Raw genomic sequence first — 57,671 nt, 5'->3', positions numbered from 1 at the left:
AACTAAGCTCGCTTCCAACACCTTGGATGCCGAAGCGATTCGTTACAGCCTTGGCGCACAAGGCTATTTAGATGTACTCAATGCTCAAGAACGGTTATTCACCCTAGAACAACAGTCATTAGTTGCAGAACGGCAGTTGTTACTTAGCCGTATCACCACTTATCAGTCACTAGGCGGTCACTCCTCTATTCAACCACGCCCGAGTTACCCCGCACACGATGAGACATTAAAATGAAAACCAAGGTTCAACACCAGCCATCACAACTCTCACAGCGCATCAGAATCGCTCTAAAGGTGTTACTACCCTGCTTCATATTGATCGCTGGGGTATTCATCACCTCTCATTTTTTAGAGGGCAAACCACCGGGTCGAACGCGAGTTGGAGAGCCACCAAAGCGCGCTGTCGACATCGCGCCCATTTTATTTACTCAACAGACACCCAGCATCAGAGTCAGTGGCGAAGTAGAGCCGACATTGTCGGTTAACCTGCGATCTCAATTACGGGGTATCGTCACCGACGTCAATGCTCAACTCCTGCCTGGTGGTTTTGTTTCTAAAGGCGAAAAGCTGCTTAATATTGATTCACGAGAACATGAGTTAGCGGTACTTGAAGCAAAAGCAAACCTTGCCCGCCAACAAGCATTATTCCAAGCCGAAGACGGGCGTAGGAAAGCAGCCGAAATTGAATATAAACTTTCAGGAAGACACTTATCTCCTGAACAATTAACGCTAGTACTTAGGGGACCGCAATTAGCTCAAATAAAAGCTGAATTAGCAAAACATGAAGCGTTGTTGCAACGGGCTGAGCTGCAATTATCACGTACGTCCATTTATGCCCCTTTTGATGCACAGATCGCTGATATGACCTTGTCGAAAGGTGCACTACTTAGAGACAACACTTCGCTTATTGACCTCGTCGCAACCGATTCATTTTATCTCAAAGTCAGTGTTCCGGCCTCGCAACTTCGTCTTATCGATGTTCCTAAAACGTACACTAAAACCAAAGCAGGGACTGAGTGTTTAGGCGCGTCTGTCACCATAAAAAACCCTAACGAATGGCAGTACAATCAATCACGAAAAGGTTGCGTCGTGAGCCAGCTACCCAACCTAGATAGCCAAATTAAATCCGCCTCTCTACTAATTGAAATCCATGACCCATTAGCAATACAACCAAAGAACGCCCAGCAACCTCAAGTACTACTTAACGCCTTCTTACAAGCTGAGATAGACACTAAACCCTTCGACAACGTTGTCAAAGTACCCCGTCGTTACCTAGAAAAAGGTCAATCTATCTGGGTGATGGATGAACAACATAAATTAGCCTCACGAAATGTATCGATTGCCTTTCGCGAACAAGATTACGTGCTAATTGATAAAGGACTAACCCAAGATGAATACATTGTCACTACACCTATCCCCGGCGCAGTCTCAGGTATTCAGCTAGAAGCACGAAACCTCGCGCAGTTTGAATCACATAATAACCAAACCGCCGCGAATGAAATAGGAGCACAGGGCCATGAGTAACGCCAAAGGCGCCATCGCTTGGATGGCGAACAACGTCGTCACCGCTAACCTCCTCATGTTGTTTTTCATCATTGGTGGGTTACTCATGTCATGGCAGATAAAAAAAGAGGTCTACCCAAATTTTCAGCACAATTCTATTCGTATATGGGTGCATTATCCCGGTTCAACTCCGCTAGAAATGGAACAAGGTGTCACTCTGCCTATCGAAAACGCTATCAGTGGCATAGAAGGCATTAAAGAAGTTCATGGTTGGGCAAACTCAGCAGGTACGAATATAACCGCAGAGCTTATCAATAACGTCAATGTTGACCGTGTGCTTAGAGAAGTGGAAAGTGCCGTCAATGCTGCCTCTCTCCCAGATGGTGCGGAGAAACCTAACATTTCCCGAAAACAGACACGTGACGAGTCCATGGAGCTCATTTTGTACGGCGATGTTAGTCCGGTTGCACTCAAAGAAATGGCAACAGAGCTGAGAAGTATGTTGCTCTCAGCTCGTGACGTCACTCAAGTAGAAATTGCAGGTTTTCCCAAATACCAAGTTCAAATTCAAGTAGATAGCCACACCTTACAGCAATATGGACTTACCATTGATGAAGTTGCCAATAGTGTAAGACGTCACTCCGTCAATCAATCCGGTGGAAGAATTGAAACCTCTGGCGGAGACATTCTGCTACAAATTGATGAGAGTCGAGGGTGGGCAAAAGAATTTGATGACGTCATCGTCAAAAAGACATCTTCCGGTGCCACATTAAACATCGAGGATATTGCTCACGTCCAAGACGGGTTTGCCAATAGGCACAACCGCTTTTATTATAACGGGCAGCCTTCTGCTAGCATTCGTATTTATCGCGTCGCAGACCAAACCCCCGTCTCCATTTCAAAATCCGTTCATGCGTTAATGCCCGAACTCACCTCGTCTTTGTCACCAGGCATGAGTATCGACATCGTTAATGACGATGCCATTATTTATGAACAGCGTATGGAATTACTGCTAAAAAACGCCTTTAGCGGCCTTGTCCTAGTGCTCATTGTCCTCACGCTATTTTTGGACGTCAGACTGGCATTTTGGGTCACAATGGGAATTCCTACTTCGTTTCTCGGAGCGATGTTGTTCCTGCCTGGTATGGATGTGTCCATCAACATGATTTCCATGTTTGCCTTCATCATCGCACTAGGCATCGTCGTCGATGACGCCATTATCGCGGGGGAGAATATTCATGAGAAAATGAGTCAGGGAATGAATTTTATTGATGCCGCGATTATTGGTGCCAAAGAGATTTCCGTCCCGCTCACGTTCAGTATTTTGACCAATATCGTCGCCTTCATCCCTATTTGGTTTCTTCCCGGAACACTTGGACTGACATTTAAAGTTATCCCCATCGTTGTTGCGACCGTATTTGTCATCTCGTGGGTAGAAACGCTCTTTATCCTTCCTGCTCATGTCGCACACATAAACAATAAAACGCAATCGGCGTGGATACGACCGTTTCACTGCGTTCAGAGCAAAGTTGATACACTCCTGCAACGCTTTATTAAGCGATGGTACGTCCCAGCCCTACGTCGGCTATTACAATGGCGTTACCTCGTCATTGCTATTGCTATTGTATTACTCAGTGCCTCTATCGCGTTTGTTTCAGGAGGACACATGGGCTTTAGTACCATGCCTCGTGTAGAGGCTGAATTTTCCGTCGCACGCGCTTTTATGCCTGTTGGAAGTTCAGCAGACGAGGCACATCAGGTTCGAGAACAGCTCGAAAATGCGGCTCAAGAGGTCATCGCAAACAATGGCGCTGCTGAGCTCGCCAAAGGGGTAGCCACTCAAATGTGGAGCCGTGACGGTGAATTTGTCATTATATCGAGGATCTTCTTACAGCCTTCGGAAATTCGTAGTCTGTCTACACGAAAAGTATCTCTACTTTGGCGCACAGCCACTGGTGATATACCGCAAGCCAATGCCGTGCGCTTTTCTGCTACCGGTAGTGGACCGGGTGCTGACGTTGCCGGTGTCACGTTAGAACTCACCCATAGAAATAGTGATATGCTTGCCGATGCCTCCGAAGCACTAGCGACATCACTAGAAGGCTATCATGGCGTAGTTGATATAGAGAACAGCTTAATGTCTGGTAGCCAACAAATTTCACTCAAATTACTACCTGAGGGAATTCGTATGGGACTGACGGAACAAAGCTTAATTCGTCAGGTTAGGTACGCATTTAATGGCGTACGAGCAATACGACAACAACGTGGCAGTGATGAAGTTGACGTCATGGTGCAATTGCCAGAATCACAACGTTCCAGCGTCTATCATTTGGAGCAATTGCCTATTAGAGTTGGGCAGCAGTACATCCCGTTATCCCAAGTTGCAGAAATACATAGGGAATATTCAGCCTCCGCGATACACCGCAGGGACAACCGCCGCCGTGTAACCGTAAGCGCCGATATTACACCCTCTTCTGAATCGATGGCGCTCTCGCAGACATTGTCTAGAGAAGTATTTCCTCAGCTAAAAGCTCAATACCCAGGCTTAGTGATTGGATTTCGAGGAGACCAAGCAGAACAGAAAGAAAGCATGGCCTCACTAGCCGTCAATGGCGCACTGGTCGCCCTAGCCATATATTGCCTACTCGCCATCCCATTTAGGAGCTATCTACAACCTCTCATTATAATGTCGATTATTCCTTTTGGTCTTATTGGCGCGGTTTTTGGGCACCTACTTTTGGGTTACTCTATGAGCATTGTCAGTTTACTGGGTATCTTGGCATTGAGTGGGGTAGTTATTAATGACAGCTTGATTTTAGTTAATGAAGTAAATCGACATCGAACGCAAAAAACTGAGGTATTTTTAGCTATCATCAAAGGAAGTTCACGACGCTTTCGCCCGATTATATTAACGACACTGACAACCTTTGGTGGCTTAGCCCCCATGATATTTGAAACAACCAATCAGGCTAAACTCATGATTCCCATGGCGATATCGCTAGGGTTCGGCATTTTAGTTGCTACACTCATCACGCTAATTCTTCTGCCATGCTTGTACGCAGCATTGGAGGATTTAAAAGCATTGTTTAGCCGCCAAGACAAGCTAACTCACAGTGATGAAATACATTAAATAGCCCTCACATACTGTAGTGGTCAACAAATTCCGGACACTGACTTAAGCTGATTTTTGGTATTTACTGGCGACGGCCCATCATTTGCTTGATGAGGCCGTTGCCGATTGTAGTAACTCATAAGGTAATGGCTGATGTCTTTCTTAGCTTGGGCTTATGTCAGGTAACCTGTTGCTGGTATCTACGCGGTTTTCAAGCTTCTAAATATCCGTTCCATGGGAGCATTGACACTCCTATGTCAACACTTATGTCATAACAGAAAGATCTTTCAATATAATGGGGAAAGTTCACGAACAATATAGCTTTTCAAACACCTTTGTGTTTCTTTTATCGAAAGTCCCTCTCCGCTTCTCCTCGCTACATATAATTTTGTATAGGAGATCACTTCTCATTCTTATCAAAACTGCTGTCCATAATGCATTATTGTCCTCTCTTGCTCCCCTACGGCTTAGTCGGTTTCGGGATGTCTGTCCTGACGAAGCTTGTAGCGAACTCATTTCGCAAAGTACTGCAAATGCAGACTCTTTGCCTAATCTCTGCTGGTTACCACCTGCTGTAACCAACAATGTAGCAGCTACACATGGTTCAATACCGCACTGCTCCAATAATGTTGAGGTACTTTCTTTAGTGAACTGTTGTAACATCTTGCTTATTGTATGCAGTTCATTGGAAAGGCATTGCCATCAATGAGCTAGCATCTTAAGTGCTGATATTAGTGCGTATGAAAGAAGATCTTTGGAAGTAGATTCAAGCGATAGGCAAGCTTGAATGCATTGAAACGTCGAAGGAACGTAGCACATTTAATTTAATACAGTCAGGCGCGTTGATCTTTGCTGTGCACCTCATGTTCAGCAATACATCGGTAGCCACATTAACATGAATACTAGCGATAACATGCTGATATAATTACTTTCTAGGATACCATATCCAATTGAAATAGCTCGATAATGCTTAATTCTCGCAAAGGCATTCTGGACCAAGTGATGATACTTGTATAAACACCAACCCATACTGCCTTTGTCTATATTTTGTCCGTAGTTTCGTTTAGCAATTACCGTTTCTCCGCCACGCTCCTTAACAAAACAACGGAACGGAACGGTTCACTGTCATACCCTTTATCACAAGCGATATTATTAACTTCATCGAGTTATTCAACTAAGCTTCCTGCATGTACTATGTCGTGGCGTTGACCTTCTGATAAATCCAAGCAAATCAGTAAGCCGCCACTATCCACGGCTAAATGAATTTTCGTTGAATAGTGCCCCCATTGTTTTTCCTATTTGTTCCAAGCTTTCAATAGCTGCGCCCGTGCTATGTTGATTTGCTCGGACAATAGAACCTTTTTTATGACCAGTTTTCATACGGAATAAGAATAAGGTCAAAATCAAGTAAATTAGCAAAATATTGCTTATAATTTATTTATATTTAGATACAATCCACCTCTCAAACTTACCCTGTGTTCCACGCCAATTATTGAGCGACCACCGTGAATATCGACGTTGTTTTTCTGTTAGAACAAAACCCCATTCTCCTCATCTTTGTTGTTTTATCGATTGGATTAGCCATTGGTAAAATTCGTTTCGGTAGCCTCCAACTTGGTAATTCAATCGGTGTTTTGATTACTTCCCTTATCATGGGACATCTTGGCTTTTCTTTTAACGCCGATGCGCTCACCATTGGTTTCATGCTGTTCATCTATTGTGTTGGCATTGAAGCCGGACCAAACTTCTTCGGTATCTTCTTAAGAGACGGTAAGCACTACCTCATTCTGAGCCTTGTGGTACTTTCTACCGCAATTGCCCTAACCTATTTCAGTAGTCATTACCTTGGCCTCGGGTTTGGTTTATCTGCAGGCATGATGGCGGGTGCCTTAACAGCAACGCCGATATTGGTAGGTGCTCAAGATGCTCTGAATTCTGGGCTTGCAGAATTACCAAGAAATATGGATTTGAGCCTGATTATCGAGAACCTATCAGTGGGTTACGCGATGGCTTACTTGGTTGGTTTAATCAGTATGATTATGTTTGCCCGCTTGATTCCAAAGCTTCAAAAAGTAAACCTACACGACTCGGCAGAGCAAATAGCCCAAGAACGCGGTTTAGGTGCTTCAGGTCAGCGTAAGGTTTACCTACCCATTATTCGTGCTTATCGAGTGGGCCCAGAGCTTATCTCTTGGACTGACGGTAAGAACCTGCGAGAACTGGGCATCTATCGCCAAACAGGCTGTTACATCGAGCGTATTCGACGTAATGGTATTCTTGCCCATCCAGATGGTGATGCCATTCTGCAAGAAGGCGACGAGATCGCACTGGTTGGTTTCCCAGATAGCCACGCTCGTCTAGACCCAAGCTTCCGTAATGGTAAAGAGGTTTTCGACCGTAACCTTCTCGATCTTCGTATCGTGGAAGAGGAGATTGTCGTTAAGAGTGACAGCATCGCAGGTAAGCGCCTATCCGACTTGAACCTATCTGAATACGGCTGTTTCCTTAACCGCGTAGTACGTGCTCAAATTGAAATGCCGATGGACTTAAATATCGTGCTTTCTAAAGGCGATGTCCTGCAGGTGAGTGGCGAAAAGAGTCGCGTTCACGGTCTAGCTGAGAAAATTGGTTTCATCTCAATCCACAGCCAAATGGCGGATTTGATGGCCTTCTGTAGCTTTTTCATTCTGGGTATTTTGTTTGGTTTGATCACCATGACATTCGGTCAGGTGTCGTTTGGCTTAGGTAATGCGGTTGGCCTGCTTTTATCCGGCATCATGCTTGGCTTCTTAAGAGCAAACCACCCTACTTTCGGTTATGTGCCTCAGGGGGCATTGAACATGGTCAAAGACCTGGGTTTGATGTTCTTTATGGTCGGTATCGGCTTGAGCGCCGGTGGTAAGATGTTTGAACACTTAACGCAAGTAGGCCCTCAGGTCATTGGTATTGCTCTGGTCGTCAGCGTCTTGCCAGTATTCTTTGCGTACTTGGTTGGCGCTTACGTATTGAAGATGAACCGAGCTCTGTTGTTTGGTGCGATCATTGGCGCGCGAACTTGCGCTCCAGCGATGGACATCGTAAATGACCACGCTCGCTCAACCATTCCAGCTCTGGGTTACGCAGGTACTTACGCGATAGCCAATATATTGATGACCTTAGCAGGTACCTTCATCATCATCATTAGCTAGCTTATTCAGCGTTATAAATTAGATATTTTAAATGCACTAGTTCTTGTTTGGATTAGTGCATTTTTTATGACTTCTTTTCTTTCACTTGTTCTTAGAGATCGTCGAACCTCGAACTCCGTATCTGCTCTTAAATCTCTTCGAGTCTCGACATCCGAATCTCTCATCCGCTCTTAAAGCTCTTCGCATCTAGCCACTCGAATCCCGCATCTGATCTTAAATCTCTTCGCATCCCGTATCTGCTCTTAAATATCCGAGCTAAATAACAGACAAAAAAATAGGCGCTCAGTGAGCGCCTATTTCATTTTTATTCGATTGTTTGTTAGATGTCAGCTACATCAAATTCGACAGCTGGGTTAACGTCAGCTTCGTAATCAACGCCTTCAACACCGAAACCGAACAGCTTCAAGAATTCTTCTTTGTACTCTACGTAGTCAGTCAGTTCTTTCAGGTTTTCAGTTGTGATTTGAGGCCATAGGTTACGACAATGATCTTGAATGTCTTCGCGAAGTTCTAGGTCATCTAGACGTAGACGGTTCACTTCATCTACTTCTGCTGCGCTGCCGTCTTCTTTGTATAGACGTTGGCTGAACATACGGAAGATCTGTTCCATACAACCTTCGTGAATACCTTCTTCACGCATCTTCTTGAACACCATCGCGATGTAAAGAGGCATAACAGGAATCGCAGAGCTTGCTTGAGTCACAACAGACTTAAGAACAGCAACGTTTGCAGTACCGCCAGTTTGGCCTAGTTTCTCGTTAAGCGCTGACGCTGCACGGTCTAGATCCATCTTAGCTTTACCTAGCGCGCCATCCCAGTAGATTGGCCACGTTAGTTCAGTACCGATGTAGCTGTAAGCAACAGTTTTACAACCGTCAGCTAGAACACCCGCTTCAGATAGAGCGTTGATCCAAAGTTCCCAATCTTCACCGCCCATTACAGTAACAGTGTCTTTGATCTCTTCTTCAGATGCAGGCTCAACACTTGCTTCGATGATCATGTCTTTGTTGGTATCAACAGCCGTTGATGTGTACGTTTCACCGATAGGTTTCAGAGCTGAACGAATAACTTCGCCAGTCTCTGGCATTTTACGCACTGGAGACGCCAGTGAGTACGCAACCATATCGATTTGACCTAGATCTTCTTTGATCAGGTCAATCGTTTTCTGTTTCGCTTCGTTAGAGAAAGCATCGCCGTTCAGGCTTTTTGAATACAGGCCTTCTTCTTTAGCTAGCTTGTCGAACGCTGCTGAGTTGTAAAAACCAGCTGTGCCCGGCTTTTTCTCAGTACCGGCTTTCTCGAAGAAAACACCGATAGTTGAAGCGCCGCCACCAAATGCAGCCGCAATACGTGAAGACAAGCCGTAGCCACTTGAAGAGCCAACAACTAGTACACGTTTAGGTGCGTTTGCGATTGGGCCTTGAGCTTTTGTGTAAGCAATTTGTTCTTTTACATTAGCTTCACAACCGACTGGATGTGTTGTAGTACAGATGAATCCGCGAATTCGAGGTTTGATGATCATATTCAACTTCCTTAAAAAATCAGGTTAAGGATAAAAGTTTCGTACGCAAATGGCATCTAATTTCTGTAAAAATGTGGTGAAAATGCAAGTGGTTGGAGCACTCAGCGAATATTTGCTGACTAAGTCACCATTTGTTAACGCATCTATTGCGACTTCTACGACAAAAACAAAAAAGGCACCTAATTAGGTTAATGCCGTTCACTTAAGAGTGAACGGCATTTTTGTTCTTAGCATACCGTTGTGGTCTGGGTTTAACTGTTCTAGGGAATGTCCTTTCCCTTCGCCCTTCAAGTATTAAGCTTTCAGCCATGTTGTGGAACCCCTTTAGCTGACGAGGTATTGCGCCTGGTGTTGAGTAAGGTAAGCCTACAAGTAACGCAGATACATGAGCTAATGTGCCGTTAAAACTGAGTTGATAAGGAAGGTAATTTCCCTTTAGATTGAAGCAGAGCTCGACCATCTGGTATCGGATTAAATTGTAAGTAAGCAAGATGCCCCATAACTCCTGCTTTACCAGTTCTGGTAAACGACTTCGCAGCGTGAGACGATTTCCAAGCATGTATTGTTTCTGCTCTCGGTAGCCTAGCTCAATTTCCCAACGATGTTCATAAAGGCCTGCAATATCTTTTGATGGGTAACGCAGGGAGTCCGTCATGGAGGTTAATACTTGGTAGTCTTTTCCTTTAATTTTACGAGTGACAAGTCGAGCGGTTATCGACTTTGGTAAATCAGGCCATAGCTTTCTAGCCCTTGGGTTACTGTGTAATTGAACCAGTTTGTCATTTCGCCCTAAAGATTGAACAATGTCATATTGTGTATTTTTCTTGAGGGGGATAAGCCAATGACGCTCTGAGCCAGAGTCTTGCCATTTATGTAATAAGCCTAAAGAATAGAACCCTTATCGAACATTGTCACGCTATGGTTTGGTGTTGTTTCTATCAGTTTTTCAGCTAATATCATTTCGTTTGTATTGTAATTATCAAAGGCACTGGCCGTAATAATGTGACTGCTTAGTTCCATTTGGCAGACCATTCTCACTTGCGGATATTGCGTCCCTTTTTGTCGAGAAAATGCCTTTTCATTTTGCGGGTTATCGGGCGTTCGCCAAACAACGCCATCGACGCCAAGAAGCGTTAATCCATTCCACTGGGGTAACTTTGCACTTTTTAACCATGACGTAGTCATTCGCTCAAAGACCGCTTTAATTGCGTCTTCACCCAAAGTCTTTCGACGTTGAGTTAACGCACTTGGTGCGACAAAAGCTTTACCTGTACGGTCGACAATATCAAGTTGGTTCACTAAATCTTTCATGGATTTACTGTTATAGATAGCCATTCCAACAAGCAGCCACACCATGGATTCTAAAGTTAATTTCCTCTTTCTCATCGTGACGGTATCAGTAAGAGAATAAGCTTCGTCGATGAGGTCAATTGGAAGCAAGTCAGACAAAGTTTCAACGTTGCTAGGTTTCCAATCATTAATTATGTTTAGAGCTTGAGAAACATCCATAAAAAAATCCAAGTGCATTAAATACACTTGGATTTTGACAGCTCTGAAGGATCGTTCAACCGATCACTTTGGCTTTAACTGATCGGCATTACCTAATTAGGTGCCTTTTATCGTTTCTTTATCTAAGCAACGCTATTTAGCTTAGGTTTTAACTCTTTTCGCGTCAAAGTTTCACTAAAGTCATGACTGAAGTGGTCAACTTGAATCGCTGTGTAGCGTAGTTTATCAGCAGCAACAATTTGGTCGACTTCTTCTTGTGTCAGAACATCAGCTGCAAGTGCTTGAGCCAGTTTGTCTGCCAGCAAGCCTTTACGAGCCACTTTGCCTTCTTTCACTGCTTTGAAGATTTTACGCTCCAGAGGCTTGATGCTGTACATCGCATTGAAAGCATTCTCCATAAGGCCAACACTATCATCTTCCTCTTTGCCAATGTAACAAAGATGCGTCAGACGTTCACGGTGTGCACCTGGAGTCATCAAGCTTTCTGCTAGTTGAACTGTTAGGTTATCACTCGGTTTTTCGAAGTGGTTACCAACAGGGAAAACTAGTCCTTTCAGCACTTTCCCAACCATCTTGTTCGGGAAGTTTCTGTACGCTTCCTGCAGCGACTTAGCCGCATTATGGAAACAGTGTTGAACCGCGTAATGTACGTAGTCTAGGTCAGCTTGTTGACGACCTTCGTCTTCATACTTCTTAAGCGCAGCCGACGCCATGTATAGGTAACTTAGACCATCACCCAAACGTGCAGAGATAAGCTCTTTACGTTTCAGTTCGCCACCTAGCGTCAGCATTGCGAAATCCGCACTGACCGCAAGCGCACGGCTCAAACGAGTCAAATCTTGGTAGTAAGGCTTAGTTGGACCGCTCATGTCGGCTTTAATGAACTTAGAGCCAGTTAGTGCCGCACCAAAAGCACCGAACGTGTTTTTAGTTGCGTGTGAGATGTGCTTGAACAACAAGCTATCAAAGTCTTTTGCACCTTGCTTCTCATCTGGGTTCGCTGCCGCTTCCATTTCGCTCAATACGTATGGGTGACAACGTGTCGCACCTTGACCGAAGATCATCAGGTTACGAGTTAGGATGTTCGCACCTTCTACTGTGATAGCCACTGGAATACCTAGGTAAGGCGCAGCCAAGTAGTTCATTGGGCCATCTTGAATTGCACGACCTGAATGGATATCCATTGAATCATTCAGAATAGTACGTGCCATCTCTGTCATGTGATACTTCGCGATAGCCGTTACGATACCCGGCTTCTCTTTCATATCAAGTGAAGTAGTTGTCAGTGTACGAGTCGCTTCTAGTAGATACGTTAAGCCACCAATACGTCCAAGGCTCTCTGCAACACCTTCAAACTTACCAATCGACATACCGAACTGTTTACGAACGTAAGCGTACGCACCAGTAGTTTTCGCTGTTAGGTGGCCCATCGCCGTGCCAAGTGCTGGTAATGAGATACCACGACCTGCAGACAGACATTCCACCAGCATACGCCAGCCTTTACCTGCGTAATCTGCGCCACCGATTAACCATTCCATAGGAATAAATACATCGTGACCGCGTGTTGGACCATTCATAAACGCAAGACCAAGTGGATCATGACGCTCACCAATCACAACACCTTCGTGGTCTGCCGGGATAAGCGCACACGTGATGCCAATGTCTTCTTTGTCACCCAGTAGCTTTTCTGGATCGTGCAGTTTGAAAGCCAGACCAAGTACCGTCGCCACTGGAGCTAGCGTAATGTAGCGCTTGTTCCAGTTAAGCTTGATGCCTAGTGTCTCTTTGCCTTCGTGCATGCCCATACAAACGGTACCGACATCAGGGATACCACCCGCATCAGAACCTGCTTCAGGCCCTGTGAGTGCGAAACAAGGGATATCTGTACCGTCAGCAAGACGAGGTAACCAGTAGTCTTTTTGATCTTGAGTTCCGTAGTGAGACAGTAGCTCACCAGGGCCAAGAGAGTTTGGAACCATTACCGAAACCGCAGTACTAATACTACGCGTCGCAATTTTAGTTACGATGGTAGAGTTTGCGTGCGCTGAAAATTCACGACCGCCGTACCCTTTCGCGATAATTAGCGAGAAGAAACGTTCTTTGCGTAAAAAGTTCCAAACTTCCTCTGGAAGGTCTCGGTCTTCTTTCACAATTTTGTGGTCATCAAGCATAGCGAGCAAAGTTTCAAGTTCATTATCCATGAACGATTGCTCTTCTGCTGTCAGCTGAGGTTTTGGGTACTGGTGAAGCTTAGTGAAATCTGGTTTACCAGAAAACAGCTCTCCGTCCCACCACACGCTACCCGCTTCCATCGCTTCTTTCTCGGTGCTAGATAGTGGTGGTAGTACTTTTTTAAAGAGTTTAAAAGCTGGGTCACTTACCCATTTTTGTCTTAGAGAGCTCATAGTTCAGATCCTTTTGTTCACTATATTGTTTGTGAATATTTTGCTTTTTATTGTTTTATTCTTTTGCTGACATGCCAGCGGCCAAAAATGGAATGAGAATATCGACCACTGCCTTCGCATCTATCTTTGTGTCGTAGTCATTCTCTGCAATTTCTATTAGAGCTTGGCTAGACGCCATGGTGAAAACACAAGTCCCAAGGGTGAAGTGTAAACGCCAAAATAACTGCTCTTGAGTGAGGTTCGGATTCGCTTTCATTACTGACGTCGTAAACAGAGTCAGTACTTCGCTGTAGCGAGTTGTAATGAACCAACGCAAGTGTCCTTGCACATCTGTATAGCCTCTGCCGATAAGTAACATGAACCGGCTTGTACCATTTGGCCTAACATCATTAAGTGCTCTTAGTGGCTGTCTCAACGACTCAAACACGTCACTCATAGAATACGTTTCGTTCAAGTTTAAGTTCACTAATGCATCTTGCAGTGCTGGCATAAATGCTTCTAAGTAACGATTGAGTACCGCACGAACCAGAGTCTTCTTATCGCCAAAGTGATAGTTCACTGAAGCTAAGTTGACATTCGCTTTACTCGTAATCGTGCGTAAAGAGGTGTCATTAAAACCGTGCTCAGCAAATAAGCCTTCAGCCACATCTAAGATTTTGTCTTTGGTTGTACTTCTTGGTGCCATTTCAATCACTCGTATTAAACAACTGTTTGAAATATACGCTTAGTACATTTATTTAACAAGCAGGCAACATCACATTTTCACAAATTGGTCGTACCAGTTAATAAAACTCAGCACTAACCGATTGAATCGCTGTGTGTTTACAAAAAAAGAAAAAAATAATGAATTTTCTTGGAACTGAAATGGAAATGGTGGGTCATAAATTATATAGAAAACAGCGTATTTAGAAGTTTAACAGGCCGTCAAACTTGTTCTTCTCACTGCTTTCTTAATTACTGCATTTTCCTTATTAACTCCTATACTTGTATCCGCCCAAACCACGTTGGTTTGGGCTTTTTTTTGTGTGTTGTTCCGATACCTTTTCTTTAGCAGGTACTCGACACAAAAAAGCCCCCGAAATCGAGGGCTTTTCTTACGTTAAACGTTAGAACCTTTCACATTATCTAATTAAGCAGCATCATTTTTTATCAGCTCTCCCAGCACGGCTAGGTCATTACCTAGGTCAACCGAACCACCTAGTTCAGTCGCAATCCCCTCAACAACGATAGTTTGGACATCATCCCCTCCATTGATTGGAATGGACAACGCGATATCTTCTCCGTCGACAGAGACCTCAATCGCATCAAGTAGCTCGGCCATTTGAGTCTCATCTTGAGGGTCTTCGACCAAATCATTGAGGTCAATCAGATCCCCAGAACCACCTGTATAAAGCTCGAAATCTTTAATAATATCAGTACCGTTGTCGAGCGCAGAGTCTAGCCAAGTGAAAATGTTGTTTCCGCTATCTCCAATCAGCAGATCGTTGCCTGACTCGGCATACAAAGGTTCATTACTCGCAGCACTAATAACGTTATATTGCTGCGGTTCTTCGATATCTATGGTGACCGTCTCTACCGTGCTTTCTGCACCATTAGAGTCGACCGCGACATAATCAAACTGCGGGTCTTCGGTTACTGCCTCGTTACCTTGGACATAGCGTAACTCCCAACTGCCCCCTGTCGATGACAGCTCCATCCCAACAATCGGATTGTCTGGTGAAGAATAACTAAAATCATACAGAATTTGGCTATTCCCCGTATCTCCTGGATCTTTTTGATATTGCTCCGTCTGAGTCGTGCCATCAGCAAAGGTATAGAGCACTTCAACATAAACATTGCTATCAGTGTTAAATGAACCACCCAACCCATCTAAACCAAAATCAACAACCTCTAATGGATTATTAGTAAAGTCGAGGACCAAGGTCTCCTGTTTGTTCATACCTCTACCATCAGTATCACCAATACCAAAGCCAACATGAGGTTGTTCACCTTGATACTGTTTCAACGGTTTATTATTGTTATCTTCGATCGTTAGTGTAATCGTATTACCGTTATCTAGCGTAATAAGTCTCTCTGTTGGTGAAACTTCCACACCCCAATTATAGAAACCATCAACAAGCTCTGGCATATCCTCAGGATCGCCACTAAAGCCCATTTCAAACATTTCTCCAGGCCCAGCTACAAAACTGATATTGTTCGGAACAAACAACTCACCGTTATCAACATCAGACTGTACGATTTCTCTCGTGACGCCATTTTCATCGGTATACAAAAGGCTGCCGTTGGTTGGCAAACTTTCGATTCGAATATTAAGTGGAATGTCATCATGGTCATCTTCTATATCCGAGATATAATCTGGCATGCCGCCATCTTCAGAATCGAAGAGAATAGGTATAATCGCGTCCTCATCATTAACGACCGTAAAGCTGGTCGCTTCAGGTGCGTCATTGACACCATTGATTGTTATCTCGATAACATGCTCTACACCATCGATCGCGGTTACCACATATCTTTCAATAACCGTGTCATCATCATTCAAGTATTGAACCGCATCGTTATCAACGACATAACTCCATGCGCCCTCTGGAGTAATCGTTAACATACCCAAAGCAAGTGCATAAGTAGACCCAATAGGGGTAAACACACCATTAGGTTTAAAGGCGGGCATGTCACTCGTGTCGACATCAGTAATCGTTAAAGTACCTGACGCTGAAAGTTCGTTGGTATCAGGATCGACATTAACATCTTCCGTCACCTCACCCAGGTCAGAATCACCTTCACCAACGGTAATCTCAGATGGATCATCGGCACCATTGATGGTGATGGTCACTTCGCTTGTGGTTCCGTCAATCGCAGTAACCGTGTAAACCTCTGTAACGAACTCATCGTCATCAAGATATTGCACATCATCGTTATCTACAACGTACGTCCATTCGCCATCATCGGTTATGGTCAACATACCTAACGCGGTATCATTGGTCGAACCTTCTGGATTAAACGTTCCGTTAGGTTCAAAGGCCGCAACATCATTGGCATCTACATCAGTAATCGTCAGTGTTCCCGTCGCCATCAAGTCATTGCTTTCAGGATCGACATCGACATCTTCCGTCACCTCACCCATATCAGAGTCACCTTCACCAACGGTAATCTCGGATGGATCATCGGCACCGTTGATGGTTATGGTTACTTCACTTGTGGTTCCGTCAATAGCAGTAACCGTGTAAACCTCAGTGACGACCTCATCGTCGTCAAGGTATTGCACATCATCGTTGTCCACGACGTAAGTCCATGCTCCATCATCGGTTATGGTCAACATACCCAACGCGGTATCATTGGTCGAACCTTCCGGATTAAACGTTCCGTTGGGTTCAAAAGCAGCGACATCATTGGCATCAACATCAGTGATCGTCAATGTTCCTGTCGCCATCAAGTCATTGCTTTCAGGATCGACATCGACATCTTCCGTCACTTCACCCAAGTCAGAATCACCTTCACCAACAGTAATCTCTGACGGATCATCGGCACCGTTGATGGTGATGGTCACTTCACTTGTGGTTCCGTCAATCGCAGTAACTGTATAAACCTCGGTAACGAACTCATCGTCATCAAGATATTGCACTTCATCGTTATCTACAACGTACGTCCATTCACCATCGTCGGTAATGGTCAACATACCCAACGCGGTATCATTGGTTGAGCCTTCTGGATTAAACACACCGTTTGGTTGAAAAGCAGCGACGTCGTTATCGTCAACATCGGTGATCGTTAGTGTCCCAGAAGTAATTAAGTTGTTGCTCTCTTGGTCAACATTAACATCCTCAGTCACTTCACCAGTGTCTGAATCACCTTCACCTACGGTTATATCAGATGGGTCATCGGCACCGTTAATAGTGATGATCACCTCACTCGTAGTACCGTCACTTGCTGTCACAGTATAAACTTCAGTAACGAACTCATCGTCATCCAAGTACTGAACGTCATCGTTGTTAACTACGTAAGTCCAAGCACCATCAGGGTCGATGTTCAATACACCTAGCTGTGATTCGTTTGTTGAACCTACGAGGTTAAACTCACCGTCAGCTGAAAAAGTAGGAGTGTCGCTGTCTACATCTGTAATCACAATCTGACCGGATGTCACTAATTGATTGGTGATTTCATCTACATCAATGTCCTCAGTCACACTGCCCGAGTCATCAGTAGCCACAGCTACATCATCAGTACCAATTATCGTTACTGTAATGACTTGTTCGCCTCCATCGGAGGTTTGTACTGTCGTCGAGTCTTGAATTTGCTCACCATCCGCAAGCTCATCATAAGGACTGTTGGCCACGAAGGTCCAAGTACCATCTTCGTTTACAACAAAAGTACCGAGATCATTATCCCCAGCGACCTCTTTAACAATAAAGGTAACGTCTGGGTCTTCACTCGTTAAAGCGCCCCCAGTTTCAATAGGTGCATCTTGCTCAAACTCAATAACATTAGTTTCACCTGAAATAAGCGCAAAGGCGATAATATCAAAAAGAGCAAGACTTTGAGTTTCCGACAGACCTTGAGACTCAAACCCGTCAGTTTCAAAATTTGTGGCAGCTTGAGTTTCAGCCCCAGTACGTTCAATCCTACCGCTGTTGGTCAAACTAGAGCCTTCCTCACCAGCGGCAGTATCAAACTCATCTCCTAGTTCCGTTGGATCAAATCCTTCTTCAATAGCACGCTGAACTTGAGCGATCGCGTCATCAGTATCTAGCACATTTTGTTGGCCCTGGTTATCTACAAAACGTGCAGAAACACTTGGCACATTTTCTTCACTAGTATCAAAACTGATAATTACGTCGCTGGCCGCTGGTTGTTCGCCCGGAGACAAACGTCTAACTTGGCCTTGAGCGTCGAGCACTACACTCCCACTAGCAAGACCTAGTATATTTAGGTTGATATTTCCCATATCATATTCCCACTTCTGCCCAGAACACGCCAAACGCGGAATCAATCCCACCCTGCGCTGTGGCTATTTCCTACAATAAATCTAGTAGTGGCACTATTGATAATCAACTCACTAAAAGTTGGTAAATCTGGTACTTTTTAAATTAGTCAATGGCAATAGCGACTTACATTCAAAAAAAAACCAACAAACTTCGCATTTTTTTGCAAATGTCCTAAGCTTCATTTAATACCCTTCTCTCAATTCAGCGGTAAACGTAGGTTGGGAAACGGATGAGACATTGAAAGTAGAAGGAGAGCTACTTTGAAATTGTTTAAATTATCCATTATGTGTTGCTTAGTTGCTTCAACACCACTCACCGCTCAAACTCTGGAACAGTCTGTTGCTATTACTTTGGCGACGAATCCAGAGATAAAAAGCATCTTCAACGAATATGTGAGCGTGAAAAAACGTAATGATGCCTCTGGAGGAGCGTACAAGCCCAGCATCGACCTTGATGCTGGTATTGGTTACGAAGGCATAAACCCTGCACCAAATAACGGCCCCGATACGGATCTAACACGAAAGGAAGCGACGATTTCCCTCACTCAATTGCTGTGGGATGGTTCTGCGACGCTGAACGACATTGATCGTACCGCCGCAGAAGCCGAGTCGGTACGTTTGCAATTGATCGCGGATGCCGAAGACAAAGCTCTGGAGGTAACACAAATCTATCTAGATGCAGTGAAAGCCACTGAAGTGCTGGCACTGTCAGAAAGTAATCTTTCAATACACAAGAAAATCTATAAAGACATAAAGAAACGAGCGAATTCAGGCATAGGTTCGACAGCTGATGTATCGCAGGTAGAAGCTAGGATTGCGAAGGCTCATGGTAATTTGTTGGCCGCACAGAATAATTTGATCGATACCCACACCCAGTTTAGACGAGTGGTGGGTCAAGAACCCCTAGGCTTGATTTACCCAAGAGCCGATATTTCTAAAATTCCTTTGTCGTTAACTGACGCCATTGTTGATGCATTAGACCAACACCCAGTGATCAAAGTTGCAAACGCAGATGTCGATTCAGCCCACTTCCAATACAAACAATCAAAGGGCGTGAACTACCCTACCTTCTCCATCGAGGCTTCTCAGTCATGGCGTGATGATGCAGGTGGCGATGAAGGCTCAAGTCAAGAGACCCTCGCGATGCTACGCATGCGATATAACTTGTACAACGGCGGAACAGACAGTGCTAATTCAGAAGCTGCGGCATACCAATTGAACAAAGCAAAAGATCTGAGAGATCGCGCTTATCGACAAGTGGAAGAAGGTCTTCGCCTCTCATGGAGTGCATTGGATCTAACGTTACAACAAAAGAACTTCTTATCTGATCATGTTGATTCAGCTTCGGAAACTGTTATCGCATATGAAAAACAATACCGAATAGGCAAACGTACTCTGCTTGACTTACTCAACACTGAGAACGAACTATTTGAAGCCCGTAAAGATTACCTAGATGCCCACTATTCAGAGCAGTACGCTAAGTACCGTGTGATGAACGCTACAGGTTCTTTATTGAACGCTCTACTGGTCGACATTCCAGAAGAGTGGACTACGCCCGTGGAGTATTAATGATGAAAATACCTTACTTATTACTTCCCGTGTTAACGATGACTTTATTTGCCTGTTCAAACCAGCAGGAAGAGGCTTATATCGAGACACCTGAAGCAGAACAGATTGCAGACCTGCAAGACGATGATAGAGATGGTGTGGTGAACGCTCGTGATATCTGTCCAGGTACGCCTGAGACATCACAAGTAGACAATGATGGTTGTGGAGAAACGATTCGTGCGGAAGAAGTCAGACAGCTAAAAATACTCTTTGCTCATGATTCATTTGAAGTGAACCCGATCTTCTCAGACCAGATCAGCACGATGGCAGAGTTTCTTGAAACCTACAAAAGTGCCTCGATTGAAATACAAGGCTATGCGAGTAAAGTGGGTTCTAACGAGTACAACTTAGACCTATCAAAAAAACGAGCAAACAATGTTCAAGACGAGTTACTGTCGAATGGTATCGAACCAGAACGAGTGCGAATTGTCGGCTATGGTGAAGAGCGCCTAGAAAGCGATGGCGACGACCCTACTTCACACGCATTGAACCGTAAGGTAACAGCGACTGTGGTAGGGTTAAGTGAACAAATCGTCGAGGAGTGGACCATATTTACCACGCTTGAAAAATAGCGTGACATTGTCACTGTGGATCTAGATGTGACGTAGCGCGGGTGTCGAACAACAGCAGCTTAGTTATAAGATCAATAAAGCCGTGATAGGGTTGCCCATCACGGCTTTATTGTTCTTTGTCGTCACATGAGTCGAGGGAGACTCTGTGACTCTTCTTGCTACACAGAAGTTGACTTGTTACTCAGTGAGCAGGCTCCCTATTAAGCGAGCCTACTACCGATTATAGTTTTACTTCTTGATGCTTAGTTTTCGGTAGAGAAATACTTAGCAGGAAGTAACCTAAGATAGCTGCAGTCGTTGAGCCCATCAAGATACCTAATCGAGCAAGCGTATCAAAATCTGCGTTCGTTTGACCAAATGCCAGTGACGAGATAAAAATAGACATCGTAAAGCCAATACCACACAACACAGATACTGCGAAGATGTTCATGAAGTTCACACCTTCAGGAAGCTTAGCTACGCCGGTTTTCACAGCCCCCCAGCTGAATAGGAAGATACCCAGTGGCTTACCAACCAATAGACCCATAGCAATACCAAGCGGTAGCATACCTGTAAGGTTTGAAATTGAGATGCCTTCTAGTGAGATACCTGCGTTTGCAAATGCGAAGATTGGCAAAATTGCAAAAGCGACGTATGGGTGCAGAGCATGCTCTAAGTGTTTCAGTGGAGAACGCTCCCCTTTATTACCTTTCAGTGGGATAGCAAAACCAATTACTACACCTGCCAATGTTGCGTGAACACCAGACTTCAATACTGCGAACCACAGAATTGCACCAACAATGAGATAAACACTCAGCTTAGTCACATGCTTGTTGTTTAGCATGAACAACACACCAGTCGCGATGAAGCCAACTGTAAGTGCAAGTGTTGATAGGTCGCCTGAGTAGAACAGAGCAATGATAACAACAACACCTAGGTCATCGATAATTGCCAGTGCAAGCAGGAATACCTTCAAGCTTACAGGTACACGGTTGCCAAGAAGAGCCATGATACCCAATGCGAATGCGATATCAGTCGCTGCTGGGATAGCCCAACCTTGAAGCGCTTCAGGGTTACTTGAGTTAAATAGCACGTAAATAAGTGCAGGAGCTAGCATACCACCCACAGCTGCGATAGCTGGGAAGATTGCTGTCTCTTTAGACTTTAATGCGCCTTCTAAAAGTTCGCGCTTAACTTCTAAGCCGATTAGAAGGAAGAAGACAGCCATTAAGCCATCATTAATCCAGTGAGACACAGACATACCAAGAACGTAACTGTGAAGTACACCTTGGTACATTTCGTTCAGTGGTGAGTTTGCTACAAACATTGCGATCGCCGCAGCGATGACTAGTATGATGCCGCCAGCAGATTCCATTTTAAAGAAGTCACGGATGACGTCGGTCATGATTTCGCCCTTATATTTATTATTTAAATAAACGAATAACAAAGAATAACAAAGAATAACAAAGAATAACCACGAGTTTATATCCAAGTTTAATTGATAGATAATCACTTCTTCGGATGTTTAACTTCGGTTTTTCCTACAAATACTAAACAATACGTCGTATATTCCATAATGTTGTTATGCACCATGAATTAAGTATAGATGAGATCATCGAACCTGTATGCACAATTCATTGGGGGCAGCTAAAAGTCGCAGGCATAAAAAAAGGCTATCAAATGATAGCCTTAGGTGTTTTTTAGTAGCCAGTTAACTGCATAAAGCCTGTCGCTTCATGACTCCCGCTCGCCCTTATTGGCCCTTCCCAATATGGTATGACAAATGGAAGCCACATATCCCTGCGTATAATACGCGTCGTGAGGTTGATATCATGCTTAGGGACGTTGATGATCCACTGTAAAGGCATCCGTCTTCCATTCATCAACGTTGTATTTTGCAATGGTTGAATGGAAATGTCGGATTCCGTTAATTGGTAAACTTTGCCTGAGCGCGTTGCCAATGTACCGAATACGTAAGGCAGCTGTTGGTTATGACGATAGCGGTTAATGCTTAGCGCTGTGCCGTCATCGAGGTTAAATACAAACCAATCCCAACCTTGCTGACCCACTCCAAGTAAGCCACTGCCCCACTCTTTATGTACCCACGCTGTGCCTTCCACTTCCTTGGTAACGCCGTCTAGGTTCAACACACCACTCAACGATAAAAATGGAGCGCTGAAGTTATAAGACGCGACAGGTAATAAGTCGTGCTTTTTCTGATAACCGTTATCGCCGTTGAGCACATAGGGCCCTTTTGCAATGGTGTCGAGTTCAACTCCAAACGTGTCTGTTTGCACTTGAAGGCGTCCTGGGAATGGGGTGTTGCCGAGTGCACGCCAGTTCCAGTTATCAATCCAAAGCCTGAATGGACGATTAGTCATTCCCGCTTGGCCAATGCCGCCACGAGCCATGCGCTGTTCTTTCCATACTTTGGACTTAGAAGAGACCACTACATTTGAGATATAGACTTGAGGGCTTTGCCACCCTGGTGTTTCACGTTCGTCCGTTGCGATACGGAAAAAGCTCCACTGGACCGAATAGTCTTTACCATCATCACCTTTCAAAGATGCAAAGTAATGCCACCACTCGTGCTGAAACTCTGGGTGGAACTTAAAATCTTGTGGTAGCGAAACATTACGGTCTGGCAAAACAGGTTCGAACACATTGAAGTGTTCATTAACCAATATTGAGTTAACTTCATTCACTCCCTTTTCACCAGGATCGATGAAATAAGAGTAATAACCCCAAACACTTAAAAAGATGCCGAAGAAACTGATTAATAGCAGAGAAGACAGAATTCGTTGTCTTAACTTAGTTGAAGTATTCCGTAAAAACATACTAAAGCGCATCCCTCAGTGACTTCATCGGAGTGTTCCGAATCATTCTCATCACTGGTAAAGCACCAGCTAGCATCAATGCTGCCATGGCCCATGCAAATGTCTGCAAATAGTCCCAAGGAATCACTTGTAACTCGAGTGACCACCCAAAAGACTGCTTTATCACGATATCAACAATTAGGCTCGCTAACGCCAATCCGAGCGGAATCGCAATTAAGGAGGAAATAAGCCCAAACACAAACAACTGCAAACTACCTGTCAGGATCAGCTCTTTCGCCGAGACACCCAAACAGCGCTGCAAGGAAATATGCCTTTGGCGAGACACTTCTCCCGCAACCGTCGCGAAGAAGATACCGAAGACGGCGATAACCAAGGTGATGTTACCTAGTGTATCTGCAATCGCGAACGTCCTATCGAACACCCGCATCGCTTGACTGTGGATGTTGTTGTTATCGAACACACGCTCAGAGCCAAGCCTGAATACACTTTCTAATCGGCTGCGAAGCCCTAGTGAATTAACATCGTCTTTGAGTATTACGCCAAGGCCGACATTACCCCGCCCTGCAAACCCATACAGCCAGTTTCGATGCGACATCATGACTTGATGGTAAGGGTTACCATAATCGTAATAAACACCGACAACCTGCCAACCAGATCCGAGACTGTCATAGAGGTCAATGTAGTCGCCAGGGCGAATCCCCAGCTTGAGAGACATCGATTCACTGATCAACACACCTTTAGAGTGATGTAAGTGATACCAGTAATTCGGAATACCTAATTTGATCGTCAGCGCTTCTAGCTCACCTTCAGAAGGACCCGTACTGACTACCTGAATGCTACCAACTGGAGACGCCACATCTTTCTCCCAACGCCACCAAACCGAATCCACTTCAGGTTGGTCGGATAACCAATTACTCATACGAGCAGCGGCATTGTTGGTTGGATAGATATACAGATCGGCAGCCAAACGCTGTGTTAGCCATTTATCAGTGGTATCTCTAAAGCTACCGACCATGGTTTCTACACCAATATTGGCTGTTAAGGCCAACATAAACGCCATCGTCGCCACGCCACGGTAACTCATACTGGAAGCAGCATCAGCAAAGAACCAGCGAGCGCGAACCCAACGCAAAGAATAAGAGAGGCTGTTAAATAACTTCCACATCAAAAACGGGGTAAATAGCGCCACACTGATCAGCATTAGCGCGATAATCGCAAAACCCGTCTCTTGAGTCTGAGGGGCTTGATACACGGCGACAGCGGCAACCAAGAAGCCACAGCCAATCAATGCTTGCCAAGTAAACTCAGTACCCGCAAAGCGCATCAAAGATAAGCGAGAGGTCAAACGAATCGGTTGTGATCTAAGCAAGCGCACCAATGGCCAAGCACACGCTAAAAACGCACCAAGTAACGCCATCAATAAGCTGTAGCCGCTCCATCGCCAATTCCAGTCGATCGTTAAGCCAACGTTGGCGTCGTATAAGTCGCCTAAGCTTGAAGATACCGCTGGTAACAATTGGTTGGCTAACATGACACCGAATACATTACCGCAGATCCAGCTCAGTACGACCAATATCAACAATTCTAAGCAAAGTGCTTTAGCCAATTGCCAGCCCGATACACCTGTTTGTCTTAAGATTCCGACTAACGGCTGGCGCTGAATAAATGACAACGACATCGCCTGATAGAAAATGAATAGGCCAACCACAAACGACAACATGCCCATCGCTTTTAGATTTAAGTGGAACGCACTGGTTAGCGACTCAAGCTCAGCTTTAGAACTGCGAGAGATTGTCAAACCATTGGGCAACATGTTTTTAAGACGTTCAAACTTCTCGGGAGACATGTCTGAACACGCAATCACGGAAAGCCCTGCACTGCGTTTAAGCATTCGGAGCAAGGAGATATCCGCAATCAACCTTGTACCATTAATCAGGTTATTTTGATCGACAACCACAGGCCCAAGTTCAGAGCCATCCATCAGAGGGATGTAATCACCGTTGTGCCATTCCATGTGTTCAGCAAGATCATCACTGACAAGGATTGGATATGGTGGCTTCATGAGGTTCAAAGCAGTGAGATCTTTTAACGCAATACCAGGTTGTAGCTGAAGCATAGAAACAGGATCTATACCGACAACCATGAAGTTTGCGCCATTTTCATCAGTGATACGATGGTGATCAAGAGGAGAACACTGTTGAAAGCCTTCACGGCGAAGCTGGATATAAAAGCCTTGCGGGATTTTATTGGCGTTGTGTTTTGGTCGAATACGGTAAGGAAGAGGATTCGAAAAGAGTTTGTCACCATGCGCATAGCTTTGCTTGGCGTGTTGGTTGATAGCAGTAACACCAACCAAAAGTGATACGCCGAGGGTTAAACCAAGCCATACCAAAATAATCTGCAGTGGGTAACGTCGATAGTGACCGAGTAGTGCCTTAACTACGGGCCATAACATGCAGTTGCCCTCCTTGTAGACGGATCCTACCATCCATGTGCAGAGCTACTTTTTCACTGTGTGTTACCAACAGCAACGTACATTCTAATTGACGAGCCAAAGAGGTCAGTAAACGCATTACCGCTTCTGCATTGCGCTCATCTAAACTTCCGGTCGGCTCATCGGCCAGCAAGATTTTTGGTTCCATATACAGCGCGCGCGCAATGGCCGCACGTTGTTGTTGGCCACCAGACGCTTCTTCAGGGTAACGGCCAAGCAAAGGCATAAGATCTAAAGCAGAGAGAATCTGTCTCCAGAGGCCTTTGTCTTCAGGTAAGCCTTTTAACTGGCGGCAAAAGCGGATGTTATCGGCAATATTTAGCGTTGGCAGTAAGTTGAACTGCTGAAAAATATGGCCAATGTTGTTTCTGCGATAAGCGGTGCGGTCACGCTCGGTTGAGTCGTGCATATTGAAGTGAGGAAAAGCGATTTCACCTGAATCCGCTAGGTCTAAACCCGCGATAAGATTCAGTAACGTACTTTTACCTGAACCGCTTTCTCCCATTAATGCCAGCTGGTCACCTTGGTTTAATGTTAATTCAGCACCTTGCAAAACAGGGTGAAACTCCCCCCCATCGACATAGCCTTTACATAGGTCTGACAGCTTTAACATTAAACAGCTCGCATTAGTTAGAATTTGGAAGGAGAATCTACACTAATTCCCTGTTAGGAGGAAGTATTTTGAAAGATAGATCACACGCCAACGATAAAGTGATGCGATTGGTGCGCCCTACTTCAACTTCCTATCAAGTTTTTAATCCATTTTCTTGTTTTCATGCGATATAGCGACCCGCCCCACTTGAGGACTTCTTCCGTTAGAAAAAGCAGATATACCCATTCCGGTGGAAACTTTAAATAAATAGCCGCAATGGCTGCCAATGGGATACCGATCACCCACTGAGCAATCAAATCTTGATAGAGGCAAAACTTCACATCACCACCCGCTCTCAACACCCCAACGATCACAGTCAATGGCACCGAGCGAATGACAATACCCACACTGAGGATCAGAATGAATTTCTCTGAGAGGGCTCTGGTTTCTTCCGTCAATGCGCTGAAGGCATTAAGTATTGGCGTTTGAACGAAGTAGAGAAAAACGGCTACAACGATACTGGTTAAGAAACACAGAATTGTTAAGCCAAGTGCTTGATAGTAAACCGCTTCATTATTTTTCGCGCCAAGCTGGTTACCCACTAGAACCGCTGCCGCATTCGATAGACCAATCAATAAACTCAATGAGATAGACTCAACCGGCGTCATTACTGACAGCGCAGCCAGACCTTGAACGCCCGATTGTCCCATGATCGCGTGGTAAGCAAACAACCCCCCCGCCCATGCTAAGAAGTTAAACGTGGTCGGCAGAGACAGCTTCAAGAAGCGAATCACCTTATCGATCGAAGCTGCCGCTTTAATATCGCAGAACTTAAAAGCTAACAAATGCTTAGAGAAATAGAGATAACCAAATAAAGTCGCCACTTCAATCGCGCCACTCAGTACCGTCGCAATCGCCGCACCTTTGATTCCAAGCGCAGGAAAGCCTAAGTTACCGAAGATCAGCACCCAGTTTAAGAACACGTTAGACAGGATGCCGATACCGCTGAAGAAGGTGCTTAGCCCGGGTTTGTGCATCGCTCTCAAACCTACAGCCATACTGCTGACACACGATACCGCTAGCATGCTAAAAGAGGTAATTACGATGTATTCAACGCCTAAGTTGATGACCTCTTGAGAGTCGGTCGTCACGCCCATGATTTGTGCAGGAAATGAAACGAAAAATGCAATGGTCAGTAACGCAAACAGTGTCGAAACCAGCCACGTCAGTGCGGTACTTTCTCTGACACCTTGTCTGTTACCCGCCCCCCAATATTGAGCAGTAAGAAGAGCACCGCCCGTGGTAACACCCACCAGCATTATGGTCGTCACGAACATTGCTCGGCTCGCCACACCCACAGCTGCAATGTCTGCTTCGCCAAGTTGGCCCAACATCAATACATCCACCAAGCCTCGGCTTGAAAACATAATGCTCTGCAAGGTGATAGGCAGTGCAATCGCAATAAGCCTGCGAACAAAATCACCTCGTGTGTGATGAATAATTGAAGAGAGCAACATAGAGAGATACCTAAACGGAACGTATTGATGAATAAAGATAAATATCGCGCTATTATATCAATGTTCGGTTTTTAACCACAGATATAAATGGAGTAACAATGAAGAAAGTACTGGTTTTAGGCGCTTCTGGATATGTTGGTTCGCAACTCCTCCCTCTCCTGCTTGAGCAAGGCTATCAAGTCACGGCAGCAGCAAGGCATATCGACTATTTAAAGGCACGGACCGAGCCTCACGAAAACTTATCGCTTGAGTATCTTGATCTGGCCGATCAAGCTGCGACACAAGCCTTAGTCCCCGACTTTGATCTTATCTTCTTTCTCGTCCATGGCATGGCAGAAGGCCACGACTTTATCGATTATGAGCTGAACTTAGCCCGTAACTTTGTTTCGGCTCTTGGCCCAAAGAATCAACACGTCATCTACCTGAGCTCTTTACAGCCTCAGACAGGTGATTCAGAGCATCTTCAAGCGAGAAAGAAAACCGGCGAATTGCTTCGTAAAGGGCCTGTACCCGTTACCGAACTTCAAGCTGGCGTGATCATTGGCCCAGGATCTGCGGCATTCGAGATCATGCGAGATTTCGTGTACAACTTGCCGATTATGATTGCGCCAAAATGGGTTGACTCTAAAGCCAACCCGATTGCTTTGCAGAACCTGAACCACTATTTACTAAAACTCGCACAAGACACGCCTAGCGAAAGCCAAACCTTTGAGGTTGGCGGGCCGGATATTGTCTCTTACCGAAACCAATTTGCTCATATTGCCAAAACCGCCGATCGTCCACTCAGACTATGGGCGACATCGCTACTGACACCAAAGATTGCTTCATATTGGTTAGGTGTGGTGACTTCTGTACCGTCTAACATAGGTAGAGCACTACTTGCAGGCTTAAAGCACGACTTCATCGCCAGTTCGACCATCATTAGAGAAAAGTACCCTCAGAAGCTTATCTCGTTCGAAAATATGGTTGAACAAGCCATTCACGCTGAAGGAAACTTTGTCAAAAGCAATGTATGGGGCTTTGATAAAACCGCATTCAAACGCTGGCAAGCTGGGTATGGCTATTACCCGAAGAAAACAGGCGCAAGTATCACCTCAAGCGCTTCATTGGAATCGCTTTGGCATGTTGCTCAGCAAATCGGAAGCCCGAAGCAAGGTTACTTCTTTGCTAACACTTTATGGCGCACACGCGAATGGTTGGATGTTCTTTTCGGTGGCGGTGTACCGGTTCGACAAATGCCAGAAGGGCCCAACCTAAAAGTCGGTGACAAAATCGATTCATGGAAGGTCATTCGCTGTGAAGAGAATCAGTTTTTATCCCTGCTTTTCGGTATGAAAGGCCCCGGTTTAGGGCGACTCGAGATTACCGTCTCTGACCTCGGAGACTCTCGCGAGCTGAACATTTCAGCGTGGTGGCACCCTAAAGGCTTTCTAGGGTTACTGTATTGGTTTGCGATGATGCCTGCTCACCTATTTATCTTTAAAGGCATGGTAAAGGCGATTGAGAAGCAAGCTAAAGAGCAGGATTAAAAGCAGATACGGGATTCGAGTAACGAGATGCTAAAAGATTAAAAGCAAATTCGGGATTCGAGTGACGGGATGCTAAAAGATTAAAAGCAAATTCGGGATTCGAGTGACGGGATGAGAAGAGACTTAACAGCAAATTTGCGACACGCGCTATGAGAGGCAAAAAAAGAGCGGATAATTCCGCTCTTCGTATCTCTCATCTCGCATCCCGAATCCGCTACTAGCCGATAACGCTAATTGGGATCTCAGCCAATTGGTTGCCTTGGTTAGCAGGGTAAACGATGTATTCACCGTGATACTTCACCGCAGACTTATAGTCCGTTACTTTGTGAAGCATGAAACCCGCTTCCATCGCCGCTTGGATGAACTCTGCGTGGTTACCACGAACAAACCAGTTCATCGGCTTAACCATCAACTCACCGTCGAAAGAGTCGTCACACTGTTTGCCACACAAAGCAAAAGAGTGCTCACCATCGGTGAAGAATTGAATCTTGCCGCCAGTCGTTAGCTCATCTTCACTCGATACGCTCCAACCCATCTCGTACATTTTGTCCATGAACGCTTCAACATCACTGTCTTTTAGCACTTTAGGCTCTTCGCCTTCAGGGAAAAAACGTCTGTAAAATGCAGAAATGCGTTTAAAGGTAAAAGTTAAATCAGAGTTATTGCCTTTTGAGCGACCCTGTTTCTGCCAGCGAACTAAGTCAGGCACAATCACGCGATCATAAGCTTGAGATTTAATCGCTTTTGTTACCCAACGAACAAGATAAAGGTTGTTCGCGATAGGCGCGTCGATCGCTTTGCCAGACTTATGCAGAGCATACAGCTCGCCCAGCGCATCGTTCACTAACTTCTGAATTTCAATATAGTATTTTGACATTATGCCTTCTTTCCTAATGTCCAATATAGTAATGCTGACAGTATTGCACATGCTGCCATCACCATAGCCATTGGCCCTGCAGTGTCACTTGGTAGCATGGCAACAATTGCCCCCACCACAGAACCAGTACCAAATCTTAATGTGCCCGCAAGCGAAGAAGCTGTGCCGGCCATATTCGGGTATCCGCTTAAAAGCAGCGCCATTGAGTTACTACCAATGGTAGACAGTGTGCCGATAAACAGCATCACGAATGGCACAATACCCCACAAACCAATATCTAACATCCATCCGACTAACAGACCTAAGCCCGCAAACAGTTGAATGGTTAAACCGACTCTGAGCATAGCGTGAGAGCCCACTTTCTTCACGATTCGACCGTTGATGCTCGTCATCAAGATCATAGCAACAATATTCAAGCCGAACAGATAGCCAAACAGATCAGGGCGAACGCCATAGATATCGATGTAAACGAATGAACCTGCCGTTAAGAACGCAAACATCCCTGAAAATGAGAATGCACCAGAGAAAATCAGGCCCATCGCCGTTGGGTTCTTACACAGGCGAGCGTAGTTACGAATCGTTGTTTTAAAGCGCAATGGTTGTCGGTTTTCTGCAGGAAGCGTTTCTGGGATCTTCATCGATACCGCTAGAATCACGATCACCGCAAAGATAGCCAGGACCCAGAAAATTGAACGCCAACCGAACCACAACGCTAAGTAACCGCCAATCATCGGAGCAACCAATGGCGCAACTGTCATCACCAAAGTAACGAAAGACATGGTTCTTGCGAAATCTTCACGATCGAACATGTCTCTCACCACCGCTTGGATGATAACGGCCGCCGCAGCACCAGCAAAACCTTGAGCGGTACGGATGTAAGTCAGCGCTTCAATGCCATGAGTTGTCGCACTCACCATAGAAGCAATAGCAAACAAGAACACACCAATAAGCAATACAGGCTTACGACCGTAGCTATCTGCCAACGGGCCATGCAGTAACTGCCCCAGCGCGAAACCTGCGGTATAAGCTGTTAGCGTGATTTGCACCTCACCCGCCGTCACACCAAGATCTTTGGCAATGGTCGGCATCGCTGGCAGATACATATCAATGGCTAGCGGAGTAAGTGCACCAATCGCACCAAGAATCAAAAACAGCATTAAGCCTAATTGAGGGGTTTCTGGTTGGGAGCTTGGGCTCTGTGAGGTCGATGTTTGCATGGTTCTCCGAATGTTCAACTGATAGAGCTAGGGACTAGCGTGAGTACGCGAGTCAAAGATTGGCTGAGACTTTCCTAGTACCAGTCAACATCATCAGCCGACGCTATCCATGGTCGGCTTTACAACGAAAGGGCTATTTCCAGCAAAAGTTGTTTCTTGCTAAGAACAATTTCTTATTAAGAGCAACTTCTAGCTAAGGACTACTTCCAGATTGAATCGACTTCTTCTTGCGTTAGGTAACGGTATTCACCTAACTCTAAAGATTCGTCCATCTCAATTTCGCCAATACGTTCACGGTGTAGTGCTTCTACTTTGTTACCAAGAGCAGCAAACATACGTTTAACTTGGTGGTATTTGCCTTCGTGAATCGTTAGCAGCACTTCACGCTCTGCACGAACTTCTAGGTGTGCAGGAAGTGTTAGGCCATCTTCGCTCTTAAGCTGGATGCCCTCTTTGAATTTTTCAACGTAATCGTCTTCAACAGGTTCAACCAACCACACACGGTACGTCTTCTCGCACTTGTGCTTTGGCGAAGTGATACGGTGAGACCACTTACCATCGTCGGTAATCAACACAAGACCTGATGTATCAATATCTAGACGGCCAGCAAAATGCAGCTTGTCCATTTTGATTTCATCAAGTAATTCAAACGCGATACGATTTGCGCCATCTTCATGCGAACAAACAAAGCCTTCTGGCTTATAAAGCATGATGTAACGTGGGCCGTGAACATTCAGTTCATTGCCTTGCCATTCCACAACGCACTCTTCAGTTACCTTGAGTGAACCGCTTTTTTGAATGACATCATTTACTGTCACTGCCTTGGATTTTAATAAGTGTGTTGCTTCTCTTCGAGTGACGCCTAATGCATCGCACAGAAATTTATCTAAACGCATGAATACCTCAACTAATCTAAGTCCGGTATTATAGTCACCTTTGCTCAATTAGTTGAGCTATTTCACACTATTTGTTTTCCTTCTTACAAGACGCGATATGTATACACTCCGCCCGTACCAAGCTGATTCTGTAAAATCAGTGATTCATTACTTCAGAAAACACCAAACTCCGGCAGTGCTCGTGCTTCCGACAGGTGCAGGAAAAAGCCTTGTGATTGCAGAGTTAGCAAGGCTTGCGAAAGGTCGAGTGTTGGTACTTGCTCACGTAAAAGAGTTGGTTGAACAGAACCATGAAAAGTATGAAGGTTACGGGCTGAAAGGCTCGATTTTCTCTGCGGGTTTAGGACGCAAAGAGACCGACCAACAAGTCGTGTTTGCTTCGGTGCAATCTGTGGTGCGAAATCTCGATTCATTTTCTAACCAGTTTTCGCTGTTGGTTATCGACGAATGCCACCGTGTTCCCGATGAAAAGACCAGTAGCTATCAGAAAGTCATCACTCACTTACGCGAGAATAATTCGGGCATCAAGGTGCTTGGATTAACAGCGACCCCATATCGTCTTGGGATGGGTTGGATTTATCAATACCACACTCGCGGTCAAGTGCGTTCAGATGAGCCACGTTTCTTCCGCGACTGTATCTTTGAGCTGCCGATTCGTTACCTGCTCGACGAAGGTTTCTTAACTCCTGCACGCATGATTGATGCACCCGTGTTGAGCTATGACTTTTCGCAGTTAAAGCCCGCTAGCACTGGTCGCTACAAAGAAGCAGAACTCGACATGGTGATCGAGCAATCGAAACGAGCGACCCCACAGATTGTCGATCAGATTATTCACCTAGCCCAAGGCAAACTAGGCATCATGGTATTCGCTGCGACCGTTCGACACGCGCAAGAGATCCTCGGCTTATTGCCAGAAGGTGAAGCTTCAATTGTGATTGGTGATACACCAACTCTCGAACGTGACCAAATTATCAGCGACTTCAAAGAACGTAAAATCAAGTTCTTGGTTAACGTATCGGTATTAACCACAGGTTTTGATGCGCCACACGTCGATTTAATCGCGATTTTGCGCCCGACAGAATCCATCAGTTTGTATCAACAAATCGTTGGCCGTGGCTTACGCCTATCTCCGGGTAAAAAAGAGTGTTTGGTGCTCGACTATGCGGGCAACAGTTACGACCTTTACCAACCTGAGGTCGGCGATCCAAAACCCGATTCAGACAGCGAAATCATCACCATCCCTTGCCCGGCGTGTGGCTTCAATAATAACTTTTGGGGCAAACTAGACAGCAATGGCTTCTTGCTGGAGCACTTTGGTCGTAAATGCCAAGGCTACTTTACCGATGAAGACACGGGCGAACGCGAACACTGTAATTATCGCTTCCGAGCGAAATATTGCGGTGAATGTGGTGCGGATAATGACATTGCTGCGCGCATTTGTCATGAATGCGATGCAACCTTAGTCGACCCAGACAAAAAGCTGAAAGAAGCGCTGAATCTAAAAGATGCCTTGGTATTTGAGTGTTTAGAAATGGAGCTCAACGTGCTTAAAGACGAGAAAGGTAAATCACAACTTAAGGTCACTTACCGCGGTGAAAACCAAGCGCAAGTGCATGAGTTTTGGTCATTAACCACCAAAAAGCAGAAGCAGAACTTCAAAGACCAGTTTGTGCGCCCTCACCTTGCAGACAGACACCGCCCTTTTGAAGAAGCGTCACCAACGAAAGTGGTTGCTCACCAACACAGATTCCGGCCACCACAATTCGTGATTGCACGTAAGGTCGGACGCTTTTGGAAAATGAGAGACAAGATATTCGAAGACGAACTACAGCAGCGTTAAGGTTAAGAATAAAGGTAAGTCTTACGTTCTTAACACTCGGCAATTAATCTTATGTATTAAAGCCTGCGCCATTTAAGCGTTAAGTTTTTCGGTATCAAATTCTCATTATTAATCAGGTTCACTTTCTGTTCAGAATTACTTTTTTATACTGAACGCTATCAACCTTCTCTAGGATTCGCTATGTTTAGTAAAGCTATGATTTCTTTGTTTTCTATAAGCTTAGGCTTATTTGTTTCTGCTGGCGCATGGGCTGACTCACATCATAATGGTCATGAATTAGTGCAGGACGTTCATAAAGCAGGAACCAGCATCGAATTTGAAGAAGACCAAGACGAAGTCTATGAAGCCGTACGAGAAGGCTACATTCGCCCTTTCTCAGAAATGTATGCCGCGGTTGAAAACGATCTTCATGGCAGAATCATTAAAGTAGAACTAGAAGAAGATGACGACATTTGGGTGTATGAACTAAAAATCAATTACCAAAACAACATCATCAAAGTCGAATACAACGCTGAAACGTTAGAAATGCTTATGATCAAAGGCCGCAACTTTAAAGACGCAATTAAACACGGCGACTAGTTACGTACGACGAAGAGCTAAGCACAACGAATAGTTAAGCACGACGAACAGTCATTACAAGAATTAAGAAGAACAATTATGAAAATTTTAGTCGTTGAAGATGAGCCTCGTTTGGGCCAACAAATTATTGAAACACTTGAGGGAGCCGACTGGGTTCCAGAGCTTTCTCAAGATGGTATCGACGCACTCTACCGTGCAACGTCAGAAGAATGGGACGCGATTGTCCTCGATTTAGGTTTACCTAAGCTTGACGGCCTAACGGTATTAAAAGGCATTCGAGACGAAAATATCAACACACCTGTGATTATCTTAAGTGCTCGTGACACGCTTACCCAACGTGTAGAAGGCTTGAATGCAGGTGCTGATGACTACCTAACTAAACCATTCGAAATGGTCGAGCTGATAGCCCGCATTCGTGCTCAACTACGCCGAGCGTCAGGCAGTGCTGCTCCTATACTTCAAATTGGAGACCTAAGCCTAGACACACGCAGTTCTAAAGTGTTGTGGCAAGGTCAAGCAGTTAGCCTCACGGCGCTGGAATATAAAGTTGTCGCGTACTTCATGCATAACCAAAACAAAGTTATCTCGCGCACTGAGTTGGTTGAACATATCTACAAGCAAGACTTCGACCGAGACTCAAACACGGTTGAAGTGTTCATCGGTCGTATTCGTAAGAAAATCGCACCAAAGATCATCAAAACCGTTCGTGGCCTTGGCTACCAACTGAATGCTGAATAGCTCAGTCGTTAATCACGCCAAGAGCAACCATCAATTAAGTGGACAGCCTGTTCTGATCATCGCAATACGATAAGTCACGATGAGCAAAGGCAGGCTGGAAATGCATGAATCTAAAGAAACGAACACTTAAAAACATCAGTTTAAAAAGCCGCTTGCTCCTTGCTGCGGCTTTTTGGCTAGGTGCGATGATATTAGCGGCTGGTGTCGGGATCCCGAAGCTGGTTAACGACTACCTCGTCGATGACATGAAGCAGCAGCTTGGCTTAACCATGGATGAGTTAACCGCCAATATCGAAACCAATGACAGTGGTAACCTGATCATGGCAGAGCGTCTGTCTGATCCTAGGTTCAACCAACCCTACAGTGGTATTTATTGGCGCGCCGCTACCCAAGAGCAAATCATTCGATCTCGCTCGCTATGGGATAAAGACCTCACAATCAAGCGTTCGCCAATTCACACATCAGTCAAAGGGCCTGAGAAAGAAAAGCTGATTTACATCGAGCAAGATATCTACCTGCCTGAACTGAGCGACCCTGTCACGATCACCATTGGTATCGATGAAGATCCATTAGAATCCACACTGACAGAGCTTACTGGTCAAGTCTGGTTGATCCTAATGTTGCTGTTTGTTGGCGTGCTGATGTTGATCGGTATTCAAGTCAGTTGGTCGCTATTACCACTCAGCAAGATGCAACGCGAACTGGTGATGCTAAGAAACGGCGAGCAACAAGGCTTAAGCGATAACTACCCGAAAGAGGTTTCTCCATTAGTCTCTGACCTCAATGCCCTGCTCTTCCACTATCAAGAGCTATTAGAGCGAGCTCGTAACCACGCGGGTAACTTATCTCATGCGTTGAAAACACCGCTTTCAGTTCTAAAAAATGAGATAGAGCGACTTCCAGAGGATGACAAAGCACTGCTGCAACAGCCCATTCATCAGATTCAAAGCCAAATTGATTATCACCTTGGCCGCGCTCGTATGGCAGGTGCAATGAACATTCTTTCGGTGAAGTCTTCACCTTGTGAGCGTGTTGAAGCTATCTCAATGGCGTTTGATAAAGTCTACGCAGCCAACGAAGTCACCATAATTAACGAGCTAAACTCTGAGATTGAAGTGGCGGTAGAAAAAACCGATCTTGATGAAATGGTCGGCAACCTACTCGAGAACAGTTACAAGTGGGCTGGCAGCATTATTCGCGTCCATGCAAATGAACTCGACGATGGCAACATAGAGTTGGTGATTGAAGATGATGGCCAAGGCATTCCTGAAGAGAAGCTTGAGCAAGTGACCAAACGTGGCGTCCGACTTGATGAAACCACGCCAGGAACAGGCTTAGGGCTTAATATCGTGAATGAAATGGCACACAGCTACCGAGGCAGCCTAACGCTCAGCAAGAGCTCAATGGGCGGCTTAAAAGCTTCTTTGGTGCTTAAAGTAAGTAAAGGCTGAACAAGCTAAGTAAAAGTGAAACCAATAAGCCCTAACGTAATGCTAGGGCTTAATTCTATCGACCTTATATACAACTCTATATATCGTTCACAGCGACATCCCAAGCTTGGGGATTATCACTCAGGGTCGTTACTCCAATCATTAAAATTCTACCATCAGTATAATAATCATGATCTTCATCGATCACTTCCACAGTTGCCAATGGATACTTATCTAACTCAATATCGGGCAGTAACGTTCGAATCTGATTAGCGAGCCTATCTCGCTCTTCATCAACATTAGGGTCAATGTTATGAAGTACGGTCACAATGCCAGAATAAGGAGTGACTTTAAGGCCATCATCATAGCTAATTGCACCTAACCACTGAGGCTGGTTAGTTTTAATATCAACACCTGCGCGCCACCAGCGAATATGGCTGCGCTTCATCAAATTACCCGGCAATTGAAAAGCCATATCTTGCGGCTTGTCTCGCCAATATAAATCAGACACTGGCGGCGTTTTGTCTCTGAGCAATGCGAGATAACCAGCCCATTCAATCTCATTTCGAGAGAAGGTTTGATTCTCTATCCAGCCTAGTTGCTTCATTAAGTCTCTTGGGGTTGCTCCAACATAAATTACGTTGATCGCTTGTGCTGAATAGAATGACGATTTCCCTGGGAATGCTTTATAGGTAACCGAGTTCCAGTCTACTTTGTTTATTTGAGCCGTCTCTTGTTGATTCTGAAAGTCATCCGCTTTCCAAAAAAAGTGGGCGTAGTTCGCAAACAATACCCACGCTAACAACAGCGCACTCGACTTAAGAACCAAGCGTCGCCACTTCATTCGATAACCAATAATAGTGAAAACCAATACCGCGAACACACCGACGATCAAGCTATTATGCTCCGAGATAAATATCTTAAGGCTATTAAGCCACGGAAAGTTTTCAACGCCGTGCGCCAATAACATCCCCCAAGCAATGAACTGCCCTCCACCAAGGGCCAAGCCGATAAACGCCAACACACTGAAATTGCGCCACGGTACACGGCAGGGCGGGAGCATACTTTGATGGATTTATAACCCAAAGAATACTCTAGCCCGATAATCGTCGTTCCATGCCGCTTTTTTCAATTTCACTTTTTGGCTTGGCGCACCACAGTCACATTGCTTGAGCATATTCATCACAAAGCGCCTGAACAACGCTATGTTTTCCACTGCACCATCTAAAGTGATGCGTGAACTATCCTCTTTAAAAACAACATCTAACACGTAATGCTGACTGTTCTCGATCCGCCAATGCTGGCGAATATAATGACCCAGGAGTTTGTTGTTCGGCGACAAAGAACTAATGTAGTAGGACGTATCTACAGTGCCTTTACCGTTGATCACTCGATGGCGCTCCACTGCTATGATGCTTCTTACCGTTGGCCACTTCTTAGCTAAGTCATCGGGCAATTTAGCCTTGAGCTGAAACACGTATCGCTCTTCACTGCGACCATGTTTTTTCTCTTTGATTTCGGTGACTATTTTCTCTTTGCCAGCATCAAAAACTGTTTGGAACTGCTCCACAACAGCCGCTCGAAGCTTGGGCTGATTATTCTTAACCTGGACGACGACATGTGCCTGTTTGTCTTTGATTTTCTCTAGTGTTTCACGCTGGCAATGTAAGGCGTCAACCGTGACAACGCTACCCTTTACATTAATAACATCAAGCATTTGGCGTACAATGTTTATCTCACCATTCTTGTTCTCAGTCGGCTTCTGGCTCAGAACTAGACCACGCTCGGTATCGTAAGCGGTGACCAACTGCAACGCAGTTTTCTGTCGTTACGATAGGAGCCCGCAACACCTTACCGTCAAATGCGATAATGGGCTTGTTATGGCTAGTTCGCTGCTCGTTTATCCAAAGGGCTAAAGCTTCGAGCAGTGACTCAGCAACAACGGAACGCAAGATGCGAGCTATTGTGTGTCTACGAGGGATACCATGTTCGAAAGGTCTATATTTCCTTAACCAATCGAGCTTTTCTTCTCCATAAAATTCAATGTCTTGCCAACCTTCACATCCCGATGCGATAGCGCTAATCACTAGAAACATGACATCGATGAGGTTGTGTTTCTGATTGATGTCCGAGCGAGTGTCTTCGACGACAGATAAGTATTCAATAAGGTTCAAAATTGCTGTGTATCTGAGGATTTGCCACTATTAGATCACATTAGTTAACAAAGTGCGATCCCGCCCTGCGGTACACGGTGCGAACCCGCTATAAATGGCACAACCCAAGCGATAGGCCCCAATAAGCGAGCAAAAAGAATGATGTATGTGCCTTTGCGAGCAACCAGATAGCGGCAGCGCGCAATTAGTCTCTTGGTTTTAGGGCGAAACTTAATAAGCCTTCGTTGCGCCTTAGCGCCGTATTTATAACCAATGAAATAACTGAGTTGGTCGCCAAGCAAACCACCTAGCATTACCAAAACCAACGCCATCCATGCACCTGAATACAGTTGAAAGCCCGCTGCGATAAAGAAGGGCTCTCCCGGTACAAATAGGTTTGGGCCAATGAGAGCATCACCCAATGCTCCCAGAAACAGCCCTATTCCATCAAACATAACAACCTCAATGCTTACTGTTCTTTGTAGTGACCAAACTTGTAGTTCATCTCGTTGTTACGCATTTCGCCTTTAAAGAAGCGTCTTACATTGGCTTTAAGATAAGTAGAGCCTGTCTTCACAACGCCATCTTGGTCTAAACGACGTGGGTCAAAGCCAAATGTCATATTCAAGAATCTAAATCGCCATGTTTTGCTCGCACGTTTTACGTAGTCACAGTCTTCACACAGTACAATCTCTTCGTCGAAACCGCCGATCTCATCATGCGCCCGTTTAGTCGAGAAAATACATGCGCCAATCGCCGTCGGGAAAAAGAACTGAGTAGTAAACAAGCCTGCGTTAAATAGGCCGTAACCAAACTTGTGTACAAGCGGCAAACCTTTCGAGCTCATGTACACACCCGCCACTTCAAGCTTCTTCTCTTCTAGTTCATAAAGCGCTTTCGCAAGGAAGTTTCGAGGCAAGCTCACGTCAGCATCTAAGAAAAGGATTCTGTTGTATTGCGCCAATGACGCACCTGTGTTTCGGCCAAGGCTCACACCACGGTTTTCCATGTGATGCACCGTTAATTTTGGCAGCGCGTTTTCATAAGCTTGCGCCACTTCTCTTGTGTTGTCTTCACTGCTCGAGTCGACAACAATCACTTCAAACTCTTGGTGGGTTTGCACGCTCAACTCTTCCATTAAGCGGTTAATGCGTTTCTCTTCGTTTAGCGTAATTACGACAATGCTTACCGGTTCCATATTTTCACCTATTCATTCTGCTGTTTAATTAACACTAAGATTAACGAACTAAGCCTTAACCAAGTCTTAGGCAAACATTCATTTTCCGTTCATTAACTTGATGATTTAGCGATGATATAAATAGATAAGGATTGCGATGTAAAAGGGGGGGAAATGCTCTAAACAAGCGTTAGCGAACGTTTTATCTCCAAACGAACCCATTATCGAAGGAAATTCACTTTGAGATGGGCTTCTGACTTGCTCATATTGGAATGTGATGTTAGTATCCGCGCTCGCTTAAGCATGAACTTTTATGTTTAAGCATTACCACACACTCAAGGTCGCATTGAGGTGTGAAGTTAATTTTTACTAATTTGAGAGTAAAACTATGAAATTTGAAGCAGTAGTACGTACTGAACTAGGTAAAGGTGCGAGCCGCCGCCTACGTCACGCTGGTAAATTCCCAGCTGTAATCTACGGTGGCGAAGCTGAAGCTGTAGCTATCGAACTTGTTCACGCTGAAGTGATCAACCAAATGGATAAGCCTGAATTCTACGAAGCAATCACTCTACTGATTGACGGCGCAGAAGTTAAGGTTAAGCCACAAGACGTTCAACGTCACGCGTTCAAGCCAAAAGTTGAGCACATGGACTTCATCCGTATCTAATTCCCTACCAAGGAATAAGATTGGATTAATCCAACCTTCTGCATAGAAAAGATAATCGATCTTACCAGTCGAGAAATCTAGAAATTCGAAACCCCGATGCTACCAACATCGGGGTTTCACCGTTTTTGAGCTCTCAAAAACGTCGTAAACATGTTATCGAATCCAAACTAAAGATACCTACCCACGCGCTCTACTTCTTTCAAAGCAATACGATCGGCTGCTATACCAACAGGAGCTGAACCTAGTGAATACCACTTAACATCATCAGCCTCTTGAGCGGTGATATCTCCTTCCCAGTCACTCACAATAAAATAATGAATCAACTGAAGTTCCTTCGTAGGATGGTAAAGCGAACACAAGTATTGGTAATCAATCGGAACAACATTAAGCTCTTCGTCGATCTCACGAAAGAGTGTCTGAACCTGGTTTTCACCGTGTTCAATATGACCGCCAGGTATAGTGATTAAACCGGGATCGGTCTCCCTAGACTTACTACGCTTTTCTAGCAATACTTGTGATTCGTTCAGCAAGATAAAAGAGACACACTCGTGGACATCCATCTAATTTTCCTAAAACCGTTACAAAGGTAGTTAAGTTTGTTGTTCTAGCTTGTGTTAATGTTCAATTTACAACAAGCTTTTTGCTCAGCCTTTCATACAATTCAAAAGCTTCTGTTTTAGATATCAAATTTCCGAGAGCGTATTGATGAGCTAGCTCAATATCGTCGCTTTGATTAGAGTAATAGCGCTTGGCTACTGCAGCGCACTGGCTCAGACTGGTGTACCAACTGCCGTCTTTCTCAGCCACAAAGTAATACGCCGCTCGAACTAACTTTTTGCCAATTACCTTAACGACATCCGCATCAGTCATTGTTTTGAAACTCGGGGGCATTTGCTTAAGAAAAGTAGACAAGTCGCCATTAAGACCTTGGGCTATTTCATTACTGGGCTTATATCGTGGAAACTTTATAGATAAATCATTCCCCCAAATACAACAGCAACAATGCTTGAGCCAAAACTGCCAATGGAATTCTTCGTTGGGCTGCAGAACCTCTGAGAGATACCCTGGATCAATATCAAGCTTAGTCACTTGAGGATAGGTTTGGGGTATGGTGTCGGAAAGTAGGTTAAAGACTTCCTTTTCTCTCTGACCAACAGGCGTGGCGAGTACGATAGAAACATCCAAATCAGAGCCACCAACAATGACCGTTCCTCTAGGTACGCTTCCATACAAGTAGATACCATCAACTTGACCTGGAAGTTCTCTTAGCAGCGAATCAACGACTGCTGACACCACGTCTTGAAATTCAGGCGCAATGTTCTTTGGCGAATAAAGATTTTGAATGAACCCTTCTCGATCGAGCCCTTTATCTAGCTTCTGTATGCCACTTTCCATCACTAAGCCTTTTTCCAATCAGATCGAACAACCGCCAACACAACTGTATCCCACCATTGACCTTTGAAGAATCGATGATCTTTAAAACACGCTTCTTGTTTCATTCCTAGTGACTTACACAATTTAATCGCAGCCAAGTTCTTGCTTATGGTTTCCGCGTAAATACGGTGTATGCCTAACTCTGAGAAACCAAAATCAGCGAGGGCTTTAGAAGCTTCTATAGAAAGCCCTTGTCCCTGAATTTCCCTTGAGAAAGCACAGCCCATCGAAGCTTGTTTATCGCCCTCAAGGCGCAAACAAACGGTTCCAATAAACTTCCCCGAGTCTTTGCTTTCAACCGCTAGCTGATAGGACTGGCGAGGTACTTCCAAAGCCTGCGCAACAAACAACTGAGTTAGCTCTCGATATTTGTTAGGTTCGCAATCACTTTCATCATAGAAACGTTGATACTTTGCGTCTTGAGAGATCGCAACAAAGGCACACTCGTCTTCAAGACTCATATCTCGAAGAATCAACCTGTCAGTTTCCAGCTTAAACATCAAAATTCCTTTTTATTTTATAGCCATGAAGGGAAAAGCCTCGGAGGTGTTTACTCGTATACTTTCCCGTTATGCTTCAACCAACCATGAGTGTGATGATTACGAGGATCTTTGTGCGTCCAGTGCATTACGCCACCTTTCTTGTTCCATTCATATTCACCATAAAATTCAACTCGATCGCCCTTTGCCAGTCCCTGAACACGAGGCGCTAAGTCAATATTATGTGCGACTAACAAGGTTTGTCCGCTATCGAGTCGCAAAATGAATTTCTGATGTCGAGAGCCTTTATTATCATCAGGAAGTACTCGATACACCGTACCCGATCCGCGCACCTGAACGTCGCTTTGGTGATTTACGTAAGCTTGCTTAAGTCGCGTATCATTCGCTTGAACATGACTGATGCCGAAGCTAAGCAGCACCAAAAGTAGAGCGCAAAATTGTTTCATTCCTTTCATTTCCCATATCTGTGTGTTGATTTGGGATACTGGCTGGGCATCCCCTCTTTTAACGATGCTTGTACTGAGTCGGACAATAACCTCTCGAGACGTCCGAACTGCGCAGTTTTACATGCTTGGTCGAGCGCCCAGAAACACGTGAGCGCCACAGCTTAAAACTGCCAAGCTTGAGATGGCTACGCATAAAACGAATCACTTGTGATTCATTTAAACCAAATTGGTGCTCTATTGCCTCAAATGGCGTTCGGTCTTCCCACGCCATTTCGATAATTCTTGATTCATTCTCTTTAGATAGCATCATGCATACTCTTCCTTTATAAACTGGAAGAAATACGCCCGTCTTAGATTTAAAGATCACAAGTGACCACTTTGAACTCCACGCCTTATAAAGTTCAATAAAACAACAAGCTAACTCAAATTATGGCTATTTGCTTTCCAGCCACTCAGAACGCAATAGACCATACTTAATCGAGTCATAATACTCGCCTTGGTAATAACGCACTTTTCTTAGCCTAGCTTCTTGCTGGAAGCCTAATTTGAGGGCTAGTGACATCATCCGCGGATTACCCGACCAAGTGGTTAAACCGACACGCTCTATCTGCTTGTTTTTGAATAGACAGGATACCCAAAGAGGAAGAGCTAACGCAGCAATACCCTGCCCCCAATAGTCGGAGTTATAAATGACTACTCCGGCTTCAAGCCAACGTGTCTCTTCACACTCCCAATAACAACTGACGGTTCCTACAGGCACATCGTCTACAACCACCAACTGTAAGTCGGATCCATTGAGTAACCGTTGAAACGAACGGCTTTCAAACTCTTCTAGTGATGGCGGTGAGTATGGAAAATAAGGGCCGTTAAACTTCGTCCACTCATCGTTTGAGATAACCAATGCATAAATGGCGGCCAATTCGCTTGGCATGGCGGGCCTAATAGTTACTTGCATCTTCTCTCCTTGGTTTGGTGCTTAGGTATGGTTCTTGGTCTAACTTCTAGAGGGATTAATCTCGACCACAACAGCTAGTAATCTCATAATAACCATTAATAATAAAGTAACTAAATCGGATGACTACCAATCTAGCAGCGAGGCAATCATGGGGTTAAATAAGCTTGTGCGAACTCTCTAAGCACTCTTGCATTATTGTGGTGTTTGCTATCTCCGCATTTTATGCCATCCACTTTGATGTCCGGGCTGGAATAAGCAGGTATAACATCTCGCTCATAAGACATCACTGTGCCTCTATCAGCACAAATTGCGCCGAAGGAATATTGAGGAGCTCTTGGATACGTTCCAGAAATGTAACTTTCGATACTATCAAAGTCTTTCAATAACGTTTTATAGTCATGATTAGCACCACTTAAATGGCCAATTTCATGCTCCATTAAGTAATCAGGGCAGTTTATCGCTAAAGAAAAAAAGTAGGATACCGAAGATGACATACCACAATAATCAGACTCAAAGCTAAAATTATAATTAGAAAATACTATCCCAGTAAAAATGGGGACGCCGTCTTCTGTTGCTTCTGGAATCGGTTCTTCCATCGATAATTTTAATAACCTCTCTGCTGCCCCCAAATCTTGAAACCAAAGGCTGTCAATTTCAGACGTATAAATCACCTTGGTGACTTTTCGCGTCATAGGAATGCAGGAGTTTTTCAACACCAGATTCGAATAGCTTTCCCATGTCGCTATTTTAGAGGCCACAAATGCTTTGGAATATTCGGCTAATACAGATTCATCAACATAAAGATGGATCTCTGTATTCAAAACCTCACTCTTCGCACAAGTAGGAAACTCGATGCTTTGAGCATTGGAGAGTCGACTATTGCTCAACACTATAATCAAAACACAACCAACTAACTGGATGAGCCTTTTAAAAGAACTCTCACTGACTCGTGTATTCATTTCCACCCTCTCCCTATATTCAAAACCACAAAGAGCATCACAAATGCCGTGACTTAAGATTCATATCAATCCCCATTACACATATAAGCATTGGCCTCTCAAAGTAACCTGCACTATCTGTGTTTTTCAGAAAATAAAAAGCTCGCCATACAATGACGAGCCTTGTTGATTATGGGAGCTTAACGCTTATAAGACCTTAACAGATCTAGCCACTAAGACAGCTGATCGCGTAAAGCCAATTCAACGTTTTTCAATACTTTGAACTCTTCTCGAGTACAACCGCGCGCCACGGAAACCCAATGGTCGCCAGTTTCATCGGCCCCTTTAAACTCTGCACGCAACTCATATCGTCGCCATGTAACAAACGCCAAAATAAAGGTCAGTGCAAGCATTGGTAAACCGAACTGAGGAACAAATGCCCAAGTCGCCGCCGTGAGGACTAAAGCCAACGAAACGATATTGATTGCGTTTTCTTTAAGACCCAATTGACGAATTTCTAACTGTTTGATTTTACGTAATCTATACACATCTTTTTTAACTCGGAGTTCATCAGAACTCACCAGAAAGTCTGATGCTTTGTATGACCTACGAAGTCGCACTAAATTCGCTAACCTGTTGCGTGTTTGGTTCTTATTCATCGCCTTTCTCCATGTTATTTAAAGGTTAGTAAAAACTAATATAATCATGAAGTTAATGAACGAATGCTTATTTTATAAATCAAACCAATATTAAAATCAAGCCTATGCAATTAATAACAGTTATAACAACTCCACTTAGCATATAAAATTCAAATAAAAAGAAGGCTTATTGAGGAGTCTACTCGTCGTAAATCGATGTACTTTAGTTAAGTGAGATATAGGCCGATAATATTTCCAATAACCGACCAAACATACCAAACGGCGGGCATAATTCCTCCTGCTTTGTAACCACTTATTTCAACGCGATTTTTACGACCACTTTCGTGTTCAAGGAATGCTGAACAGTGGTCACATAACGCTCTACTTATCATAAGTTGCATAACTTTCTCGACTCTTATCCATTTGACGTTCAAATATCCTAATCACTCAATTGAACATATCAACATAGCTTATCGATTAAGCAATTGATCTCATAATGTAGAGTCTGTACGCTTACATTATGCACACGGTTACCTAATGGAGATCACGATGAACGAACTACTGACATGCGCTATGGAACAGAAACAACGAACAACAGTGACGAGTTTATTCGCAAGAAATGGATTCAAGATCGCGGCTACTGACTTTGATGATGTGACTTTCGAACGAGAGAGTGTGTTGGTCAATGTTCGTTTTGATGCGTCTTCAAACGTTGAATCGATTTCAATTCTAAACAACTAACGAGATCACTAGCAGGCCGCTAAAATGATTGAATAACCAACATTCGAGTCATTTTAGCGTATCTTGCGACCAGTTCTTTTCTACGTCATCCCATCCTCTTCTCTTCCAAAAGCCACCGAGTGATAATTAAATCAATGACTCGCAATTCCATGAACTTGGCTTATATTTATTAATACCCTTTGTACAAAAATTCGAAATGATGCCTATGTTCCTAACTCGGTTAATTTATGTCAGTACACTCTGTGAAAGTTGCGACTCTCAGGCTTTGAACGACATTCTTCAGATTTCACATGACCGTAATAAGCAGAGCCACTTAACAGGCCTTCTTAGCCACAACGATAAGTATTTTCTTCAATGTATTGAAGGTTCTAGAAGTGCAGTTAATCAAACTTACAATCACATCCTGAATGATAAACGCCACAAAGATGTGATGATCTTGTATTTCAGGGAAATAGACTGTCGCCAATTTGGAGATTGGTCTATGGGTGATATCCCTCAATCAAGCCTAACCGAATTGGTGAACTTACAGTTTTCGACATCCAACCAATTCAATCCATATGAGATGTCTGGAGAAAGTGTTTATCGAATGCTTCTGGAATTGAAACAGAATTTGCCATCTGAATAGCTCTTCGACCCAACTTAATCCGTAGAGCAAGCAACAAAAAGCCCCAACATATGGGGCTTTTCGGCGTTTTATTATAGAGGTAACTATTCGTTATTCTTTGTTGATGTCTAATCGCTCTCGCTGCTCACCGCTTCTTGTTCACTGCCAGCAAGAGCTTGCTGTTCGGCGGTAATATCAGATTCTTTGAACACAATGAACGCGCGGCGGTTTAATGCATCGGCTTTTTCAGAGCGTTCATTAATCGCGGGCTGCAACTTACCAAATGACTTCACTTCCCAGATGAACTGCTTAGGGTCGAGTTTGGTTTTGAGGTATTAAACCACCGTTTCTGCGCGGCGCTCTGCCAGCTTTTCATTGTAAGAAAGTGAACCCGATTGGTCGGTGTGCCCTGCCACCATTATGCTGCCTTGCAGGTCGCTCAACTTCGTTGTGAAGTCATCTAACTGAGTTAGATCTTCTTGCTTGAGTACTGACTTATCGAAATCGAAGTGTGGCGTCATTGCCATCAGGGTCACGAATTTGAACTTCATACTCATATCGGTTCAATACTCGCTCTTTCACTGAAACGTCGGCAGAAAAATCACTAACACTCGGATTACTCAGATCAACACACGTTGTGTACATACCCACGATCTTTGACTGATTCCCGATAGTCCCGTCATTTAAGTGAACAGTGGCAGCGTTTGTTTCGCTGACATTTTCCGCTGTCCAATACTTCTTACTTGTTGGCCAATTATGGTTGGTGAATGCGCTGGTTTCGTTAGTAACGAGCGTTTCAAGCGCACGCTGTAGAGGCAAACGACCACCTCTCACTTTGCAGTACTGACGAGCTTGGCTAAGTGTTTGAGTGACGACTTCTGAGTCTTTCAAACCTTGCGTGCCGTTTTCGATATATGTGCCTGTGTAAGAAGCATTGATGTAATCGGCGTATACTTTGGTCATTGGTGCGAAAAAGCGAATGTCTGAGCTGATCACAGGGTCATGAGTGACAATATCTTCCCAATCCTGAATCAAAGAGAAATCCGGTTCGACTTCTATACGCGCCACACCCGTTGTGTAGCCGCCCATGTGATCGCTTACTGTGTATGCCACATCGTGCGCCCCTGGTTGGGTAGACGAAAACTCAAACTTCGTGTTGGTCACATTGGCAGGATCGTAAAGTGCTGTTGTCGAGTTGAAGTCCTGTACACCAACGAGTTGTACTTCATCTAGGTCTACGTCTGATATATGCTCTTTTACATCCACGACTACACTCTCACCCACTTGCGCGAGAGCATCGTGAGCAAAATCTGCTACATCAGGCGCTGTATTATAGGTATCTTCTGACGTCGCAATTGACAGCGACCCTTGTTGAATCGACTCACCGCTTTGGTAGCTGTAATAGACCTCAGTTTGACCTTTGGCTGTTGGCGTAAATTCAATTTGATGATCGCCAGAGACACGAGCTGTACCTGAACCAAGGCTAATAACACTATCTTGCAAAACAAAGTCATCACCGGGTAACGATGAACCTAGCTCCCTTTCTAGATCAACAATAATCACCTGTGATTCGATGGTTGATGCTGTAATACGAGGAAGCGTTGTCGATGCATAGCTCTGCCCCATCGCAACACGAGCATACGAGGTTGCCGTTGAAGTGCCGGTTTTAGTCGCTACTTCATACTCAAACAAACAGTCATTAACGTCAGATGAATAGACATTAAAGCTCCCTTCACTAATACCCTGAACTTGGCAAGTGTCATCAGACAAAGCGCGAGCATTTGTTACAACAAAATCTTGGTTATTCGATGTGTGAACATGCTCTGTAAGGTCAATAGTGAAGCTTTGATCTACTAGTGAGTTATCTTGAATATCTTGCGCACTAATAGAGGCTGATTCTACTGGCGATACAACAATATCTTGCTCTCCGTCGGAGTTTGACTCACCACCACAGCCAGCTAGCAATACCGCTAAACTGACTGAAGTAAACACATTTAGTGTCGAATTCCGTTTCAACAAATCATTGCTGAATAGATACATTAAAAGCACTCTTATTAATGAAGTTGGGAGGAATTGTGAACCTTGCCTCACTTCTACTCCATTAAATTGCTATGATTCATTATTAAAAATTAAGTCATTGAAATTTAAAACTATTAATTCAAAATTCATTACCTTTCAAACTTCTAAATATTTCTAAACATTGTTATGAAATTTGAGAAAGACTGTTTAATAAACATTCAATCACATTAAGTTAACTCCTCCATTCATCATCTCCATACTGCCCGACTCATTTACATTGGTACGGCAAACGTTATGAACCAAACCAAAATCGACCGCGTGTACACATTGGCTCTGCAGCACAAACATTCACTGGATGCACTCAGGTTATTACAGCCTATGCGCCATCATTCTATGGAAACCTATGAGCACACATTGCGAGTTTGTTTACTGTCATATTCATTTGGGCACTACCTAAAATTTGGTCGTGAACAGTTGGAATTGATTTTCGATTCTGCTCTTGTTCACGATTTAGGAAAACTGGCAACACCGGATGCAGTGCTTCATAAAAATGGCAAATTAACACCTGTTGAGCGCCAAGTTATGAATAAGCATGTTGAAGAATCTTACTCTATGACTTGGGAGGTGCCGGAGTTAGAACTTGCGTCTATTTTGGGTGCTTTACATCATGAACGATGGGATGGAAATGGATACCCGTTACGACTAAAAGGCTCTGAGACTCCATTGATTGGACAGGTTCTTGCGCTTGTAGATACATGGGATACAATCACCTCAACAAGGGCCTATCGCACAGGAATGCCAGCAAAAAAAGCACTTCGCATTCTGTTTGATGAGAGATTAAAAGGGCAATTCAACCCACTTCTGGTCGACAAATTTATCGCCTTTATCTTTAATATGTCACGACCAGAACCTGCATAGTTGAACAAACAATAGCGTAGATGCCTACGCATATTATGGAAACAAAGTACAGGCTAGAACCTCATACTCAAAAGATCTAACGAAAATACATCCTATCATTACTAAATAGTGTTATCTGCGTTTAAGCAAAGCCATATTCGAGCTTCTCTTCCAACGCATGGATACACAGCTTGATGGCGATAGGCGTATTTGAAGCGAATGGATTTAGCGCATAAACCGTGTTGGTCGGTAGTTGGAAGTTGGGCTTCATGTCGACAACTTCATTGGATAACTGAGAGAGGTAGAAATCTGGAATCACACCGATACCAACGCCAGATTTGATCAAGGCAAGACAGCTGTGAAAAGAGTTGGTGGTGCAGTTTGCTTGTTGTTGGTAAACGAAGTCTGTTTCAGTGTGAGAGGTAAAGTAATGAGAGATCTGTTTCCCCTGCCACGAGTTAGCAATATAAGGGATAGAATCAAGCTCACGAGAGCGCATGCTTTCAACGCCACACAATACATCTTTAAATTCACCCAAGCGTTTCTGTTTGAGGTTACTGTCACGAGAACTGCCCACTCGTACCGCAAGATCAATATCGTGCTCCATGAAGTCTAAATGCTGATCGTCGCTTATCAGTTCTGGCTTTAGCTTTGGATATTGCTTCATGAGATCAGCAATAACAGGCGCAACCAACAAATCCATCAACGCATTCGGAGCAGTAATACGAATCCGGCCTTGTGGCTCTTCTAGCTCAGCTTTTGCCATGTCCCAAGCCGATTCAGCGATCACATTGATGTCTTTGCAACTCAGATAAAAGCGCTCACCCATGCTTGTCAGAGTTTGTCTTCGTGTTGTGCGTTTAAGGAGAGATGCGCCTAACTCTTGTTCTAGAATTTTGAGATGTTGACTGACGACAGATTTAGACAACTCTAGCTTTTCAGCCGCAGCCGAGACTGAACCCTGCTCTACGATATGAGCGAAAATCGACATCTGCTTTAGCTTACTCATCTTATTGTTCTCTTTTTACAAACAGTATTTTCTATTATCTCTGTTTTTCAAATCAATTTCCAAGACTAAACTCAATTCAACTTATCGAGATACCAAATCAAAAAGACAGTGCTCGACACAATACTGTTATGGAGAAAGACAATGTTAGACAACCAAATTTTAGAAGCATGTAAGCAAGGCATTAACGCGTGGCAGAAAGCATTCAACAGCCAAGACGCAAAAGGTTGTGCCGATCAATATACTGAAAGCTGTGTAATGGAAGCGCGTCCATTTGGTACTTTTGAAGGTCGTGAAGCGATTCAAGCATTTTGGCAAAACATCATCGACCAAGGCTTCAAAGACGTTGATTACACAGACGTTCAATGGGAAGAGCACCCAGAAGGCGGTTACATTCTTACCGCTAGCTGGACAATGAACAAAGCGTTTGGTGTTGTACATCGTGAACACTGGGCACTTGAAGCCGATGGCTGCGCTCGCTTAGTCAGCGACGACTTCGAAGTTCAAGGCGAACGCTAGAGCTGTAATTAAAGGCTCAAAACTCAAAATAGAAACAGAAAACAAAAAGCCAACAATCCAAATGGACTGCTGGCTTTTTAATGTTCACTCTTGTCGCCTTTTCACTTGATTTGAAGGTGATTGAGTGACTCTACACAATCACTCAACACGCTCATCATTTCAAATCAAAATACCTGGTAAGACAGAGCAAATACAAGTCAACGTTACAGTGCTGCTTTTTTCGCTTCTGTAATCCAACCATCGAACGTGCTCTGGTTCGCTTTGATCCAACCATTTACGTGCGCTTCGATATCCGCAGAGCTGTTCTTACCTTTACTCATCATCATGTTCTGAGCACTTACATCATTGATGTTAAGTTTGATGATTTCGAAAAGCTTCGCTGCTGATGGGTTGTTCTTAGCAAACTCTTTATTCGCAATAATGCGCATTGAGTTCATTTCGAAGCCGTAGTTTTTACCGTTAGATAACGTCGTATCCACGTTCGAACGCTCGCCAGGAAGTGCTGAGAAAGGAACCTCTAACCAAACTACATCTTCGTTAGGCACCAATACGCCACTTACCCAGTAAGGTGTCCACGTGTAGTAAAGGATTGATTCACCTTTTTGGTAACGAGAAATTGTATCTGCAATGATTGCAGCGTAGTTACCTTGGTTGTGAGTCACCGTATCGTCGAGTTTGAACGCTGAAAGTTGATGTTCAATCACCATCTCACAACCCCAACCTGGGTTACAGCCTGTTAGGTCTGCTTTGCCATCGCCGTCCGCATCAAACAGCTTCGCGATTTTTGGATCAGTTAATTGACCAATGTTAGTGATGTTGTACTTTTCAGCCGTTTTCTTATCAATTAGGTAACCCTGAGCAGCGCCGCTTACATATTGGCCTTCACGGTAGAATTTCTCATCACCACCAGCCATTGTGTATTTGTCAGCATGAAGCGGGAACCAACCTACCGTTAGGAACGTTGCGTCACCCTTTGCAATCGAGGTGTAACCTACGTTGTAATCCACTTCTTGAGTTGATTTCACGTCATAACCCAGTTCTTCTAGAGCACGGTTAACGATCAATGTTTGGAACGTCTCTTCCGCTACAGACGATTGAACAGGCTGAACAGATACGCCCTCTCCCGGTAGGCTTGCTGCCCACACGTTAGTCGATACAGCTAATGTAGAAACGATGCTCACTGCGAGTTTACTCTTCCATGAATTATTCATTGGTATTTTTCCTTAATTGAAGTTCTGATTTGTTACCGCGATTAAGTACATTCAGTACAAGGGAAACAGGTCCCATGCGATACCAGCGTAATTTTGTATTACCAGCGTTGACACCCAGTACTTGGGTGATGCGGTCTAATAAGATGGCTAAGATAACGATGCCTAAACCACCAACAGCGGCCAGTCCCATATCCAAGCGGCCAATACCTCTCAGTACCATTTGACCGAGACCACCTACCGCAATCATTGACGCGATAACCACCATCGACAGTGACAGCATCAGTGTTTGGTTTACGCCCGCCATGATGGTTGGCAGTGCTAATGGCAATTGAATTCGATAAAGCATCTGCTTTTTGCTTGCGCCAAATGAGTGACCGGCTTCGATCAACTCTTCCGGTACTTGCTGAATACCTAAGATGGTTAAACGTACCACTGGCGGCAGTGCGAATATGATGGTTACAACAACACCCGGCACGTTACCGATACCAAACAACATGACGATCGGTACTAAATAAACAAAGGCAGGCGTGGTTTGCATGGCATCCAGAATTGGACGAACGAATTTAGCCGCCGTGTTGCTGCGGGCGAGCCATATCCCCATGGGTAAGCCAATCAACAGACAGAAGAAGACCGATGTCATCACCAACGAAAGCGTAGTCATGGCTTCAGACCAAGCGCCAATCAAGCCAATGAACGTCAAGGATACTGCGGTAGCAACACCAAGCTTCAAGTTTGAAAACTGCCATGCGACTAAAAACAAGATGATCAACATGAAGGGGGCTGGTGTAGACACCAACGCCGTTTCAAATGAACTTAGAATAAAGTCGATAGGCACACGGATTGCCTGGAATAATGGGCGTCCGTGCTCAACTAACCAATTCAGTCCAGACTCAACCCAAGTGTCCACAGGCAACACAGCCTCTGCAAAAGGGTTCAGTGGATCAAAAGGTGTCGTTTCAACGGTTTCGCTACTTAACCAATCCGCTGATGGTGAGGTATCAGTGGCTTGACCCCAAGGATCACTTGCAGGTTGAGCTGCAGGAGCCGATTGAGACCATGGGTCATTATTTGTTTGTTCAGACGACATGATCTACCCCTTATCCAATGTTTGTAACAGTCGTGACTTAGTCACCACGCCAAAGTAATTACCTTGCTCATCCACAACAGGCACTGAGTAAGGAACACCACCAACTAGGCCAAGCACATCATTGATTGGTAAATCAGGGTTCAGCGTTAATCCATCATCGAGCTGCGCGCTGACGAGTGATTTGTTCTCTTTGTGAGCTTTACGAAGCGAGTCGATAGAGACAATGCCGGAGTAACGGCTGCTCTTCTCAACTACGATGCCGTACTCGCGGTCGTTATCCATCAAAATTTGTAGAGCTGACGCTGGGCCATCGTGTTCTGATTTTTTAAATACCGCAGCTGGCTTCTTACGCGCAATGTCTTTCACAGTAAGTACGCTTGCTAAGTTCACACCGCGGAAGAAAGCTTCGACATAATCGTTCGCTGGGTTATTAAGAATATCGTCTGGAGTACCGACTTGAACCACTTCGCCATTTTGCATAATCGCAATTCGGTCACCGATACGCATCGCTTCATCCAAATCATGCGAGATAAAAACAATGGTTCGTTTATCGTCATTTTGAAGGCGAATAAGCTCATCTTGCATTTCAGTACGAATCAAGGGATCGAGCGCCGAGAACGCTTCATCCATCAACAAGATATCTGGGTCACATGCTAGTGCACGAGCCAAACCAACACGCTGCTTCATACCACCAGATAGTTCATCTGGGTAAGATTCTGAATATGCGCCAAGGCCAACACGTTCAAGTGCTTCAAGTGCTGACTGCTTTCGTTGTTCAACTTCAACACCCGCAAGCTCTAGACCAAACGCGGCATTCTCGATGACCGTCATATGCGGCATCAAAGCGAAATTTTGAAAAACCATGGAGATGTTGTTGCGGCGGACTTCGCGGAGTTCATCTTCTGAGATGTGGGCAATATCTTTGCCTCGAAGAAGCACATTGCCTTTGGTAGGTTCGATCAAGCGGTTAAGAAGGCGTACTAGGGTTGATTTGCCAGATCCTGACAGTCCCATTATGACGAAAATCTCGCCTTCTTGAATACTAAGAGAAACATCGTTAACGCCGATCGTTAGCCCTGTTTCTTCGAAAACTTTATCTTTGTTCGCGCCTTCATTAATCATTGTAAAAGCACGATCGGTGTCTTCACCAAACACCTTGTACAGTCCCTTAACTTCCAGTATGGGATCCATGTAATCTAATCCTTTCTCAGTTATTTAAACTTAAAAATGGTTATTTAAACCCGAAAAACAATTAGCACTCTAAGTAATTGACACGTGTAAATCAAGGTTCTTCGTTCGGTAAAACAAGTCAGCAGACCGAATTCAGACTAGTAACAACAAGACCAAAAAATAAGCAAAAACAAAGCAAGCCACTGATAATAAAAGGTATAAATTAGACAAGCGTACGGCCAATATTATGTATTACGTAGTCGTAGATTATTGAATATTAATTTTACATTAGAGTAATTAATAGGCTGAATGAACCAACAAAAGCCATAATTCGTTCGTGCACAAATAATTCGAATACGAACTATTTATTAAGCTTTCATGATGTTTCAAAGGCGAAAGTTCGCTCGGTAGAAAAGATAAGATCAACTCTCAATCTCTAGCTAAAAACCAAAGGTCAACCGGCTAAAGTCAGCGAGTTGAAATCAACCTTTTCAACCAAGAATTTTAATACGTCACACCAACTGTGATACTTGTTGCAAACTGTCAATTGGTGATTATCTAAGCTGAACTTCAACTTGTAGAGTGCTCATTGCTGAGCCATTCTTTATAAAAGAAATAAGCATTTTCCCGTGACGAAATAGAGAAAAAGACAAGGAATTCGAATGATAAAAATGTTGGTGTGTGACTTTGACGGTACGCTTGATGGAGGCTCATCTCACGGTGTTAACCAGCTATTTGATTACCTCACAGAACAACCTGATATTCGCTTTATCATCGCGACAGGAAGAACATTACCTTCGATTCGAATGGGTTTAGAATCGGATAACTACCCGAAGCCACACAGTATTATTAGCGATGTGGGCACCAAAATTCATCATGTTCATTCCCAAGAACCAGACCATGTTTGGCATAACCAACTGGAAGCTTCTTGGAACAAATCAAGGGTAGAGACGGCTCTCGCCCCCCTTGATTTTATGGGTGAGCGTATAGAAAACCATCAAGGCGATTACAAGATCACCTTTGAAGGAAAACTTTCAGAGCCTCAACACGAACTGATTGAATCTCGTTTGGAGATGCACGGTTTAGATGTTCACCTGACTTACTCTCATGATTGGTACTTAGACATCACACCAAAAGGCGTTAACAAGGCGACTGCGATTCACCACCTACTCGAACAACACGATTTGAGCGTTGCGGAAGTATGCGTCGCAGGTGATTCAGCTAACGACACCTCAATGCTCACCATTGAGGGCGTAAACTCTATACTGGTCGCTAACCATTACCCAGAGGTTGCTCACCTATCGGATAGAGACAACGTATACACGAGTAGAGCAACACATGCTGAGGGTGTGTTAGAAGGCCTTAAATACTGGCAAGGGCGTGCAGCAGCGGGTAATTAGAAATAAGTAGAGGTGACCGACAGCTCCCTGCTTCCTATCCTTATTTCCAACCGGGAAGCCAATGATCCTTGTCGGTGAGATCCCGCCAGTTGATGTCTTCCTCTCGTTTGGTCATCACCGCTTCTATCAAACAACGAATAACCTCTCCTTCTTCAAACTCGACCTCTGTGACCATAAAGTGTTTTTCTTTCTTTACAGGGCTAACGGCCGTCCATTTACTGCGAAGTAGTTTCTTTGGATTGATTCGATTCATGAGCTTATTTCTCGCTTAGATGTCATTGATTATTATGGATTGTCTAGCCGACATTGAGTAATAGTCTTCATCGCAAGAAAAGGATCAAAAAAAGCCAGCGATTAGGCTGGCTTCATTCAGTTAGCTATTTCTTGTTAAAGATTAGCCGTTTTTAGGTGGATCAAATGCCGTGAGCTCTAATACTGGACCTGTGTATTTTTCAATCTTCACAAGCGCAGAGTTTGCAGCACAGCCATTCGCCAAACGAGAAGTCGGGATATCCAACGTAAGCACGTTACAGCCACCGTTTTTACATAGACCAGTGTTTTTATCTAAATCTGGCCAACCGCCTTCATGGATACATACAGAGCCTTGTTTGATGCCGTCCGTCACTAATGCACCCACCAATACTTGTCCACGACCATTATGTGCACGAACCAAGTCACCCGTTTTAATGCCTCGAGCTTTCGCATCTTCAGGGTGAATTGAAATCGGCTCACGGTCTGCAATCGCATACTCTTCGCGGATCTTCGCGTAGTTGAACTGGCTATGCAGACGGTGCGCGGCGTGCGCTGTCATCAGTTGCAGTTCGCCATCTTTAGCGTTGCCTGTGTACTCTGTTGGTTCTAACCAAGTTGGGTGTGCTGGGCAATCATCTAGTTGGTAACCTTCAATGGTTCTTGAGAATATCTCGAACTTGCCACTTGGTGTACCTAGTGGGTTCATGATTGGGTTCTCACGAAAATCAGCGTAACGAACAAACTGTGCGTTCTTCTCGTTCCACTTCATCTCGATCAACTGATTATCTTCCCAGAACTTGCTGAAGTTAGGCATTACGATACGCTGACCACGACCACCTTGCTGTGCGGTTTTGTAGAAACCATACAGCCATTCCATCTCGGTCTTGCCTTCGGTGTACACATCACGACCACCCGGAGCAAGTAACTCAGACATG

Annotated in this window: 46 protein-coding genes and 6 pseudogenes (2 of these 52 running past the window's edge); 17 read left to right on the top strand and 35 right to left on the bottom strand. The window is 44.4% G+C overall.

Features of this window, described 5'->3' with window-relative positions; all coding sequences use genetic code 11:
* The 3 genes in view from OCV19_RS06215 to OCV19_RS06205 are tightly spaced (each overlapping or abutting the next) and all read left to right on the top strand, a layout consistent with a single transcriptional unit that may run on beyond the window.
* Positions 1-235, top strand: partial view of an efflux transporter outer membrane subunit gene (locus OCV19_RS06215; RefSeq protein ID WP_065675127.1) — the end only. Its footprint begins 1,136 nt before the window's first position; the window shows 235 of its 1,371 coding nt (coding positions 1,137-1,371); its start codon lies beyond the left edge, outside the window; its stop codon occupies positions 233-235.
* A complete protein-coding gene (locus OCV19_RS06210) occupies positions 232-1,524 on the top strand; it encodes an efflux RND transporter periplasmic adaptor subunit (protein ID WP_065675126.1) in 1,293 nt (430 codons plus the stop codon). The genes OCV19_RS06215 and OCV19_RS06210 overlap by 4 nt, the downstream gene beginning before the upstream one ends.
* Positions 1,517-4,633, top strand: coding sequence for an efflux RND transporter permease subunit (locus tag OCV19_RS06205; protein WP_065675125.1), 3,117 nt, complete (start codon positions 1,517-1,519; stop codon positions 4,631-4,633). Before OCV19_RS06210 ends, OCV19_RS06205 begins: the two co-directional genes overlap by 8 nt.
* A 288-nt stretch (positions 4,634-4,921) precedes the next feature.
* Here OCV19_RS06205 and OCV19_RS24950 read toward each other — a convergent pair whose 3' ends face one another.
* Together OCV19_RS24950 and OCV19_RS06195 are read right to left on the bottom strand one after the other, a co-directional pair.
* Positions 4,922-5,278, bottom strand: coding sequence for a transposase (locus OCV19_RS24950; RefSeq protein WP_065675124.1), 357 nt, complete (start codon positions 5,276-5,278; stop codon positions 4,922-4,924).
* A 204-nt stretch (positions 5,279-5,482) separates the two neighbouring features.
* Positions 5,483-5,974 (bottom strand): annotated as a pseudogene (locus OCV19_RS06195) (transposase); the annotation flags it as partial.
* Positions 5,975-6,120: 146 nt separating this feature from the next.
* Here OCV19_RS06195 and OCV19_RS06190 point away from each other — a divergent pair.
* Entirely contained in the window at positions 6,121-7,803 is a 1,683-nt protein-coding gene (locus tag OCV19_RS06190; RefSeq protein WP_065675123.1) for an aspartate:alanine antiporter, read from the top strand.
* A gap of 319 nt (positions 7,804-8,122) precedes the next feature.
* Here the strand turns inward: OCV19_RS06190 and fabV are convergent, their stop codons facing one another.
* The 5 genes and pseudogenes from fabV to OCV19_RS06165 form a co-directional block, all read right to left on the bottom strand.
* Positions 8,123-9,325: an enoyl-ACP reductase FabV gene (gene fabV / locus OCV19_RS06185; RefSeq protein WP_065675122.1), complete on the bottom strand. Its 1,203-nt coding sequence runs from the start codon at positions 9,323-9,325 to the stop codon at positions 8,123-8,125.
* 202 nt (positions 9,326-9,527) lie between these two features.
* A pseudogene (locus OCV19_RS06180) lies at positions 9,528-10,834 on the bottom strand (IS4 family transposase).
* Positions 10,835-10,956: 122 nt separating this feature from the next.
* Positions 10,957-13,239, bottom strand: a complete 2,283-nt coding sequence (locus OCV19_RS06175) for an acyl-CoA dehydrogenase (protein ID WP_004734682.1) — start codon at positions 13,237-13,239, stop codon at positions 10,957-10,959.
* Positions 13,240-13,294: 55 nt separating this feature from the next.
* A complete protein-coding gene (locus tag OCV19_RS06170; protein WP_065677279.1) occupies positions 13,295-13,924 on the bottom strand; it encodes a TetR/AcrR family transcriptional regulator in 630 nt (209 codons plus the stop codon).
* A 444-nt stretch (positions 13,925-14,368) separates the two neighbouring features.
* Positions 14,369-18,178, bottom strand: coding sequence for a VCBS domain-containing protein (locus OCV19_RS06165; protein WP_065677280.1), 3,810 nt, complete (start codon positions 18,176-18,178; stop codon positions 14,369-14,371).
* A gap of 300 nt (positions 18,179-18,478) precedes the next feature.
* Here OCV19_RS06165 and OCV19_RS06160 point away from each other — a divergent pair, with 300 nt between their 5' ends.
* Together OCV19_RS06160 and OCV19_RS06155 are read left to right on the top strand one after the other, a co-directional pair.
* Positions 18,479-19,786: a TolC family outer membrane protein gene (locus OCV19_RS06160; protein ID WP_019821320.1), complete on the top strand. Its 1,308-nt coding sequence runs from the start codon at positions 18,479-18,481 to the stop codon at positions 19,784-19,786.
* The gene (locus OCV19_RS06155) at positions 19,786-20,397 is read left to right on the top strand and encodes an OmpA family protein (protein ID WP_048609223.1); all 612 of its coding nucleotides are present in this window, start codon (positions 19,786-19,788) and stop codon (positions 20,395-20,397) included. The genes OCV19_RS06160 and OCV19_RS06155 overlap by 1 nt, the downstream gene beginning before the upstream one ends.
* Positions 20,398-20,617: 220 nt before the next feature.
* Here the strand turns inward: OCV19_RS06155 and nhaA are convergent, their stop codons facing one another.
* The 5 genes from nhaA to OCV19_RS06130 all read right to left on the bottom strand — a co-directional run bounded on the left by nhaA (position 20,618) and on the right by OCV19_RS06130 (position 27,816).
* Positions 20,618-21,781: a Na+/H+ antiporter NhaA gene (gene nhaA, locus OCV19_RS06150; RefSeq protein WP_065677281.1), complete on the bottom strand. Its 1,164-nt coding sequence runs from the start codon at positions 21,779-21,781 to the stop codon at positions 20,618-20,620.
* A 295-nt stretch (positions 21,782-22,076) separates the two neighbouring features.
* The gene (locus tag OCV19_RS06145) at positions 22,077-23,225 is read right to left on the bottom strand and encodes a lipocalin-like domain-containing protein (RefSeq protein ID WP_065677282.1); all 1,149 of its coding nucleotides are present in this window, start codon (positions 23,223-23,225) and stop codon (positions 22,077-22,079) included.
* A complete protein-coding gene (locus OCV19_RS06140; RefSeq protein WP_065677283.1) occupies positions 23,215-25,668 on the bottom strand; it encodes an ABC transporter permease in 2,454 nt (817 codons plus the stop codon). The genes OCV19_RS06145 and OCV19_RS06140 overlap by 11 nt, the downstream gene beginning before the upstream one ends.
* Positions 25,649-26,320: an ABC transporter ATP-binding protein gene (locus tag OCV19_RS06135; RefSeq protein ID WP_017060385.1), complete on the bottom strand. Its 672-nt coding sequence runs from the start codon at positions 26,318-26,320 to the stop codon at positions 25,649-25,651. Before OCV19_RS06135 ends, OCV19_RS06140 begins: the two co-directional genes overlap by 20 nt.
* Positions 26,321-26,442: 122 nt before the next feature.
* Positions 26,443-27,816 (bottom strand): MATE family efflux transporter, encoded by a 1,374-nt coding sequence (locus tag OCV19_RS06130; RefSeq protein WP_059019298.1) that lies wholly within the window; start codon positions 27,814-27,816, stop codon positions 26,443-26,445.
* 98 nt (positions 27,817-27,914) lie between these two features.
* Here OCV19_RS06130 and OCV19_RS06125 point away from each other — a divergent pair, with 98 nt between their 5' ends.
* On the top strand, positions 27,915-29,345 hold the full coding sequence (locus OCV19_RS06125) for a DUF2867 domain-containing protein (RefSeq protein ID WP_065677284.1): 1,431 nt from the start codon (positions 27,915-27,917) through the stop codon (positions 29,343-29,345).
* A 217-nt stretch (positions 29,346-29,562) separates the two neighbouring features.
* Here the strand turns inward: OCV19_RS06125 and OCV19_RS06120 are convergent, their stop codons facing one another.
* The 3 genes from OCV19_RS06120 to rsuA form a co-directional block, all read right to left on the bottom strand.
* Positions 29,563-30,222 carry a DUF2913 family protein gene (locus tag OCV19_RS06120; protein ID WP_065677285.1) on the bottom strand — a complete coding sequence of 220 codons (660 nt, stop codon included), beginning with the start codon at positions 30,220-30,222 and terminating at the stop codon, positions 29,563-29,565.
* Positions 30,222-31,439 carry a Bcr/CflA family multidrug efflux MFS transporter gene (locus tag OCV19_RS06115; protein ID WP_048614403.1) on the bottom strand — a complete coding sequence of 406 codons (1,218 nt, stop codon included), beginning with the start codon at positions 31,437-31,439 and terminating at the stop codon, positions 30,222-30,224. The genes OCV19_RS06120 and OCV19_RS06115 overlap by 1 nt, the downstream gene beginning before the upstream one ends.
* A 200-nt stretch (positions 31,440-31,639) precedes the next feature.
* Positions 31,640-32,335 (bottom strand): 16S rRNA pseudouridine(516) synthase RsuA, encoded by a 696-nt coding sequence (rsuA, locus tag OCV19_RS06110; RefSeq protein ID WP_065677286.1) that lies wholly within the window; start codon positions 32,333-32,335, stop codon positions 31,640-31,642.
* 97 nt (positions 32,336-32,432) lie between these two features.
* Between rsuA and OCV19_RS06105 the strand changes: the two genes are divergently transcribed.
* The 4 genes from OCV19_RS06105 (at position 32,433) to OCV19_RS06090 (ending at position 36,943) form a co-directional block, all read left to right on the top strand.
* Positions 32,433-34,175 carry a DEAD/DEAH box helicase gene (locus tag OCV19_RS06105; RefSeq protein ID WP_065677287.1) on the top strand — a complete coding sequence of 581 codons (1,743 nt, stop codon included), beginning with the start codon at positions 32,433-32,435 and terminating at the stop codon, positions 34,173-34,175.
* 180 nt (positions 34,176-34,355) lie between these two features.
* A complete protein-coding gene (locus OCV19_RS06100) occupies positions 34,356-34,754 on the top strand; it encodes a PepSY domain-containing protein (RefSeq protein ID WP_017066076.1) in 399 nt (132 codons plus the stop codon).
* Positions 34,755-34,832: 78 nt separating this feature from the next.
* Positions 34,833-35,492 carry a response regulator transcription factor gene (locus OCV19_RS06095; RefSeq protein ID WP_017060377.1) on the top strand — a complete coding sequence of 220 codons (660 nt, stop codon included), beginning with the start codon at positions 34,833-34,835 and terminating at the stop codon, positions 35,490-35,492.
* Between the two features lie 104 nt (positions 35,493-35,596).
* Positions 35,597-36,943 carry an ATP-binding protein gene (locus OCV19_RS06090; RefSeq protein WP_065677288.1) on the top strand — a complete coding sequence of 449 codons (1,347 nt, stop codon included), beginning with the start codon at positions 35,597-35,599 and terminating at the stop codon, positions 36,941-36,943.
* A 76-nt stretch (positions 36,944-37,019) separates the two neighbouring features.
* Here the strand turns inward: OCV19_RS06090 and OCV19_RS06085 are convergent.
* The 4 genes and pseudogenes from OCV19_RS06085 to OCV19_RS06070 form a co-directional block, all read right to left on the bottom strand.
* Positions 37,020-37,970 (bottom strand): annotated as a pseudogene (locus OCV19_RS06085) (LssY C-terminal domain-containing protein); the annotation flags it as partial.
* Between the two features lie 27 nt (positions 37,971-37,997).
* Positions 37,998-39,096, bottom strand: a pseudogene (locus tag OCV19_RS06080) (ISAs1 family transposase).
* 68 nt (positions 39,097-39,164) lie between these two features.
* Positions 39,165-39,530 (bottom strand): annotated as a pseudogene (locus OCV19_RS06075) (DedA family protein); the annotation flags it as partial.
* A 14-nt stretch (positions 39,531-39,544) separates the two neighbouring features.
* The gene (locus OCV19_RS06070) at positions 39,545-40,273 is read right to left on the bottom strand and encodes a glycosyltransferase family 2 protein (RefSeq protein WP_065675707.1); all 729 of its coding nucleotides are present in this window, start codon (positions 40,271-40,273) and stop codon (positions 39,545-39,547) included.
* Between the two features lie 367 nt (positions 40,274-40,640).
* On the opposite strand from OCV19_RS06070, the gene rplY reads away from it, so the two are divergent.
* Positions 40,641-40,919, top strand: coding sequence for a 50S ribosomal protein L25 (gene rplY, locus OCV19_RS06065; RefSeq protein ID WP_048658383.1), 279 nt, complete (start codon positions 40,641-40,643; stop codon positions 40,917-40,919).
* A 167-nt stretch (positions 40,920-41,086) separates the two neighbouring features.
* Here rplY and OCV19_RS06060 read toward each other — a convergent pair whose 3' ends face one another.
* From OCV19_RS06060 to OCV19_RS06025, 8 genes are all read right to left on the bottom strand, one after another.
* Complete coding sequence (locus OCV19_RS06060) at positions 41,087-41,479, bottom strand: NUDIX hydrolase (protein ID WP_065675708.1); 393 nt, start codon at positions 41,477-41,479, stop codon at positions 41,087-41,089.
* Positions 41,480-41,540: 61 nt separating this feature from the next.
* Positions 41,541-42,314, bottom strand: coding sequence for a nucleotidyltransferase domain-containing protein (locus OCV19_RS06055; protein ID WP_370736617.1), 774 nt, complete (start codon positions 42,312-42,314; stop codon positions 41,541-41,543).
* Positions 42,315-42,316: 2 nt separating this feature from the next.
* Positions 42,317-42,853: a GNAT family N-acetyltransferase gene (locus OCV19_RS06050; protein ID WP_065675709.1), complete on the bottom strand. Its 537-nt coding sequence runs from the start codon at positions 42,851-42,853 to the stop codon at positions 42,317-42,319.
* Between the two features lie 50 nt (positions 42,854-42,903).
* On the bottom strand, positions 42,904-43,299 hold the full coding sequence (locus tag OCV19_RS06045) for a DUF3465 domain-containing protein (RefSeq protein WP_061022577.1): 396 nt from the start codon (positions 43,297-43,299) through the stop codon (positions 42,904-42,906).
* A gap of 58 nt (positions 43,300-43,357) precedes the next feature.
* Complete coding sequence (locus OCV19_RS06040) at positions 43,358-43,609, bottom strand: TIGR03643 family protein (RefSeq protein WP_017067224.1); 252 nt, start codon at positions 43,607-43,609, stop codon at positions 43,358-43,360.
* A gap of 123 nt (positions 43,610-43,732) precedes the next feature.
* Positions 43,733-44,254, bottom strand: coding sequence for a GNAT family N-acetyltransferase (locus OCV19_RS06035; RefSeq protein ID WP_017095877.1), 522 nt, complete (start codon positions 44,252-44,254; stop codon positions 43,733-43,735).
* 146 nt (positions 44,255-44,400) lie between these two features.
* The gene (locus OCV19_RS06030; protein ID WP_065675710.1) at positions 44,401-45,213 is read right to left on the bottom strand and encodes a hypothetical protein; all 813 of its coding nucleotides are present in this window, start codon (positions 45,211-45,213) and stop codon (positions 44,401-44,403) included.
* 212 nt (positions 45,214-45,425) lie between these two features.
* Positions 45,426-45,851: a hypothetical protein gene (locus tag OCV19_RS06025; protein ID WP_065675711.1), complete on the bottom strand. Its 426-nt coding sequence runs from the start codon at positions 45,849-45,851 to the stop codon at positions 45,426-45,428.
* 528 nt (positions 45,852-46,379) lie between these two features.
* Here OCV19_RS06025 and OCV19_RS06020 point away from each other — a divergent pair.
* Positions 46,380-46,571, top strand: a complete 192-nt coding sequence (locus OCV19_RS06020) for a hypothetical protein (protein ID WP_004734640.1) — start codon at positions 46,380-46,382, stop codon at positions 46,569-46,571.
* Positions 46,572-46,776: 205 nt separating this feature from the next.
* A complete protein-coding gene (locus OCV19_RS06015) occupies positions 46,777-47,196 on the top strand; it encodes a BLUF domain-containing protein (protein ID WP_065675712.1) in 420 nt (139 codons plus the stop codon).
* Between the two features lie 107 nt (positions 47,197-47,303).
* Here the strand turns inward: OCV19_RS06015 and OCV19_RS06010 are convergent.
* A pseudogene (locus OCV19_RS06010) lies at positions 47,304-47,702 on the bottom strand (OmpA family protein); the annotation flags it as partial.
* A complete protein-coding gene (locus OCV19_RS06005) occupies positions 47,671-49,215 on the bottom strand; it encodes a hypothetical protein (RefSeq protein WP_065675713.1) in 1,545 nt (514 codons plus the stop codon). The gene OCV19_RS06005 and the pseudogene OCV19_RS06010, both read right to left, overlap by 32 nt.
* 273 nt (positions 49,216-49,488) lie before the next feature.
* On the opposite strand from OCV19_RS06005, the gene OCV19_RS06000 reads away from it, so the two are divergent.
* Complete coding sequence (locus tag OCV19_RS06000) at positions 49,489-50,112, top strand: HD-GYP domain-containing protein (protein ID WP_065675714.1); 624 nt, start codon at positions 49,489-49,491, stop codon at positions 50,110-50,112.
* 121 nt (positions 50,113-50,233) lie between these two features.
* Here the strand turns inward: OCV19_RS06000 and OCV19_RS05995 are convergent, their stop codons facing one another.
* Complete coding sequence (locus tag OCV19_RS05995; RefSeq protein WP_065675715.1) at positions 50,234-51,100, bottom strand: LysR family transcriptional regulator; 867 nt, start codon at positions 51,098-51,100, stop codon at positions 50,234-50,236.
* 141 nt (positions 51,101-51,241) lie between these two features.
* On the opposite strand from OCV19_RS05995, the gene OCV19_RS05990 reads away from it, so the two are divergent.
* Positions 51,242-51,616: a YybH family protein gene (locus OCV19_RS05990; protein ID WP_050652243.1), complete on the top strand. Its 375-nt coding sequence runs from the start codon at positions 51,242-51,244 to the stop codon at positions 51,614-51,616.
* 203 nt (positions 51,617-51,819) lie between these two features.
* Here OCV19_RS05990 and proX read toward each other — a convergent pair whose 3' ends face one another.
* Genes proX through proV form a run of 3 tightly spaced genes read right to left on the bottom strand, consistent with a single transcriptional unit; the run spans position 51,820 to position 55,105 of the window.
* Positions 51,820-52,827 carry a glycine betaine/L-proline ABC transporter substrate-binding protein ProX gene (gene proX / locus OCV19_RS05985; RefSeq protein WP_017065372.1) on the bottom strand — a complete coding sequence of 336 codons (1,008 nt, stop codon included), beginning with the start codon at positions 52,825-52,827 and terminating at the stop codon, positions 51,820-51,822.
* The gene (gene proW / locus OCV19_RS05980; RefSeq protein ID WP_048617625.1) at positions 52,820-53,914 is read right to left on the bottom strand and encodes a glycine betaine/L-proline ABC transporter permease ProW; all 1,095 of its coding nucleotides are present in this window, start codon (positions 53,912-53,914) and stop codon (positions 52,820-52,822) included. Before proW ends, proX begins: the two co-directional genes overlap by 8 nt.
* A 3-nt stretch (positions 53,915-53,917) precedes the next feature.
* The gene (proV, locus tag OCV19_RS05975) at positions 53,918-55,105 is read right to left on the bottom strand and encodes a glycine betaine/L-proline ABC transporter ATP-binding protein ProV (protein ID WP_065675716.1); all 1,188 of its coding nucleotides are present in this window, start codon (positions 55,103-55,105) and stop codon (positions 53,918-53,920) included.
* Positions 55,106-55,746: 641 nt separating this feature from the next.
* Between proV and OCV19_RS05970 the strand changes: the two genes are divergently transcribed.
* Complete coding sequence (locus tag OCV19_RS05970; RefSeq protein ID WP_065675717.1) at positions 55,747-56,484, top strand: HAD-IIB family hydrolase; 738 nt, start codon at positions 55,747-55,749, stop codon at positions 56,482-56,484.
* A gap of 40 nt (positions 56,485-56,524) precedes the next feature.
* Here the strand turns inward: OCV19_RS05970 and OCV19_RS05965 are convergent, their stop codons facing one another.
* Both OCV19_RS05965 and OCV19_RS05960 read right to left on the bottom strand, forming a co-directional pair.
* On the bottom strand, positions 56,525-56,737 hold the full coding sequence (locus OCV19_RS05965) for a TIGR02450 family Trp-rich protein (protein WP_017068050.1): 213 nt from the start codon (positions 56,735-56,737) through the stop codon (positions 56,525-56,527).
* A gap of 141 nt (positions 56,738-56,878) precedes the next feature.
* Positions 56,879-57,671, bottom strand: partial view of a molybdopterin guanine dinucleotide-containing S/N-oxide reductase gene (locus OCV19_RS05960; protein WP_065675718.1) — the 3' end only. Its footprint extends 1,655 nt past the window's final position; only the last 793 of its 2,448 coding nucleotides appear in the window; its start codon lies off the right edge, out of view; its stop codon occupies positions 56,879-56,881.

Source organism: Vibrio celticus (assembly GCF_024347335.1).
Taxonomy (GTDB): domain Bacteria; phylum Pseudomonadota; class Gammaproteobacteria; order Enterobacterales; family Vibrionaceae; genus Vibrio; species Vibrio celticus.
Note: the sequence above shows the minus strand (reverse complement) of the source record. Positions and strands in the feature narration are given on the sequence as shown.

Coding starts and splice junctions, on each gene's coding strand:
- OCV19_RS06030 (WP_065675710.1), bottom strand. CDS start 45,213: ATGAATACACGAGTCAGTGAGAGTTCTTTTAAAAGGCTCATCCAGTTA.
- OCV19_RS05970 (WP_065675717.1), top strand. CDS start 55,747: ATGATAAAAATGTTGGTGTGTGACTTTGACGGTACGCTTGATGGAGGC.
- OCV19_RS06045 (WP_061022577.1), bottom strand. CDS start 43,299: ATGAAACAATTTTGCGCTCTACTTTTGGTGCTGCTTAGCTTCGGCATC.
- OCV19_RS06140 (WP_065677283.1), bottom strand. CDS start 25,668: ATGTTATGGCCCGTAGTTAAGGCACTACTCGGTCACTATCGACGTTAC.
- OCV19_RS06000 (WP_065675714.1), top strand. CDS start 49,489: ATGAACCAAACCAAAATCGACCGCGTGTACACATTGGCTCTGCAGCAC.
- OCV19_RS06165 (WP_065677280.1), bottom strand. CDS start 18,178: ATGGGAAATATCAACCTAAATATACTAGGTCTTGCTAGTGGGAGTGTA.
- OCV19_RS06015 (WP_065675712.1), top strand. CDS start 46,777: ATGTTCCTAACTCGGTTAATTTATGTCAGTACACTCTGTGAAAGTTGC.
- OCV19_RS05990 (WP_050652243.1), top strand. CDS start 51,242: ATGTTAGACAACCAAATTTTAGAAGCATGTAAGCAAGGCATTAACGCG.
- proW (WP_048617625.1), bottom strand. CDS start 53,914: ATGTCGTCTGAACAAACAAATAATGACCCATGGTCTCAATCGGCTCCT.
- nhaA (WP_065677281.1), bottom strand. CDS start 21,781: ATGACCGACGTCATCCGTGACTTCTTTAAAATGGAATCTGCTGGCGGC.
- OCV19_RS06040 (WP_017067224.1), bottom strand. CDS start 43,609: ATGATGCTATCTAAAGAGAATGAATCAAGAATTATCGAAATGGCGTGG.
- OCV19_RS05965 (WP_017068050.1), bottom strand. CDS start 56,737: ATGAATCGAATCAATCCAAAGAAACTACTTCGCAGTAAATGGACGGCC.
- OCV19_RS06210 (WP_065675126.1), top strand. CDS start 232: ATGAAAACCAAGGTTCAACACCAGCCATCACAACTCTCACAGCGCATC.
- OCV19_RS06205 (WP_065675125.1), top strand. CDS start 1,517: ATGAGTAACGCCAAAGGCGCCATCGCTTGGATGGCGAACAACGTCGTC.
- OCV19_RS24950 (WP_065675124.1), bottom strand. CDS start 5,278: ATGTTACAACAGTTCACTAAAGAAAGTACCTCAACATTATTGGAGCAG.
- OCV19_RS06070 (WP_065675707.1), bottom strand. CDS start 40,273: ATGGAACCGGTAAGCATTGTCGTAATTACGCTAAACGAAGAGAAACGC.
- OCV19_RS06145 (WP_065677282.1), bottom strand. CDS start 23,225: ATGCGCTTTAGTATGTTTTTACGGAATACTTCAACTAAGTTAAGACAA.
- OCV19_RS06005 (WP_065675713.1), bottom strand. CDS start 49,215: ATGTATCTATTCAGCAATGATTTGTTGAAACGGAATTCGACACTAAAT.
- OCV19_RS06055 (WP_370736617.1), bottom strand. CDS start 42,314: ATGGAAAGTGGCATACAGAAGCTAGATAAAGGGCTCGATCGAGAAGGG.
- OCV19_RS06090 (WP_065677288.1), top strand. CDS start 35,597: ATGAATCTAAAGAAACGAACACTTAAAAACATCAGTTTAAAAAGCCGC.
- OCV19_RS06125 (WP_065677284.1), top strand. CDS start 27,915: ATGAAGAAAGTACTGGTTTTAGGCGCTTCTGGATATGTTGGTTCGCAA.
- OCV19_RS06095 (WP_017060377.1), top strand. CDS start 34,833: ATGAAAATTTTAGTCGTTGAAGATGAGCCTCGTTTGGGCCAACAAATT.
- OCV19_RS06100 (WP_017066076.1), top strand. CDS start 34,356: ATGTTTAGTAAAGCTATGATTTCTTTGTTTTCTATAAGCTTAGGCTTA.
- OCV19_RS06130 (WP_059019298.1), bottom strand. CDS start 27,816: ATGTTGCTCTCTTCAATTATTCATCACACACGAGGTGATTTTGTTCGC.
- fabV (WP_065675122.1), bottom strand. CDS start 9,325: ATGATCATCAAACCTCGAATTCGCGGATTCATCTGTACTACAACACAT.
- OCV19_RS06020 (WP_004734640.1), top strand. CDS start 46,380: ATGAACGAACTACTGACATGCGCTATGGAACAGAAACAACGAACAACA.
- OCV19_RS06120 (WP_065677285.1), bottom strand. CDS start 30,222: ATGTCAAAATACTATATTGAAATTCAGAAGTTAGTGAACGATGCGCTG.
- OCV19_RS06035 (WP_017095877.1), bottom strand. CDS start 44,254: ATGCAAGTAACTATTAGGCCCGCCATGCCAAGCGAATTGGCCGCCATT.
- OCV19_RS06175 (WP_004734682.1), bottom strand. CDS start 13,239: ATGAGCTCTCTAAGACAAAAATGGGTAAGTGACCCAGCTTTTAAACTC.
- proX (WP_017065372.1), bottom strand. CDS start 52,827: ATGAATAATTCATGGAAGAGTAAACTCGCAGTGAGCATCGTTTCTACA.
- OCV19_RS06135 (WP_017060385.1), bottom strand. CDS start 26,320: ATGTTAAAGCTGTCAGACCTATGTAAAGGCTATGTCGATGGGGGGGAG.
- proV (WP_065675716.1), bottom strand. CDS start 55,105: ATGGATCCCATACTGGAAGTTAAGGGACTGTACAAGGTGTTTGGTGAA.
- OCV19_RS06060 (WP_065675708.1), bottom strand. CDS start 41,479: ATGGATGTCCACGAGTGTGTCTCTTTTATCTTGCTGAACGAATCACAA.
- rplY (WP_048658383.1), top strand. CDS start 40,641: ATGAAATTTGAAGCAGTAGTACGTACTGAACTAGGTAAAGGTGCGAGC.
- OCV19_RS06050 (WP_065675709.1), bottom strand. CDS start 42,853: ATGTTTAAGCTGGAAACTGACAGGTTGATTCTTCGAGATATGAGTCTT.
- OCV19_RS06115 (WP_048614403.1), bottom strand. CDS start 31,439: ATGCAAACATCGACCTCACAGAGCCCAAGCTCCCAACCAGAAACCCCT.
- rsuA (WP_065677286.1), bottom strand. CDS start 32,335: ATGCGTTTAGATAAATTTCTGTGCGATGCATTAGGCGTCACTCGAAGA.
- OCV19_RS05995 (WP_065675715.1), bottom strand. CDS start 51,100: ATGAGTAAGCTAAAGCAGATGTCGATTTTCGCTCATATCGTAGAGCAG.
- OCV19_RS06170 (WP_065677279.1), bottom strand. CDS start 13,924: ATGGCACCAAGAAGTACAACCAAAGACAAAATCTTAGATGTGGCTGAA.
- OCV19_RS06105 (WP_065677287.1), top strand. CDS start 32,433: ATGTATACACTCCGCCCGTACCAAGCTGATTCTGTAAAATCAGTGATT.
- OCV19_RS06155 (WP_048609223.1), top strand. CDS start 19,786: ATGATGAAAATACCTTACTTATTACTTCCCGTGTTAACGATGACTTTA.
- OCV19_RS06025 (WP_065675711.1), bottom strand. CDS start 45,851: ATGAATAAGAACCAAACACGCAACAGGTTAGCGAATTTAGTGCGACTT.